A 57,671-nucleotide genomic window follows, 5' to 3' on the forward strand; every position below is an offset into this window, starting at 1 on the left:
GGTGACAACAGAGAACCGTAGGGTCAGCGCGCATACTGAAAGAACAACGTCTCGTGGCGCAAGCTCGCGCTCGGCGAATTACGTGCCGCTCACTTTCGTCGACGACGTCAGACGTTCCGTTCAGAATTCAGGTGCGACTGGTGTCTCACCTGTTACGTTTCAAAATTGAACCGGGGAATCCACCGTGGAACGCGCTCTCGATACTGTTCGTAGACGTCCCCGTGTTTCTCGAGGAGATGGGGCTCCTCGAATCCGATGATGCGATTGTGAAATCCAATCCACACACCGACACCCCACCAGAGAATCGACGTCGACCGTTGTCGGAGTGCCTGTCCGAGGACGATCAGTAGGACGCCAATGTACATTGGATTTCGCGAATACGAGTAGAGCCCTCCGGTAACGAGTTCGTCGGGTTCGTCGGCTGGTGAGGGTGTTCCGCCGCCTTCCGATCCGAATTGGAACGCCGTCTGAACGTACAGAAGGAAACCGAATACGAGCGAAAGCGTTCCAGCAATGCGGCCGGTTCTCGGGTTGATCGGAAGCCGTGGGTGGGGTCGCCATCTTGCCAGGAGTTGTGGAATCCCAACAGCCACTGTTCCCGGAATAGTGAGCGTGAAGAGGAGCGTTTTCAGGTAGACGCTGGACTGACCCATACCCGAATCGTCTACACTGGCCGACATAAATGTGCTACTCGAGCACCGTGAGAGCGTTCGTAATGAGGTGGCAGTGGTCGACGCAACCGATCTCCACACAGTATAACGCGAGAGAGTGAACCGAGGCTCGCCTACTTCTGCCTCGTAACCGTTATCGCGCAGCGACGCTCACCGAGTATGACAACCAAACTATACTAAGGAACATGACCAGACCTCCAGCGACAGCCAGTGTCGTCAATTCGCCCTGAAATATCCCAGAGATAAAGATGATCATGCCGATAACCATCCCGACCAGTGGGGCACCGAACACGATCGAATCCGCTTCCATATCCGCTTGTACTCCAGGGAGAACGATAACTTCACCACCTACATGGGGCCGTCGTTGATTACGAGAACGACACGGTTTCACCGTTCCAGGGTTCGCTCGATCACCACGAATAGTGACGCTCGTTGCAGCGACAACTGGTGGACATGCTCGTCCTCTCTGAAGACGTGTGAAGATACCCGGTTTGTAGGAGCAGAGGTGAACGTAGGCCTGCTTCAATTTTCGGACAGGACTGTCACAGTAGAGACAGCTCTATCCGCTCCACCAGTGGAATAGGCACCTGTTGCTAGATAGCTACCTATTGTCAAACGTCTACTCTATTCGTGCAGAATGTTTCATTCACCATGGATCCGGTAGTGAGGACTGCTCGCTGCTCGAGCACAGTTGTCGGTCTCCCTACACTCCTAACACGTGGTGCAAACTCACTTCCGAGCCACGGTGACTGTCGATCAATGCTGACTGTCACCCAACAGTACACTTTTAGGAACGACACGAGTTCCATAGGCTATGTCGATCTCTCGAGCCAAATCACTCGAGTCTCTCTACGAGGAATGCAAACCGTTCGACCTCGTTCTCGTTCCTGATGCCCCGCTGGCCAGCGCGTTGAATCGTCGACTCGATCGCCCACATTTTGGCCCGTTTGCGATCACGCCGCGTCGACTCGCTGCACGCCGTCGAGAGCAGGCAGAAGATCGCCTCGCGTTCCTGGCGGTCATCGAGCAAACGGAACTCGATTGGAAGGAAGCCTCCTACGTGGTAGGGAACATCCTGCAGTGCTGGGAGTATCAGGGAACGGTGGACGCCATCCTCGAGTACGAGGCGTTCAGAACGGACGCGACCCGAACAGCCGTCGACTGCATTTCGAAGCTGGATACGACGTCTCGACGGCTCACTGCGTACACCATCGAGGACGAGAAGGCGGTTGCAGTCGTCGGCATCGACCAGCTCACCGAACTCGAGCAGTCGATTCTTCCGGCAGAATACGATACCATCGACCCCTTTACTGACGAGTCGTTCGACCATCCACCGTTTCGAGTTCTCGATTCGCCAGCAGCAATCGTCGAGACAGTGGTGGACACCGCGACGCCGGCAAACGCCGACAAAATCGGCGTCGTCCTCGACGCCTCGAGCGAGTATTCCTCACTGGTCGAATCCGCCCTCGAGGCCGCCGAGATTCCGTACTATGGTGGGCCCGGCTTCACCGATGACCCACAGCATCGAGCTTTCGTTCAGCTTCTCAGATGTGGGCATGCCGGTCGTGACACGCGCGTTGGCGACGTCAACGACCTGTTCACACGACTCGGAATGCCCGTCGCAATCGAACACGCCGAAAAGTGCGTCACCGACGTCGATACGGAAGCGACGAACTGGTTACTCGAATTCAGTCACTCACTCGAGTCACAGACGTTCGAGACCGCCATCGACGCCTTCGAGCGAGTCACGGGCACACACCTCGAGGCCTTTCGTAACGAATTGGTGACGCTTGGGATCGCGGACGATCCCGTTACCGAATCGGCTGTCGACCGTCTCGAATTCTACCTGCAGACGTACGAAGTGCCGATGGATCGCGAAAACGAGGGCGTGTTGCTCGCGGACGCCCAATCTGCTGGCCACGTCGATCGCCCGGTCGTCTTCTATCTCGGCCTGGACGAGGGCTGGACGCACTCGTCGCCGTCCCGCCCGTGGGTCGACAGCGATCAGGCGTTCGAACGCAACATCAGGGGGTTCCAGCGGTTACTCCAGAACGGTGTCGACCAGTACTACCTCGTTCAGGACACGGCTGGGGGCTCGCCCGTGACGCCGTGTTTGTACTTCGAGGAACTGTTCGACACTGACTTCGAGCGGTTCAGCGACCTCGACGCCGTTCACTATGGGCGAAGTGATCGCTCGATGCAAGAGGGATTCGAGAAAGAACCGATACACGCCGACACTCGAACGGTCGACGCGATCAGCCAGTCCAGTTTGAGTACCTACGTCAACTGCCCGCGTGAGTACTTCTACAGCCGCCTGCTCGATAATCCGAACAAGGACTATTTCGTCGAGGGCAATCTGTTTCACGACTTCGCGGAGTACTACGTCGCCCACCCAGAGCACATCGATTCGGCTGATCTGGGCGAAGTCGCGTCGGTGATACTCGAGGAAGTCGATCCGTTCCTCAGAGGCGTCGAGCGAGACATTCGTCGAACGAAATATCGAATCGGGCTCGAGACCATCGTCGAATTTCTGGAAGAACACCCGCCACAGGGTGAAGCGTTCGTCACCGCAGACGGTGGGTGGGGTCGAAATTTCTTTGCCGAGTACTACGATCGACCCGCAGAGACACCACACACCGAACTGTGGTTCGAGAATAGCGAGCTCAGAATAAAAGGCAAGATCGATCTCGTGTTCGACCGTACACGCCTCCTCGATTACAAGAGTGGCTCGAAAAAGTCAGCACACTCGGTCGTCAAACACTCTGCTATCGACCCGCCGAGCGACACGCCGAATTTCCAGGCGCTGTTGTACCTCGCACATCAGCGATCCACACAGCCGGGGGAGACGCTGCAGTTTACGTTTTTTCACTTCCTCGAAACGCTCGATGAAGCCGTTACTGGCGATTCGAACCTCGATCAGTGCCTGACGACGATCACGTATCACCCCGTTCCCTACGAGAAGCACATCTCGAGCCAGGAGGTCTTCGAGGAACTGCAGGACGAAGCCGCCAAAAAGTGCCAGAAGACGTTCTCACAGGTGTCTTACGATGCGTATCACCGTGTGTTCGAGGCGAACGAGTTCCCAGCGACGCGTGACAGTGGCGTACTGATAGATTCGGCGTTCGCCGAGTCGGTAACCGATCGGATGAAAGACGAGGTTGGGGATTACAAGTACGTCGAACAGGGGTGCAAGCAAGCGCTTCGATACCTCCTCCGAATTCGAACACAGAACTACTTCAGCGACGATCTGGACGCGTTCGAGGAGTTCGTAGCGGATCGACTCGAGGAACTGAACCACTGCCGAAGCGGAGGCGAGCGATTCCCGGTCGCTGGGCTCGCTGGGGAACCGAACTATCGCTACGTTGACCATCGCGACTGCATTCTCGAGGGTGAGACGCGATGACGACGCCGAACGCGCACCAACAGAAACTCATCGAGAGCACCGACGGCATCTACGTCGTCGACGCCGGTGCCGGAACCGGGAAGACGTTCACCGTGACGCGACGATACGCGGCGATCATCGATCAGGACGAGATCGACCCGGATGACGTGTTGCTCGTTACATTCACCAACAACGCGGCCACCGAGATGAAAGACCGGATCGTTTCTCAGAGCGGGTATGGAACGCGGGAACTCGCTGACGCACCAATTCAGACGTTCCACAGCCTCTGTAACGAGATCCTCGTGGAACACGGGTTCGAGGCACCCACTCACCTCGGTATCGACGACCGAATCACGGATTCGACACGACTTCTCGAGGACGGTAACGTCGAGAAATCGCTGTTCCGGGAATTCATTCGTCAATTCTCGGATGACCATCCCGAGTACGACGATTTCTTCCGAGCCATCACCGAACCCGTCCAACTCCTGAGGCTGATCACCCAGCTCGCGTCGAAAGGTGTTTTCCCGACGGCTGAGGGGTGGTATCGAAACGGCGAACGGTATCTGGACGGTGACTTCGATTCGTTTCGGACACGCTTTGAGACGCTGAACGAGCCACGAAACGGTGGCCGAAAGCAGTCGCGCTTGCGTTCGAAGCTTGGACGCTATGGAAAAGACACGTGCTACCGTTCGGATGCACCCGAGCGAAGAGAGATACGCGGTCAGGGAACGAAGCAGGTTCCCGCAGACGTCGCCAGTCGCGTGTTCGAGGCCGATCGGACACAGCTCAAGGCGTTCGTCCACGACGTCTACCACGAGTACCTCTCGTTCGCCCTCCGTCGGAACTACCTGAACTTCGGGTTCCTGCAGCTCTTCGCGTTCGTCTTGCTCTGTGAGGATCACCGGGTTCGTGAGGACGTCGCCTTCGAGTACGTAATGGTCGATGAGTTCCAGGACTCGAGTGAGATCCAGTTCAAGCTCGCCTTGCTGCTCGCCGGGACGGACAACGTCTGTGTGGTTGGCGACTGGAAACAGAGCATCTACTCGTTCCAGTATGCCGCCGTCGAGAACATTACCGAGTTCGAGACGCGGCTGCATCGGTTTGTCGAGGAACTGAACGCCGACACGGCGCGCATACCGTGGATACTGGAGACGATCACCAAACTCGAACTGGTCGAAAACTACCGCTCGACACAGGCGATTCTCGAGTTCTCCGAACACAGCCTCGTCACGCCGGCGGCCAGCACTGACGATATCGACGTCGAGGCCGTGCAGGATCGAATCGTGTCGCTGTCCTCGAACGCGACCTACGAACACTCCCGTATCGAGGCGATCCAACACGAGGACGAACACGAGGCAATTCTCACGAAGATCCAGGAGATCGTCGGCAACGAGGCGTATCAGGTCGAAGACGGCGGGGAGCTCCGTCGACCAGAATATGCCGATATCGCGGTCTTGACGCGTACTCGAGATTTCGGCCGGGGACTCCTCGCTGTCGCTGAACCGAACGGGATACCGATGGCCTACGAGGGCGGGATCGAACTCTTCCGTTCCGATCCGGCGAAACTGTTGTTGGCGTGGCTCCGCATCCTCGAGTCTGACGCCGACCGTGGCTGGGCGGTCGTTCTCGAGGAGGCTGGCTATTCCCTCGATGAAATTAAAGCGATTCTGGATACTGACGCCTATCCTTCGACGATGGAAACGTTCAAAACCGAACTCGAGACCCTGGAAACGGTCGGTGGCGTCGCCCAGCGAGTCTTCGGTCGGTACGGATACGATGGCGCTACGACGGACGTGTTGCTGACGACGATCCAATCGGTTCACAACACCACGTCGATGACCCGCGGTGGCCTCATCGATTTCATCGAACACGGCATCGAGACCGGGAGCACACACGACGTCCACGACAGTGCTGGTGTGAACTCGGTCACGGTTCAGACGATCCACGCCGCAAAGGGTCTCGAACACCCGATCGTGATTCTCGCGAATATGAACCGCTACCGATTCCCTCCCAGCAGTGGGGGCGGGTGCACCGTTTCGTTCGACGATCCGATCGGGATTCGACAACGGAAAGTGTATGCGACCGATCACGGCCACCCTCACGTCTACGACAACTGGCGCTCCGATGTCCTTCGGAAATGTCTGCCTCGAGGGTACGACGAGGAACGACGGTTGCTCTACGTTGCGATGACTCGCGCTGAAAGCCACCTCGTTTTTACAGCGGGCGAGGAGCCGAACACGTTTCTGGAAGCACTCCCGCTCGAGGTGGAAGTGTACCCGCCGGATGTCCGTGACGCCGAATCCGATGAGACGACACAGTCCACGCTCCAGATTTCCGTCCCGGCCCCAGACGGCCCAATCGGGCACACGCCCCACACGCTAATGGAAGATGCGATGTTCGAAGGTGTCGACGAGGGGCGTGGCGTTGCGTTTGGGACCCGAACACACGAGTTCGCCGAACGGTATGCACTTGGTGAGGACGTGGCACCAACAAATGACGACGAACGCAACGTCAAAGCTGTTATTGACTCACTCGAAGGAGCGTGCCGACTCGAGGAAGAGGCGTACCTCCCGCTGTCCGTCGACGGCGAGCAGGTGATGATCTCCGGAATCGTCGATCTCGTCCACATCCAACCAGCGTCTGTCGAGATCATCGACTTCAAGACCGACCTCAGTCGCCATGCCGAAGCCGAATATCGAAAGCAACTCAGCGTCTACTACCACGTGTTGAGCGAGTATTTCCCCGATCGGGAGGTACGTGCAGTGATCTTCTACACAGCAGATGGAGACTACGTCGAGGTTGATCCGCTTTCGAAGGATGCGGTGGCTGCCCTCGTACGGGATGTGATGAGAGAGGTGGGGAATCGTGGACGGGCGATACCACTTTCTCCTCTGACTAAACGGATCTAGCCATCTTCGAGACCAGTGGACACACAACACGTTGGTGACGCCAGAAATCTGTTCACGGGCCTTTCACCGCTTGTCGCTGGTCAAACGTGAAAGACCGTCACTCGTCCAGTGTTTCACTTTCAACGCTTTTGAGACTCGAGGTGCTGGTGCTCGAGTCCGAGTATCCAGGATAGTGACGTTCTCTGACCGGATCCGTTTGGTTTCGCTGCCGTTCGACTCCGATCACCCTTGGGTTGATCGCAACTATGCAATTGGTATCGCGATATATGATTTATCACTCAAGTGTTGGCCCCACGTGAGCCCCATTGTATAACGCAGGAAACGGTCCGTAACACTGTTTGGGGACGCTTTCTGAGAGAGTCTCGTCGAGATCTACCTGATAGGGACTGTTACTACCTGCTTTACCGATTTACTGCAGTATACTGTGGCGACCCACCACACAACAAGCATTCTACGAATAGCCATACCACAGGTGTAGTCCTGGATTAGTCGTCGCTCTAGGTCGATCACATCGAGCCGACTGGAAATGACGACCGTCATCCCGTGCGTTCGACGGTCGGACGGAGACGGTTCGATGTTTTCAACGAGGCAACCACTGACCAGTGTGTATCGTTCTGTTCCATTGACTCAGCAAAGGTTGGACACGATCAGAATTTGGTTTGCTCACCCACGGCCGAGTTGTTGGCGAAAACTGAGGGTGGTGACCGACGAATCGCACACGATCTTCCCCGCGACGATCGAGGAGGTATCGAATCTAAGAACTCCTACCATACCCTACCTGAACCACCTACCTCGGTTGAGTTACCTACTCTACCTACCTCGCCTATTGCACAAATTCCACTACCCCACAGCGACCACAGAGATGTGCAGTAGTTGCTATTCCAAAGACACTCAGCTCGGGAAACTGGGCTGTGGAATCTACATCACCTACACCACCACAACCACCCACCCCACGTAAGCCACCTATTGTAACTATTTCACCTACCGCACCCACCTTACCTAACGTACATGGCTCGCCTATTTCACCTGCTAAACGCCAGCAGCACTGATCACGACCAGCTACCGCCCACAATCGACACACAGGAGGTGGCTTCCACACACCACCTACGCCACCCAAACCACCCCAGTCACCTACCTTAGGTAAACCACCTAAGGCACCTATTTCACCTATTTCACCTTATTAACCTCCGAAAGGTGCCTACGGTAAACTTATACTTCGGACGTGAGATGGCCCACACAAGAGGATACATGGCCCTGATAGGTAAAATAGGCTCAATAGGTAGCTATCGGAACGAAACAAACACAGCCCAGAAACGAGACAATGAGTAACCAAACAGATCAGTCACGCGCAGTCAGCGTCGTTATCCTGAAAGGGGGTGTAGGGAAGTCGACGATATCGATGAACCTTGCGCGCCAGTTAACGAAACGAGGGCGCGTCTTATTCGCCGACCTCGATCCAAACGGCCACGCGACGAACGGGCTCGGGTATGAAAAGGCCTATCGAGGGGACACACACCTGGGGAACGTACTCCTCGATCAAGGTGACGCGACTGTCGGGGATATTATCCGTGAGACCCCCTTCGAGTTCGATCTACTCCCCTCCTCAAACGTTCTCGAGGACGTCGAAAAAGAGCTGGCTGGGGCACTTCAGGGATCAGCTCGCGTCAAGACGAAGATCGTCGACCCACTTCTCGGTGACCACTACGATTACATCGTCTTCGATTGTCCGGCCTATCCGGGAATGCTCAACAACAACGCCCTGGTCGCTACGGGGAACGTCATTATCCCGCTCGAGCCAGGCACGAGTTCGATAGGCGGCTATAAACGAACGATGGATCGATTGATCAAACCGGCCCTCGAGTACATCGACATCGAGGTGCTCGCCCTGGTGCCAAACAAACTCCGCGAACGAATCGACCACCGAACCGAAGATCGCGAACTGCTCGAGAATCTGAACACGGCTGAGACGACACGAGAAAAGGTGCCGAATTTTGCCAGGATCACCGACGAAGAGTTCGAGGCGATCGATTGCGGAGAATTACGCCCGCCGAAACCGGGAATTCGTTACAGTGCAGCCCTGTCGAAGTCGCTCAAAGAACATCAACCATTGCTCGATTATGACCCGGAAAACACCCAGTTGGAGAACTTCGAAGAACTGGCCGCAATCGTCGAAAACGGTGGTGTCGACCGATGAGTGGTGAGAATCCGTTCGAAGATCTGGGTGCACTCGATGCCGACGATGGCGGTGAGGAGTCAACTCAAACGGAGACGACGGCCGCTACTGAACGAGTGACTCACTCACCGCAACAGGAAGCGTCAGAGGAATCGACGGTGGAACCCGATTTGTCGGGACCGGCCTTCGAATACGACGAGGTACAGCAACGCCCGCTATACGTTCGACGACGGACCTGGGACGAGTTCGAAGATTCCGTCGGCATCTCTGTCGTTCCGACCCTCCGAAAAGCAGGCGTTCGGGACGAAGAGAAACGGGAGATCCACGATGCCGTGATCTCGCTCGCTGTCGAAGAACCGGAACGACTCGTCGAAATCGTGCTCGAGCGACGCCAAAGCGATTAGACGCAGCGTTTGTCGAGAGTTGCTATTCTACAGATCAGGAGACAATTTGACCGAACAATAAACCATATGATGCAATACAAATATCACGAGGTGGCGAACTGGTTACTCTCCGTCATCAGTGTCTCAGTCCATGTGGCAACTCGAAGAACTGGAATCCACAGCACGGCTAGCTGATGGATTCTCTTCGGTGAAATCGAAGGACACGGGCGATTATGCCATTACTTCTCGGACAGTCGCTCTGACAACCGATCCAATTTCTCCCGGACTGATTCACCTCGTGATTGCGTCTCGGAGGCATCGTAGTCTATCGAGACCACCGTGGAATCCTCGAGTTCGATGGAGACGACACTCCCGTCCGATCGAGCGGAATCCGGCACCTGCTCGATGGGCAGGTCGAGTTGGTCGACGATCCCATCGTCGTCCTCGAGGAGGATGACGGCCGTCTCGCCGTCTTCGATGCGATCGACGACGCCTGAGTACGTTCCGTTCATCCCTCTCACCCAAATGCAGGAGTCGGTGAGGTATCAAACACAGGGGTCGGCGCGAGAGCACTTGTGGTATCGTCATCTTCAGGCGTTTCAGCGGCGATTGCTTCGGCGTCGGTAGTGAATGTCTTGGTCGTTTCTACGTCGATCACGGATCCATCCGTCGTCATCACGATGTCACCGTGGATCCCCGTCCAGTAGGTTTCGATGTCGGCGGCGGCGAAGCGCTCGAGTACCTCGTCGCTCGGATGGCCGTACTGTGACTCGTAGGCGCTCGAGATGACGACGATCTCCGGCTGCATAGTGTCCAGGAAGGGATCGGTCGACGAGGTCGACGATCCGTGGTGGCCAGCCTGGTAGACGTCGGCCTCGAGTTCGGTTCCCCACGCCTCAACCAGGCGGTGTTCGGCATTCGATTCGGCGTCACCGGTCGTCACGTAGCGGAATTCACCGAACTCGATCGACAGTACGACACTGTTGTAATGGAATATCGTCACGCGTTGCGTCCGCGGGCGGGTTCAACACCGTCGCAGTTAGGTCACCATCGAGTGGCAGCTCGTCCCCCTCCTCGACGAGCAGCAGTTCGACATCGTACGCTTCGATTGCATCGAGATAGTTCTCGTACGTGTTCGACGTGGTCGGGACACCCGAGTCGTAAGCGGTTCCAATCCCGTTCCGGTTCGTCTCGAAATGCTCGATGACGGCTGCGTGACCGCCAACGTGATCGGCGTGAGCGTGTGTCGCGACCAGGTGGTCGATACGATCTACGCCGAGTTCTTCGAGGTAGGCGATCACGTCCGAACCATCCTGTGGCCAGTCGCCGGTATCGATCAGGATCGTCTCACCTTCGGGCGTGATCACGAGCGTCGAGTCGGCTTGCCCGACGTCGATGTGGTGAATCTCGAGTTCACCGTCAACGTCGGTAGGCGCTGAATCGGTTTCGGTGTCATCGTCCTCCGTCTCATCGGATTCAGGGTCGTGGTCACCATCGTCATCAGTATCGTCGAGAACGACGTCGCCGTAGGCGTGTTCGAATACCACCGCCCCGTCGGGGGATACGAGCGTCACAATATCGCCGTCGGCAGACCAGATATTCACGCCGTACTCCCAGTACAGATCGCTGTTGGTTGCGTCTCCGTCCCCCGTCCACACCGTCACTGAACTACCCGGTTCCAGGACGAAGTTCGGTGGGAACACAAATGGTCTGAGGCCGCCATCGACCTGCCCGCCTTCGCGATCACGAAGTTTGAACCCCGAGAGTCGACCGCTGCTTCACCCGTGTTTGTAAGGGTAACGTACTCCGCATCGGGAGAAACGCGTTCGACCTGTCGGTCGGTCACCTCGATCGACTCTCCAATTGCGTCTGGATCGTCGACTGGGTCGGTCGACTCATCGTCACGATCAGCGTCAGTTCTGTCGCTAGTTAGCGTTTCTTCGCTGTCGGCGTCGTCAGATCCAAGGGCGTCAGTAGTTCCACCCGCACAGCCCGCACAGACGACCATGAGTGCCACGACGACCACGAGTAGCGCTCGCTTCATCTGTAACTCGTTCCGCCGAGGGAATTGTGTTTGCGTGTGTGTTAGGAGCGGGGTAACATCTCTCAGAACTGCTCCCGAACTTTGTCGATTTTACATTTGACACACAGGTCATCAGCGAAGCACGCGATATTGTCGTACGGACAGTCGTACTCTTCGACCGTAACCGAAAGGCTCCGTTTCGCGTGCTTCCACTCGACAGCCCAGTCTTCGATCCGCATATCGACGGAACTGAACACCACGTCGCCGTCTCGGTCGATGATTTTGGCTGCCGTGACGGTGTACTGGTGTTCTTTCACGATGTCGATTGCGTCGTGATACGACGAACACTGGAACTCCTCCGTCGCCGCACTATCGTCTAGCAGCCGGACTCTGATGGATCCATCGTACTCCTCAGTCGGTTCCAATCCACCACTCATACTGTCGTTGTCGGTTCGGTGTGGTAAAAGCCTACACCCCATCCGTTTGTTTTCCGGAAAGTATCGATTCGGGAAACGACATACAACTACGCTACCTTGGCCGGTGTTTACGCGTACTGTCCTTCGTCAATCGAGGCACTACAACCCGTCGTAGGGCCCCTCTTTTGCAGTCGTCAACCGTTCGACTTGCGCCGTTGAGAGGTCGATGGCAGCCGCGGCGAGGTTCTCTTCTAATTGCTCGACCGTTCTCGCTCCAACGATCGGTGCGGTGACGCCGTCACGATGCATGAGCCACGCCAGGGCGACCTGTGCCGGCGAAGCGTCGACTTCCTCGGCAACCGCATCCAGTTCGTCGTGGAGATCGAAATTCGCCTCGGTGAGATACGACTCTCTGAACCGACTCGAGTCAGCGACTTTCGAATCGTCCGGAAGATCTGCATCACGCGAATACTTGCCAGTCAGGAACCCCTGTCCGAGCGGACTCCACGGACAGACTGCCAGTCCTCGTTGCCGAGCGAACTCGAGGTAATCGCCCTCGATTTCACGATCGACGAGATTATACCGTGGTTGCAGGACGGTAAACGGCTCCCAGCCGTGAGCGTCGGCGATCGCATTCGCACGGGCTACCTTCCACGCATTTGGTCGCATAGTCGAGGCACCGAGATAGTGCACTTTGCCAGATTCGACGAGTGCGTTCAGCGTTTTCATCAATTCGCGTGTCGGCGTCGCATCGTCCCACCGGTGAATGTACAGAACGTCGAGGTAGTCGGTGTCGAGTCGCTCGAGAATTGCGTCGATGCGATGGCGAACGTTCTTTCGGTTCGTTCCCTTGCTATTTGGGTCGCCATCCCGAATCTGCCAGTACAGTTTGGAAGCGATTGTGTACCGTTCTCGATCACGGTCGGCAAGCCAGTCACCGATCCAGCGCTCGCTATCCCCGCCACCGTAGACGTCTGCAGTGTCTATGTAGCGACCGCCAGCGTCGGCGTAACCGTCGAGCAGTTCGTGAGCACAATCCTCTGCAATCTCGAGATCGCCGTTCTCGGTGGTTCGGCCGAACCGCCACGTCCCAAACTGCAGTTCGCTCGTGTAAATACCGGTACGGCCAAGTTGGACGAATTCGAGATCGACCTGGGTTTGATCGGTCATCAGACGGTACTACACGTGAACGGGTCAAAAAGGGTGCAGGAAGCGGCGAATCGCTCGCGTGATAGTTGGTGTTCCAGTCCGACCAATCCCGCAGCCCACGAGATGAACCGAGAAAGACGTCAACATCGGTACTGATGGTGTTTAATTTGCTCTCCGTCGAGTATCATCATGGTTAAATTAACGATGGCCGTTCACACGGGGCGAATGACGGTCGGTACCAAAGGCAAAATTTATACAACTCGAGAGTTTTTTACCAGTTGAGATGCCAGACAACTCAGGTGTATCCCGACGATCATTCCTCAAAGCAACCAGCGCCGGTGCAGCCACGGCAGCAGTGGCAGGGTGCTTCGGTGGCGATGGGGACGACGATGGAAACGGTAACGGCAACGGTAACGGTAACGGCAATGGTAATGGCGACGATGAGATCTCGAACGTCCAAAAAGCCCAGGATGCCTGGGATCGGATCGTAGATAACCCCGGACCGGAAGACGAAGATCTGCGTAACGAGGCCTACGTCGAGATGGAAGAGGCCGTACGCGACGACATGATCCTCATGCCGTTGTACCACAACCTCAACGAGCGGTTCTGGTACGACCACGTGGACGTCGAACCAACCGGTGCTCTCGGTGGCCACCGCCAGCAACACAACCACACCTCGCTCGATGACGGTTCCACTGAGCTGAATCTCATCAACTCGACGGTGTCATCGCTGGACCCCATTCAGTCGACGGACACAGCGTCTGCCGTCATCATCAACCAGGTGTACGAGAACTTGGTCGACTACCCCGACGGGATTGCCGAACTCGAGAACCAGCTGGTCGAAGAGGTCGATATCTCCGACGACCTCCTGACGTACACGTTCACTATCAAAGAGGCCACCTATCACGGTGGCGAAGAGCTGACCGCTGACGACTTCAAATACGCCTGGCGGCGCCTTGCAGAGTCGCCGAACAGCCAGCGTGCTAACTTCATCCTTGGCTCCGGCTTCCTCGGTATCGACCACGAGACCGACGAGGATGGCGCAGTCGTCCCAGACTCCATCGGTGTGGAGGTCATCGACGACCGCACGTTCGAGATGACGCTCGCAGAAGTCGAAGCTGCGGCTCTCGACATCCTCACGTACGACTCCTTCGGTCCAGTTCCTGAAGGCTTCGTAGACGACATCGAGGGCTACGATGGCGAAGTCACCCAGGAAGAGTTCGCTACCGAAGTGATGAACGGAACCGGTCCGTTCGAGTTCGACGTCTGGGATCCAGGGACGGAAGCCCGTGTTACCCGCTTCGAGGACTACCACGAGGAACCAGCGAACCTCGAGTCCATCCACTGGCAGATCATCGAAGACGACGAGCCAATCTGGACGTACATCAACGAGCGAAACGCCGACATCTTCGGCATTCCGACCTCGTACTACGAACAGGATAACATCGACGCCGACGAGGACGATCTCAACCGTGACGTTGGGACGTACGGACCGCTCGAGAACGGTGACACGGTCAACTACCTCGGTGTCGCCGAACTCAGTACGTTCTACGTTGCGTTCAACGCAAGCAATGCACCACGGGCTGTGCGGCAGGCAGTCGCTTACGTGACCGACCACGAAGAACTCATTAACCTCGTCTTCCAGGGCCGCGGTGAAGAGGCGTGGAGTTTCACCCCGCCCGGAATCTGGCCCACGGGTGCCGATGCGTATCAGGAGTTTGCAGAATCGTGGCCGTACTCGCCAAACCAGACCGACACGGGTGCAGCACAAGAAGTGCTCGCTGAAGCCGGCTACACCGAGGACGATCCGTTCGAAATCACGCTGACCACGTATGCGGACGACACCTTCCAGGAGTTCGCTCGCCTTACGCGTGACAAGCTCGACGGCACTGGCATCGATCTATCGATCGACGAAGCGGAGTTCAGCACGCTGATCAGCCGTGGCGAAGACGGTGACCTTGCCATGTACACGTTGGGCTGGATCTGGAGCTGGGCCGACCCCGCATACGGACTGTTCGGCTTCGAACCCGCGAACACCAACACGGATCTGATTCCCGAAGAGGCAGACGGGTACTACCTCGACTGGGAAGCTGAAGACGAATAACACCGGACTCACGGCCGCGTGACGGGTCGGCTTTTCCGTCAGTATTTTTAACGGTACCCAATATCGCCGGATCCGGAAATCATGACACCTATTACCCTCGAATGCATACCGAGAATTTAGTAATACACATGTTTACCGCGTGGGGCACACGTGATGCGTTATGAGCCGCTGGCGATACTTCTTCCAGCGAGTGCTGCTATCGATTCCGATTCTGTTCTTGGTGATGACGCTCATCTTCGTCATCCTCAGAATGGGACCGCTCGATCCGGTTGCAGCGATGCTTGGACCTGAAGCCAGTGGTGTACAGGCAGAACAAATACGAGAGAATCTCGGATTAAACGAACCGCTGTGGCGTCAGTATATCAACTACATGGTTGATCTGATTACGTTCAACTTTGGCCAATCGTACGTCATCCAGTCAGGCAGAAGTGTGAACGCGCTCATCGCCATTTTCGCGCCACGAACGATCTGGCTGGGATTCTGGGCAGTGTTGCTGCCGCTGTTTATCGGAATCCCACTTGGATTTTATGCCGGACTCAACCCGAATAGCTGGGGGGACTACGTTGCATCGTTTTCCGGCATCGTCTGGCTTGCCATGCCAAACTTCTGGCTGGCGATTATGATGCTCGCCGTCTTGCGACGAACGCAGGGTGGGGGCTTCCTCGGCTTCGATTGGTACACGATCGGACCAGAGGTAAGGAGCCTCATTGGCACGCCACCACTGGATTTCATTGGGTTCGAAGAGTGGCAATCGCTCGGGATGATCCCGATGCCGAGTGGATTCTATTTCGACGGCGGGACGCTTGCCGTCGCAATTAAAATGATCCTGCCGGCAGCAATCGTTCTGGGATCAGCGTCGATGGCGACCGAACTACGTATTGGGCGCACCGCAATCCTTGAGACGATCAACTCGAATTACGTCGAGACGGCTAGAGCAAAGGGGCTCCCCGGACGGGTGATTCTCTGGAAGCACGTCTTCCGAAACGCCTTGATCCCACTGGTTCCAATTATCACGAACGAGGCGTTGTTGTTGCTCGGTGGATCAGTCATTGTCGAGGTCATTTTCGGTATTAATGGCCTTGGTCGGCTGTTCTTCCTCTCAGCAACGCAGGGCGACCTGCCACTGGCAGGGGCACTCATCTTTATCTTCACACTGATAACGATCTCGTTGAACATTCTACAGGACTTCCTGTATACGGTACTCGATCCACGTGTGGGGTATGAACAATGAGCATGTCATCTGATGAGACAGACACTGTCTTAACGCTTCGAGAGCGGATTGCAGCAAATCCACGACCCGCACTCATCTGGGTGGCTGGACTCGCGCTGCTAATCCTCCTCGAGCTTGGTCGAATCGTCGGCTGGATAATTGCCGCTGGCGGGGCCATTCGAATGGTTCTCGGGTTCGTTCCATCAGTTCCGTGGTGGGTTGGGAACAACGTCGCCGACGGATTAGGTGACGTTGTCGGCGGTCTGAGCCAGGTCGGTGCAGCCATCGGTTTTGCCGTGACGGCGACACTGCTGTTGCTCGTCGCCGCCTTCTTCATCAAACCGCTGTTCGTTCCGTTTTCGGTCTCGAAGAAAATCGGGATCGATGCCGAACAGACCGGCCCGGATGCGCTCAGCGAAACCCTGCTCGAGCATATCGTCATCGCTGCCGGAATCGGTGTTGGCGCTGCCCTGATACTGCTCACGCCACTTAGTGGCGTGCTCGACGTCATTATTGCCAGCGTGACGAACGGACTTGAGTGGATTGCAAACGGTTGGACGCTCACTGATCGTGAACTGATCTCGAACGAAGGCCATCGGACACCTGACGGCGGATGGGAAGGTACGTTCCTCGGCCTCTCGCCAGCGATTGCCTGGGCTATTCGTGTGTTCGTCGTGTACACGTACGCGTTCGCTGCCCTGGTCTGGGTATGGAAGGGGTATACAACCTACCGAAATCACTACCGCGAAGCTGACTGGACACCTCGTGACGACTGGGTCAACCGGTTCCGATCCCACTACTGGGGGATTTTCGGACTGATCGTCGTCTTTGGATTCGTCGTACTCGCGCTGTGGGCGCCCGCACTCGGTGCGGCAAGCGCGGAGGCAAACCTCTACAGTCCATATCAACACGAATTCGAGTACCTGACTGACGATGGTGACGTAGAAACCGTTACCCACGGGACGGCGAACATCCAGAGTCGATCCCAGGGTGGTGACAGCACCGTCGGACTCATGAGCTACGACGATTACGATCGATGGGCACCGTTAGGGACGAATCCGGATGGAAAGGATCTGTTTACGTTCCTCGCATATGGCGCACAAACCTCGCTCGTGATCGGACTAGTCGGCATCGGCATTGCGACTTCGATTGCACTGGCGATGTCGCTGATCACCGCGTACTACAAAGGAGCCATCGATATCGTCACGATTGTCGTGAGTGATACGTTGATCTCGGTTCCAGTGTTCCTGATGGTGTTGCTCTTATCAGTAGTCTTCCAGCAGGGCAATCACCCACTGGCCGATATTTATAGCGGGGGATTACTTCTCGCGTTAATTTTCGGAGCCCTCTACTGGCCGGGGCTCTGGCGATCGATACGTGGGCCCTCGCTGCAGGTTGCCGAACAGGAATGGGTCGATGCAGCCAAAAGCTACGGCCAGACGCCGATGATGACGATGCGGAAACACATGGCTCCGTACATCCTCAGCTACATCATGATCTACGCATCACTGTTGCTCGGTGGTGTGATTATCGTGACTGCTGCCCTGTCGTTCCTCGGTCTGGGGATCAACCCACCGACACCTGAATGGGGACGGATGGTGAGCGACGGACGGGCGTACGTTTCGACGACCTCGTGGCACATCGCGACGGTTCCAGGTCTCATGATCGTTCTCGTCGTCACTGGATTCAACGCGCTCGGTGACGGCATCCGCGACGCGATGGATCCGGAAAGCGAAAGCAGCGATGCCGGAGCAACGGCTGCGGCTACAGGAGGTGGTGGGTGATGTCGATGGAATCAACACCACAGGCGGCTCACGCCGACACCGACCCGATCGTCGAGGTTCGGAACCTCCAGACGGCGTTCTACACCGACAAGGAGGTCATTCGCGCCGTCGATGGCGTCTCGTTCGACCTGACGCCCGGTGAAACCGTTGGTATCGTTGGTGAGAGTGGATCTGGGAAAAGCGTGACCGCTCGCTCGATCATGGGGCTGATCGACAACCCAGGTCGCGTCTTGCCTGGCAGCAGTATTCGCTTTACCCACCTCGAGACGGTGCGAGAATTCGCGAAGAAGTTCTCGAAGCGGACGGTCGACGTGAGCCAACTCGAGGCGGAATACGACGTCCGCTCGTTGCTCGATCGACCAAATATCGACGTCAGCCCAGCCCAGATGGGCTATGAGTCAGTCGACTCGATAACCGTTGCCGACCTGCTTGCCGCGGGGTACGGTGACCAGCTTGGATTGACGGATACCGACGACTGTGTGTTTATCACCGAGCAATCGGGCGGCGATATCGTCGACGGGTTCATCGAAATCACTCGACTCGAGGGAGAACCCCAGCGAGCCATGCGCGGTAGTAAAATCGCGATGGTGTTCCAGGATCCGTTGACGAGCCTCAACCCGGTCTATACGGTTGGCAATCAGATCAAAGAGGCACTTCGACTCCACCAGGGACTCCGTGGACAGGCCGCCACGAAGGAAGCGGTCTCACTGCTGGAGGCCGTTGGCATACCAGACTCGCGACGACGAGTCGCTGAGTATCCTCACCAGTTCTCCGGGGGGATGCGCCAGCGTGCGGTCATCGCGATGGCACTAGCTTGTGATCCGGAAGTGTTGATCTGTGACGAGCCAACGACGGCACTCGACGTCACGATTCAAGCACAGATCCTCGAGTTACTCGATGAGCTGCAGGAAGAACGTGATCTGGCGATCATGTTCATCACCCACGATATGGGCGTTATCGCCGAAGTTGCAGACCGAGTGAACGTGATGTACGCCGGCGAGACGGTCGAAACGGCTGACGTGCACACACTGTTTGCAAATCCGAAGCACCCCTACACCGAGGGACTGTTACAGTCGATTCCTGGCCGACAGGAAGGTGAGCGACTGCAAACTATCGAAGGCAACGTGCCGACGCCGAACGAACCAGCGACGTTCTGTCGGTTTGCACCACGATGTCCGAAGGCCTTCGAATCGTGTGAGTCCGTTCACCCGGTGTCGGTTCCCGTCGAACTGGGTGCGGACGATCATACGGCAGCGTGTCTATTATATCCTGAAGAGCTGTCAGAAGTTGACCGAATCGAACGCCATTCCGAAACGAATGAGCAATCGACGGAGGGTGAGCACTGATGAGCCAACGAACGTTACAGTACGAAAATGAGACGATGGACGAACGAGACGACGTGATGGTCGAAGTGTCTGAACTCCGAACCTACTACGACGAAGGAAAACTATTCGGTGGAAACCCGGTTAAAGCAGTCGACGGCGTGTCATTCGAAATTAAACGCGGTGAGACGCTCGGCCTGGTCGGTGAATCCGGCTGTGGGAAGACGACGCTCGGCCGAACGCTCGTCCAACTCGAGGAGGCGACTTCCGGGAAAATTCACTTCGACGGAACCGACGTGACGACACTGAGTGGCACAGAACTCAAAGCCTGGCGGCGCGATGCACAAATCGTCTTTCAGGATCCCGATTCGAGTCTCAACGATCGAATGACAGTCGGTGAGATTGTTCGCGAGCCCCTCGATGTCCACGACTGGAAGACGCCCAGAGAGCGCCAACAGCGAGTGCGTGAACTACTCGAGAAAGTCGGACTCCAGCGTGAACACTACTACCGATATCCACACCAGTTCTCCGGTGGGCAACGCCAACGAATCGGCATCGCTCGGACACTGACGCTCGAACCGGAATTTATCGTCCTCGACGAACCGGTGAGCGCACTGGACGTGTCGGTGCAAGCAGAAGTTATCAACTTGCTCGAAGATCTACAAGACGAGTTCGGCCTGACGTACCTGTTCATTGCGCACGACCTTTCGGTGGTGCGTCATATCTGTGATCGCGTCGCCGTGATGTATCTCGGTAACATCATGGAGATTGGGCCGACTGAAGAGCTGTTCACGAACCCGGCAAACCCGTACACACACGCATTGTTGTCGGCGATCCCTGAACCGGATCCAACGGCGTACAAGGATCGGATCACGCTCCAGGGAACGCCACCGAACCCACGGGATCCACCGAGTGGCTGTCCGTTCAGTACACGGTGTCCGGCCCGGATCCGCCCGGAGGAGTACGAAACCCTCGACAATGCCCTCTGGACGCAACTCGACCTCCTTCGAGAGATCATCCGAGAGCGTAAGCGGGCTGAACGAGGCATTAGCGATCGCCTCAAGTCACTTCTCGGTCGCGAGAGTCGCTTCGGTACGATCGAAGAGATTTACGACGAACTGTTCGATGCGGTCGACGTACCGGAATCGATCCAACCGGTGCTCGATCAGGTTGCTGAGGACGTTCAAGCCAATGACGAGAGAAGTGCACTCGAGTTACTCAACGAGGAGTTCGGGAGCAGTTGTGACGCGGATATTCCGGACTACCATCCCGTGGGTGATGAGGGTCGGGTCAGCCTCTGCCACCGCCACGAGTCAGGATACGAAACGCCCGGCACCGTCATCGATCGGCGTCATCGATAACGTTCCGTCCGAACCGGCATGACATCATATTCTTCGCCGCGACTCGCCCGAATCCGTGTCGCAGTACTCGTCTGTGCGGATACGCTCGCGTACATCACTGGTGTCGTGTTAATTTCGACGATTATCGCTACCGCAGTGAGCTTAGCTGTCGGGGGCGGTTTCGAAGGAGCGAAAGTCGGTCTATTCCTGCTTGGGTTCGCGTTGATGGCGTTTGCGACAATTCGTCTCTGGCCGTCCTCTCCGGAGGAACTCGAGCGGACACAATCGGGGACGGTCGGCACCGAAGCGGGTCGTGCGATCGGGGCCAAACCAGATCAAACGACATTCCAGCGCTTCGTTCGGGCGCTTCCGCCGTTTCGGTGGGTGACACCACCTCCCCCGAGGTACGCTATCTCACCACCGGGGAAGCTCTTCTGGAGCAGTCTCGGCGTGCTTCTGGTCTCGTTCGTACTCGAAGCCGTGTTCGGGGTCGGGGTTTGATAGTCGCTGGCAACGACGTTTTCCGATGATTGCAATCAGATCACAATCACCGTCCTGCGTTGGGTGGGGGAGACTCTCAATTGGATCCGCGTGTTCCCCGGACGCGAGAGACTCGTAAGTTATTTGGACAGTGCTTCATCCTGAGCACGGTATTCCAAAAATATGGCGTGACAAGTGATGCACTCGAAACCATTATCCGAGTCCCTGCGTGACTATGGTATATGTCCAAACGCGATGACGATTCCGTCGGGCTTCGTGCCCGAACACCGGCAGTGAAAGAGGCCTGGAAGCGGACGAATCAGGATATGGAGGCCATTGCCGACGAGCGTCGCGAAGACGGCTGGGAAGTCATCACGATGCCAGCGGTGCACACGTCTGCGGTCGGTCGAGACGACAACGAGGATTATTACGGACTCGTCCACATCATTCCCGACAACCACGCCGACGCGTTTAGCGACACGTTCGAGTCGGGATCGTTCCCTCGATGGGAGGCCTACCGCAACGACGTCGACGGCTTCGTCTTTCTGGTCACGGAGTTGATGGATCCCGAGACGAAAACTGCGATTCTCGTTGCCGGTCAGTACAACATGCAACTCGCCAAAGGAATGGTAACGACGGCCATCAGAACGGGTGCCCTCTACAGCCACTTCAAGACGATCAACGGCACCGAACTGGGGTCAGTACGATACGAAGAAATCGACCCGTTCATACCAAACGTCGAGGGTTTCATCGACCGCTTCGATATTGACCCAAACGCGTAATCCGCAGACGATATTCGTCGAACAGTTACTCGAGAACCACCAGCGTATCGCCCATGTCGACGCTTTGGCCTTCCTCGACGGCGACCTGAGCGACCGTTCCGCCCGTGGAGGCGACGATGTCGTTTTCCATCTTCATGGCCTCGAGGACGACGACGACGTCACCGGCGGCGACCTCGTCCCCCTCACCGACGTCGACGGAGAGGATCGTTCCCTGCATTTCGGCATCGACCACTTCGCCGTCACCCTGAATATCGACGTCTTCCGAGGAGCTGCCGCCAGCGGGTTCGGGCGCACTCGCGGCCGGTTTGTTCCCACCGGATCCGCTGGCTGGGAAGGCGCCACCGCGATCCTCGAGGTTGACGTCGAACCGTTTACCGTTGACCTCGACGGTGAACTCGCGTTCGACGACCTCGGCGTCGTCACCAGCGCCAGAATCGGACGACCCCCACTGTTCCTGGGCCTGTTCGAACCGACTGCGGTCGATCTCTTCGTCCAGATACTTCGTGGTGTGCGTACCCGCGACGAAGCGCTCGTCGGTCAACATGAGGCGGTGGAACGGGACGATGGTCGTGATCCCCTCGATTTCGTACTCCTTGAGCGCGCGCAACGACCGCTCGATACACTCCTCGCGATCTTCGCCCCAGACGATGAGTTTCGCGATCATCGAATCGTAGTCGGTGACGAGTTCGTCTCCCTGTGAGAGTGCGTCGTCCAGGCGGACGCCGACGCCGCCCGGCGGGTTGTACGTGGTGAGCGTGCCGCCGGTTGCCGGCTGGAAGTCCTTCGCCGCGTTCTCGGCGTTGATCCTGAACTCGATCGCGTGGCCGTCGATGTCGACGTCGTCCTGTGCGAAGTCGAGTTCTTCACCCGCGGCGACCCGGATCTGGCGTTTGACGATGTCGATGCCAGTGATCTCTTCGGTCACGCAGTGTTCGACCTGGATACGGGTGTTGACCTCGAGGAAGTAGAAGTTCGCATCCGGGCCGAGAACGCCGTCGCGTCCGGGCTCTTCCTCGACGAGGAACTCGACGGTGCCGGCGTTCACGTAATCGGCAGCGGCCACCCCGCGTCGGGCAGCGTCGCCGATCCGTTCCCGGAGTTCGTCGGACAGTGCTGGCGACGGTCCTTCCTCGATCACTTTCTGATGGCGCCGCTGGAGCGAGCAGTCGCGCTCACCGAGGTGACGGACGTTGCCGTGTTCGTCGGCGATGATCTGCACTTCGATGTGGCGGGGCTTCTCGAGGTAGCGCTCGAGGTACACCGAGTCGTTGCCGAAGTAGGCTTCGCCCTCGCGTTGGGCACTCTCTAGTTTGTCCTCGACCTCGCTCTCGGCTTCGACGACTTTCATCCCTCGACCACCGCCGCCACCTTCGGCTTTGATCGCGATGGGGTAGCCGTGCTCTTCGCCGAACACGCGTACCTCGTCAGGATCGGTGACGGGATCAGTCGTCCCGGGAACGATGGGCACCTCGGCGTCGCTCATTATTTTTCGAGCTTTCGTCTTCTCACCGAGAGACTCCATGGCGTCGCTCGAGGAACCAATCCAGGTGATACCCTCTGCTTCCTCGACTTTCCCGGCGAACTCGGCGTTCTCCGCGAGGAAACCGTAACCGGGGTGGATCGCGTCGGCGTCGGCCTTGCGAGCCGCCTCGAGGACGGCCTCGTGATCGAGGTACGAGTCGGCGGCCCGTGCCGGCCCGACGTTGTAGGCTTCGTCTGCGTACCGGACGTGGCCACCGCGTTTGTCCGCATCGGAGTAGACGGCGACCGTGCTCACGTTCAATTCCTCGCACGCTCGCATCACTCTGACGGCGATTTCGCCTCGGTTGGCCACCAGAACCTTCCTGAACATTCGTGTATGGACAGTCGAAAAGGGAGTACCTTACTTTTTCGCAACTGTTTCGGTTGCTCGGTTGTCAGGTGAATGCTGTCAGAACCGTGTCGTCGGGTGGGTACACAGGTTCGATCGACAGCGTCTCAACGAGCAAGTGCTGGACTGCAGTCGATACACCAACCCGTTCGGTGATACCGGAAAGCCATTAAACCGGATTGGACACACCGGTAACGAGACGGCGGTTAGCACACTCCACTACCACCTATGCTTTTCTCGTTTCGCTCGAGTGTCGACGCATGGAACGTGTCGACCCGCGTGATCGATTCCCGGATCTCATCGAAACACGGGAGGAAGGATCCGTCGACCCGGAGACGTTCGATTCGCTGGGGGACGTCGAACCGTTCTCCACCGGGTGGGCTGTGGCGGCCGTCATCCTCGACTCGGTCGAGCGCGTTCTCCTCGCGTACCATCGAGGCGACGAGTCCTGGCTGCTTCCCGGTGGCAGCGTCCAGCCCGACGAATCGCTGCGCGAGGCCGTCGTCAGGGAGGTTTCGGAAGAAACCGGCGTACACGTCGAACCAATGCGTCCACACGCAATCGTTGAGAACGTCGTCGAAAACGACGGCCGAACGCATTCGTTTGCCGTCGTCTTCTTCTCAGCAGACCCAACATCCACGGCGATTGGAACCGATCTGGGAGCGCCTGGCGAACCAATCGAGCGAGCGGACTGGTTCGACGAGCTTCCCGAGGACGTGTACGATCGAGCGCTCACGAAACGAGTGCTCGAGCGCGTTCGATCGTAACGGAAATCGGTCGCCAGCCGGGTTCGGCGAGACTCGGGGGAGAGCAGCTCAGAACCGATCGGCTCGACTCGCCGCCGCCCACGGGTTCGTCGGCGCTCGAGTCGGTACGCGTACCGTTCGTCCCTGGTGGGCGTCGAGACGTCCGGCAAACGACCAGCGCTTGCCCTCCCACGTGTCTGCCCCGTCGCCCTGGGCGGCCGCCCGCTCGAGATCCTGGAGGTGCGCGCCGATGGCGGCGACGATGGCCGCTGCTTCTTCGGTCGTCGCGTCGTCCGGGAGCGTGACGGAGACGTCTTCGACGAGGACGAAAGTGTCCGTTGGTACGTCGCCGACAGTATCAGGCTCCTCGAGCGAGTTGGTCTGAGCACTGTCGGCAGCGTCGAAGTCGGGATCGGTGTCGTGCGCTTCGGAATCGTTCGTCGTCATAACGGCGTCATTAGAGGGGGATGTTTCCGTGTTTCTTCGACGGCGTGTCCTCGCGTTTGGTCTCGAGCATCTCGAGGTCGTTGATGAGCCGCGGCCGGGTCTCTGTCGGGCGGATCACGTCGTCGAGGAAGCCCTTATCAGTCGCCGTGTAGGGATTGGCGAACTCCTCGCGGTACTCCTCGATCAGTTCCTCTCGGAGCGCGTCGGGGTCGTCGGCCTCCTCGAGTTCGTTCCGGTAGAGGATGTTCACGGCACCTTTCGGCCCCATGACGGCGATTTCTGCCGTCGGCCAGGCGTAGTTGACGTCGGCACCGAGGTTCTTCGAGGCCATCACGCAGTACGCACCGCCGTAGGCTTTTCGCGTGATGACGGTCAGCAGCGGCACCGAGGCTTCGGAGTAGGCGTACAGGAGTTTGGCACCGTGACGGATGATGCCCCGATGTTCCTGGTCGGTTCCGGGCATGTAGCCGGGGACGTCGACGAACGTGACGATTGGAATGTTGAACGAGTCACAGAAACGGACGAAGCGCGATCCCTTCATCGACGCGTCGACGGTGAGCGTCCCGGCGTTGACCCGCGGCTGGTTGGCAACGACGCCGACCGACCGGCCGTCGAGGCGGGAGAAGCCGACGACGATGTTCTTCGCGTAGTTTTCGGCCACCTCGAAGAACGAACCCTCGTCCATCACCGACTCGATGACATCTGTCATGTCGTACGGTTTCTGTGGATTGTCGGGGACGATGGACTCGAGCGCGTCGTCACGCCGGTCGGGGTCGTCCCACGGCTCGACACGCGGGGGATCCTCGACGTTGTTCTGTGGAAGATACGAGAGGAGGCGACGAACGTCGTCGAGAGCCTGTTCTTCCGAGTCACAGGCGAACTGGGCTACCCCGGTGTTGTTCGCGTGCGTGAGCGCCCCGCCGAGTTCCTCGTGGGTGACGTCTTCACCCGTTACCGTCTTCGTAACACCTGGACCGGTGATGTACATGTGGCTCGTGTCCTTCACCATAAAAATGAAATCCGTGATCGACGGCGAGTAGACTGCCCCGCCGGCACAGGGCCCCATGATCGCCGAGATCTGGGGGACGACGCCGCTCGCTTCCTGGTTTCGTCGGAAGATTTCGGTGAACCCGGCCAGGCTCTTGACCCCTTCCTGGATGCGAGCTCCCGCCGAATCGTTGAGGCCAACGATGGGAGCTCCGACTTCCGTCGCCATGTCCATCACCTTGGTTATCTTCTCCGCGAATACCTCACCGAGCGAGCCACCGAAAACGGTAAAATCGTGTGCGAAGACGAATACTTTCCGCCCGTTCACGTCGCCGTAGCCAGTCACGACACCGTCGCCCAGAATCTTGCGTTCTTCCATCCCGAAATTCTGCTCCTGGTGGGTACGAAGCTGATCGAACTCGGTGAACGTATCGTCGTCGAGGAAGTACTCGACGCGCTCTCTGGCGGTCATCTTGCCCTTCTCGTGTTGACGTTCGATACGGGCCTCCCCGCCGCCCAGTAGCGCTTCGTTACGGAGTTCCTTGAGTTCCTCGATGCGGTCTTCCATCGTCATAGCACGTTCCTCCCGGTTCGGCTCATTGCCGGAGGGAACGGCCAGGGGCACAAAAAGCGTTCTGGGATGGCGTGTTCGCTCCCAGTATCGCTCACTGCTATGGAATTCGACGACGTAAATGTTTGGTACTGATCAAATACACGCATAAAGTCTTTGTATACCCCGGGTTATCTCTACACATGGTACGGAAGTTACCACGACGCAAGGTGCTCGCAGGAATCGGTGCAACCGGTGTACTCGGAGTCGCAGGGTGTCTCGACGGGGACACTGACGACGACGATGGCAACGGTGATGGAACGGACAACGGTAATGGAAACGGCAATGGCAATGGAAACGGCAACGGCAATGGTGACGCCGACGTCGATATCGATTACGGAGGAACGGTTCGATATGGGGTGTTGATGCCAGAAACTGGGGATCTCGGGAGCCTCGGACCAGCAATTCGAGACGGTGCCCTTCTCGTCGAACGGCAGTTGGGCGACGCGCTCGAGTTCGAGGTTCAGACGGGTGACACGGAGACCGAACCCTCCGCAGGGAACTCCTCCGCACAGAACCTCGTCGACGCCGGTATGCCTGCTGTCGTCGGGGCAGCCGCTTCGAACGTCACCCTGCAGGTAACCAGGCAGGTGTTCATCCCAAACCAGGTCGTCGGCATGTCCCCCGCTTCGACGTCCCCGGCTGTGACGGATCTCGACGACGACGGCTACATATTCCGAACGGCGCCCAGTGACGCGTTGCAAGGGCCAGTCATGGCCGAAGTCGTCATGGACGAAATCGGTGGAAGTTCGACCGGGACGCTGTACCTCAACGACGACTACGGACAGGCACTCGAGGAATCCTACGTGAACGCGTTCGAGGACGCCGGTGGTGAAGTGCAAAACCGCGTCTCCTTCGAGCCCGAACAGGCGTCCTACACCTCCCAGATCGGTGACGCACTCGCTGACGACCCCGACATTCTGATGGTCGTCGGTTTCCCGCAGTCGGGGATCACCCTCTTCCGGGACTACTACGGCAACTACGCCGACGACTGGGATGGAGAAGTCATCGTCCCGGACGGTCTCATCGACGGTGACCTCCCCGGTGAGGTCGGTAACGACATGAACGACGTCTGGGGAACCGCGCCGAGTGCGGCCGGTCCAGGTGCTGACTTCTTCGCCGAACTATACGAAGATGAGTACGGAACCGCCCCCGCCGTCTTCAACAGTCACGCGTACGACGCCGCTGCCGTCATCACTCTCGCGACGATCGCCGCCGGCGGCGACGAAGCCGACGGGACGGCGATTCGGGACAACATCCCCGAGGTCGCCAATCCAAACGGAACCGAGTACGATCCGAGCGAACTCGCGGAAGCCGCCGCCGCCGTCGCCGATGGCGAAGATGTGAACTACCAGGGTGCCTCCTCGGCCGTTGACTTCGACGAGAACGGCGACATGCAGGCCGTCGCCTACGACATCATGCGGTACCAGGACGGCTCGATCGAGACCCAGGACACCATCGAGTTCGAAAACTGATCGAACGACGCTCGAGACCCGAATATTTCGAGGTGGCACGTCGAACGGCTCGATACGACTCGAGTCCTCTTTTGTGATCGTATGATGCCTCGAGGACGCTCATTTTTGATCGAGTGATCTCCCGAGATAACGCAACTGCTGGTAACGACTGTCACGAACTGATCGTCAGGTGATACCACCGACACGAAAACTGAGTATTTAGAACTGTCGCTGCCAGATAACGCGTCGTTCAAAAACCGTATATCGTCGAACCCGGGGCACTGGATTATCCGCCGAGGAACTGCCGGCGAACTTCCTCGTCGGCCAGCAACCGGTCGCCGGTGTCGGTGTAGCTGTTTTCACCCTGGGCCAGCACGTAGCCGCGGTCACACCGCCTGAGGGCCGTTTTGGCGTTTTGTTCGACCATCAAGATTGCCGTGCCGTCGTCGTTGATGTCGTCTATCCGGTTGAACATGTCTTGCACCAGATCCGGGGCGAGCCCGGCCGAGGGTTCGTCGAGCAACAACAGATCCGGATCGAGCATCAGTGCCCTCCCCATTGCCACCATCTGTCGCTGCCCGCCGGACATCGTCCCGGCTTTTTGCTTTCGCCGTTCGCGAAGCACCGGGAACCGGTCGTAAACGGCCTCGAGGCGATCCTCCGGAACATCGTCGAGGATGTACGCGCCCATCTCGAGGTTCTCCTCGACCGAGAGGGAGCCGAAGATGTTCTCGTTCTGTGGGACGTAACTAATCCCCTCGTGGATGATCTCCTCGGGCGCGAGCGGATGGATTTCCTCGCCCTGGAAGGTTATTGTGCCACCCATGTGTGCCGTCAGCCCGAACACGGACTTCATCAGGGTGGACTTGCCGGCGCCGTTCGGTCCAACGATGGTGACGTACTCGCCCTCGCCTACGTCGAGGTCGACGTCTGTGAGTATCTGTAAGTCGCCGTACCCTGCATCGAGCCCACGGACGGTGAGTATCGTCTCCTCGGGGACGATCGCCCGCGGATCACGTCGAGCGGTGACTACTTCCTCGTCGGTCGTCGCGTCTCCCTTCCCCGGTTCGGACACCGACTCGCTCATACGTCGATCTCCCCCAGGTAGGCCTCGATAACGCGTTCGTTACGCTGTACCATCTCGGGTTCGCCTTCAGCGAGCACTGCACCCTGGTGCATGACGATCACGTGTTCACAGTTTTCCATAATAACGTCCATATCGTGTTCGACGAGCAGGAACGTGTACCCCTGCTCACGCAGTTCGTGGATTCGCTCGAGCAACTTCTCTTCGAGCGTCGGGTTGACGCCCGCAAGCGGTTCGTCAAGCAACAGCATCTCCGGGTCGGTCATCATCGCTCGCGCCATCTCGAGTAGCTTTCGCTGGCCGCCAGAGAGGGTTCCAGCCTGGGTGTGGGCGATGTGATCGATCTCGAAGAAGTCGACGACTTCCCAGACGCGGTCGCGAATATCCATCTCCTGATCGATGACATCGTTTCGAACGATCGGCGTCACCGACCGCCACAACGATTCACCGAGTTGATTTTGTGGGGCGAGCATCAGGTTTTCGAGGACGGTCATCTCCTCGAGTTCGCGTGCAATCTGGAACGTTCGTACCAGCCCCTTGTTGGCGACCTGATCCGGGCGGAGGCCGGTGATGTCCTCGCCCTGGAAGGTAACGCTCCCCGAATCTGGCGTGTGTGCACCGGTGATGCAGTTGAACGTCGTCGATTTGCCGGCACCGTTCGGGCCGATGAGGCCGGTCAAGGATCCGGCTTCGACGTCGAACGACGCCTCGTCGACGGCGACGATCCCACCGAAGGTTTTGCGCAGATTGTCGACGCGGAGCGGCGGCGTATCCTGCGTCCGCGTCCGTTTTTCCGTCTCGGCATCGGTTTGCGTATTCGGATTCGCAACGTCACTCATTTGTGTTCACCTCCAGTGTCGCTGTGCTGTGGTCGATCGAGCGGAACAGCCGCCGCTGACTCGGTTCTGTGGCCGAGAACGCCCTGTGGTCGCCGTTGCATGAGGACGATCAGGACGATACCCAGCAGGATGAACCGGAACGAGGATATGTTGTCGAAGAGGTACGCGAGCAACGGTGCGAAGTTGAACACCAGCAGTGGTTCAACCGCGCCCGCAAACGTCGCGGGGGCGCTCCCGAGATCAGCCACGTTGGAAACGATGTTCCCGAACGTCCGGGGACCTTCGAACAGCAGTCCGACGAAGAGAATCGATCCCACGATACTCCCCGTATTCGACCCCGAACCGCCGATGATGAGGGCGATGAACACGTAAAACGTGATGATCGGTCTGAACGAATCGGGGCTGACGTAGCCCTGTGAACCCTGCCAGAGGATTCCACCGAGCCCCATCAACGCACACCCGAGCATGAAGACCTTGATTTTGAACCATCGGGTATCCTTCCCAAGTGACTGGGCGACGAGTTCGTCTTCACGAATAGCCTTCAACACGCGGCCGAACGGCGAGTTCCCGACCCGAGTGACCAGCCAGTAGACGGCGATAAGGAAGCCGACCATGACGAGTACCCAGGCCAAGCGCCTGATATGGATGAGTGGAATTATTGGCTCTAACACGTTGACGAGCACCTGATCCTGGTGAAAAAGGGCGTTGGTCGGTCTCGTTGGGAGGTCGATACCACTGCCACCGCCGGTACCGAATCCAAACACCGACATCGTCCAGTTCGAGAGCCCGTTAGCGTTGGCAGTGAGTCGGATAATCTCCGAAAGACCGAGCGTGACGATAGCGAGATAGTCCGCCCGAAGCTTGAGTGCGGGTACGGCCGCGATCAAGCCAACCAGGGAAGCAGCGATCATCCCGCCAACGACGCCGACGATCAACGGCAGACCCAGCCCCATTCCCGAGATGGCATCAGTGGGCGTCGAAAGCAGTGCCATCGTGTAGACACCGACGGCCATGAACCCCGCGACACCGATGTTGAACAGTCCCGTGTAGCCCCAGTGGAGGTTCAACCCCAACGTCAACACGGCGTACGCCGCAAAGAGAAACGTGAGGCTTATCCAGGTAGATCTGAGTGCGCCAAAACCACCACCCCCCGCGAACGTGAACACGGCGAAGAGGGCGTACATTGCCAGGAGCGTGGCCATGACGATTCGGAAGTCGGTAGCCGCGATTCCATCGAGCAGGTAGGCCTTGAGGTCTGCAGGGCCATCAGCACCCGACCCTGATTCGGGAGGGGCTTCGGTTTCGGTGCTCATGCGGTTTCCACCCCGCTGAAGATACCCTGGGGACGGTACAGCAAGACGAGGATCATGATGACGAACGCCGCCGCGGCGTTGAAGTCAGACGAGATCCAGATCAACGACACCTCGTGGACGAGTCCGATGACGAATCCACCGGCAATCGCGCCGTAAATCGAACCGATGCCGCCGAGGATTACGGCCGCGAAGATGAAAAGCAACAGGAACCAGCCCAGGTTGAACTCGATCGTGCCCCGCTCGAGGACGTAGAGGTAGCCGGCGATTCCAGCGAGTGCACCGCCGATGACCCAGGTGGCTGTGACGACTCGTTCGGTCGGAATCCCCGTTACGAGCGCGAGATCCTTGTTGTCTGCCATCGCCCGCATTGCCTTCCCGAGTTTTGTTCGCTGGAGCATGAAGTGCATCCCGAGCATTAGTCCAACGGCGATGACAACCAGTGAAAGTTCGTGAAGATCGACCGACATTCCGAGAATATTCGTGCTGGTACCCTCTGTTGCCGTCACGCCACGGGTTGGGCTCCCGTACACGAGCTGGATCACGTATCGGAGCGCAAGTGCTGCACCGATACTGGCGATCAATAGTGGAATACCTCCGCGACCCCGCATCGGCTTGTAGACGAGCCGATCGATGGCGACGGTCACGAGGATCGTCGCGATTGCAGCGACGATCACCCCGAGCAGGATTCCGACCGGTGCGTGCATGATCGAGGCGCCAATTTCGTTGGTGCTGGCACCACTAACGGGGCGAACGAGCAGGAGGTACCCCGTGTCAGCAACACCCCAGCCAGCGATCAATAGTGTCACACCCCAGCCGGTGAACGCGCCTGTCGTCACCAGATCGCCGTGTGAAAAGTTTGCGAAGTTCAAAATGCTGTATGTCATCGAGAGGCCGATTCCGGCGAGGCCGAAAATGAGGCCGACGACGATACCGTTCCAGACGAGCCCCCCGAAGCGCCCCACAGAGAGCGATCCGCCGAACGACTGGCCACCGGCCAGCGCAATTTCGACCCCTGCTAACCGCGCGATCAGATCGAGCACCAGTGCCACGGCCACAACCACCGCCACGAACAAGAACGGTTGCTCGCGTATGCGGGTTCCCCATGCGATTGCGTCTGATTGTCCCATGTGTGAAGCTATCACGTAACCAAGCGCGTGCTGGTATAAATAACTCTTCGGTCTCAGACGGATGAACAAACCCGGAACCACCAGATGTCGGTCGGTTTGCTATCAATTCAGTAAGAGAATTAAGCCAAGTGATCTCGCTGTGTCGGTGCAATCGACGACGGATCTGGCACCGATAGGCGATAGGTGCGTAGAGTGACAGATCGTGTCTCCCTCGAGTGCATTCGTTCGATTGCGTAGCACGAGTCCTCACGGGCCGGGCCATTCGATGAATGCAATTTCAAGGGGATGAAGATTCTCGCCGCTGACGGCTCGAACGTGCCGAATTAGGCTTCCCCGTACGTAGCCTATGCCTCACCGTACACCGGGACGGCTGCACCGCTCGTCACGCTTGCACCGCCACTACACAGGAAAGCCATTACGTCCGCGATGTCGGCCGGATCGACCCACGAGTCTTGGTCGGCGTCGGGCATCATCTCCCGGTTCATCGGCGTGTCGATCACGCTCGGCATCACACAGTTGGCTCGAACAGTCCCCAGATTTTCCTCGGCCAACGTCTCCGTTAGGATTCGGATTCCGGCTTTCGTGATCCGGTACGGGCCGTCGCCGGTACCTCCTTCGAGCCCAGAACGAGCGCTGACGCTCACGATTGCGCCCTCGGTCTCCTGGAGGTGCGGAATAACGTGTTTCGACGTCAGAAATGCCGTCTTGAGGTTGACGTCGAGTAGAAAATCGAACTCCTCGAGGTCGGTGTCCTCGACGTGACTGCCGCCGCGCCACGTGCCGGCGATGTTCAGCAGGTGGTCGATGCGACCGTGATCGTCGACGATGGACTCGACGAGGTCCTCGACGGCGGACTCTTCGGTCAGATCGGCCTGGTAGAAGTGGGAAGGTGGTTCGGACTCGAGTTGGGTCTCGTCCTCCTCGGGGGTGCGAACGTCGACGGCGCAGACGGTTGCACCAGTCTCGTGAAAGCGGTCGACGGCGGCAGCACCCAGCGCGCCGCTCGCACCGGTTACGACGGCGACGGTTCCCTCGAAATCGATCGTTGGGGCGGACATGGGTGGATACTCATCGTCCAGGGGAATCAAATTGCGGGTCTCTGGTCGGCTGGTCTCGTCGTTTCGACGTTGCGTGAGGAGTGACGTAACCCACTCGAGCGACGGGAACCGTCGGTGTCGCCGTAATAAGTCATCCGATTCGAACGGAAAGGCGGCACTACTACGGCGCGCTCCCCGTCGCCAGGTTCTCGAAACCGGGCGATCGGACAAGCTTTCAAGCCACCTCGCGGTGTACCCCCGACGAATGCGACTGATCGCCCACCGCGGATTCGCCGCCACGGCTCCCGAAAACACGATCGGTGCTCTCAAGGCGGCTGCCGAGTACGCCGACGCTGTCGAGTTCGACGTCCGTCGCTGTGGCTCCGGCGAACTGGTCGTCTTCCACGACGAAACACTCGAGCGAGTCACCGATGGGACTGGTGCCATCGCCGACACGCCGCTCGAGGAACTCCAGCAACTGACAGTCCTCGACTCAGGAGAGCCGATTCCGACGCTGGAGGCCGTCCTCGAGGCGCTCCCGCTGTCGGTCGAGGTAAACCTCGAGATGAAAGCCCTCGGTATTGCCGAGGACGTTCTCGAGGCGCTCGAAGCGACTGGGATCGAAAACCGTGTGGTGACCACGTCGTTTCTGACGCCGGAACTCCGCCGTCTTCGTGAACTCGAACCGAGCCAGCCCACGGGACTGTTGGTCAGCCGGCGGCTCGTCCACCCGGTGACGACCGCGGTCGAACTCAACTGCGACGTGATCGGCGCGAACTACTGGCGGTGTCTGAGTACGACGCTGGTGGCACGAGCGAAAACCGTCGACCTCGAGGTACACGCGTGGTCGATCGAACGGCCGATCGTCGCACGCTTACTGGGCTATCGCGGCGTCGACTGTATCTCGGCGGATCGGCCGTTGTCAGTGTGAGGTCGATTCGGAAACGGCGTCAGTCGCCGGTCGCTGTTCCCCTTCTTCTCCAGTGTCGTCCGTGAGGGGCCACCGTTGCTCGGTCGTAGTCTCGATATCGGCCTCCTGCAGCGTCTCGAGGTGTTCAGCGACGACCCTGGGACGATGATCGGAGACCCGTTCCAGACACATCAGCAACGAGTCGGTCGTCTCCGTGGTGGATGTCGATTCGGTTGCCAGATACGAGACGATGGCCGGCACCGAGGGTGCAACGTCACCGGCCGATTCGGTGGCCAGTCGCTCGAGGCAGTAGGCGACGTCCGTTTGCACGTCTGTACTCGATGCGGGGTCCGTCAGAATTGCCCGTAACTTCGGCACCGTCGGGAGACACCGCTTGGGGTGTTCGTCGACCGTTTGTCGGATCGTCTCGACGGCCCCCGTCCGTGCCGCCTCATCCTCGCCGTTCAATCCGGCTAGCGCCCGACCGAGATCGAACGCTGGTGATTCATCTGTGCGTTCCCCGGTTGCGTGTCCTCCCTCCCCCTCCATACACGACTGTAGGTTCTAGAACGAGGGCATAAGCATTGTGGCCAGGCGCGGCTCTTATCATCCCGTTTGCTGGTTGTGGCCGCCAGCACCACACACAGGGAAAGCGCCGAAAATGAGTCACTCGAGGGGTGATCACACGGGTGGTGATCGTGATCGAGACTGAGTTGCAGCCGCAGTCACAGTTTCAGTCAGCGGCCGGACTGACACGTTCCACACTATCCGCCGGAATCGTGCCGTCGTCGTTCCAGCCACGGGCGTCGTAGTACTCCTGGACGGCCTGTTCGAGATCCGGCAGTTCGTAGGGCGTCCAGTCGTCCTCGACGTCGAAGCCTCGCTCGTTGTTGAAGTGACGTTCGCGTTCGACGGTCGCCGCGCCGACCGCCAGCAAGTCGTCGAAGTCGGCATCGAAAAGTTCCTCGAGGCGCTCGTCAGTGACGTAGTCCCCGCCGAACGCACAGACCACACCGGAGTCTCGGAACCCGTTTCGGTTTTCCTGTTCGACGAGCGTCTCCGCTTTGCCGAGGGTACCCTCGGGGTCGAGTTCGCCGCTGTACTCGAGGCCGAGCATCCCGGCGTACATGTGATCGGCACCGCGGTTGGCGACTGCGTAGGACAGCCCCTGCCCGTGGAGCACCCGGCCGTCGTGGGCGGCGAACTCCATCCCCTTGACGGTGTAGTCCTCGACGCCGAGGGCGTCGTGACAGCGGTGAACCCCCTCGGCGAGCGTGTCACCGATGCCGTCGCGGTAGGCGATTTGCTCGGTTACCTCGTGGGCGAGATCAGCGTCACCGAACGCGTCCTCGCTCTTGAGGTAGGCCGCGACGGTGACGCCGCCCGAGATGGTGTCCATCCCCAGCGTGTCACACAGTTCATTGCTTTGCATCACGTCGACGATATTGCCAACGCCCTGCATGGAGCCACAGGCGTAAACGGTCTCGAATTCCGGCCCTTCAGTCTCGAGACCCGTCTCCTCGTCTCGAGTGGGGAGTTTGCACGCGTACGCGCAGGCCGAACAGGCTCCGCGTTTGTACTTCTTCTCCTCGACGGCGTTGCCCCCGATGTCGGCGGCGTGTTCGAACTCGTAGTCCTCGAAGTACCGCGTCGGCAGGGAGAAGTTGTCGTTGATGAACTCCGTGCCGCCGGTCGTCCCCTGGCGTTTCATCCGGTCGTCGGATTCGGCGGCCTCCTGGTGGACGTCCATCTGGACGGCCGGAAACTCCACAGTAGGTGCCGATTCGCCCTCGAACGTGACGCACTTGACGTTCTTCGAGCCGAGGACAGCACCTAACCCGCCACGGCCGAATGCCCGCGAGTCGAAGGTCATCACCGATGCAAAGCGTACGAGATTCTCGCCGGCCGGCCCGATCGCGATACAGTTCTCTGGGCCGAGATCACGCGTGCGCTCCATATAGTCGGACACCTCGGGAACGAGGGCGTTCTCGAGTTCCGGTACGGCTTCGAACTCGACGCCCGAATCGGTGACGTGGATGGCGAGCAACTCGTCGCTCTCGCCGACGACCTCGAGGACGCTAATCCCGGTTTCGGCAAAGTTTCGCGAGAGGTAGCCGCCGGCGTTGGTCGAAACCAGACCGTCGGTCAACGGCGAGAGTCCAGTCATGTTCATCCGTCCGGTGAATGACATCTGGCTCTGCTGGAGCGGTCCCGTCGAGAGGTACGCCCGGTTCTCCGGGCCAAAGGGGTCGGCGTCGAACGGAATTCGATCGTGGGCGAGGGCGGTGGCCGTTGCCCGCCCGCCGACGGTCGCCTCGAGAACGTCGTCGATGTCGATCCGGCTGGCGCTTCGGTCGCTCACGTCAACCGAAAGGAGTGGGCCCTGTGCGTGGCGCATATCTGTGGGGTCGGACTCGAGTCTTCTTACTCTATCGGTCACGGAAGTTGCGAACTCGAGTGAACTGTCGTCTCGGATCAGCGCGGATCGAAAATGAATTGTCGATCAGTTCGGTGCCAGACCCTCAGTACGGGATCAACACGAGAGCGAGCGCCAGGAACGGCGTGAGCAGGATCAACATCGCGATCGCGTACCCGAACATCTCACGCGCCTTGATTCCCGTTATGGCCAGCAATGGGAGCGCCCAGAACGGGTTGAGCAAGTTCGTGTGTGCGTCACCGACTGCGTAGGCGATGGTCGCCTGGCCGATTGGGACGCCGTGTCCATCGGCCGCTTCGATAACCGATGGGCCGAGGACGATCCACTCGCCACCACCGGAGGGAACGAACATGTTGACGATGCCGCCAGCCACCCACGCGATGATCGGGAACGTTTCAGGCGTCGAAATTGCGAACAGCCCCTCGGCAATTGTCGACGAGAGGCCCGACGCATTCATCATCCCTTGGATACCCGCGAAGAACGGGAACAGGAGGATGATGCCCGCGGCAGCTTTTGCGGCTTCGCCGAATTTCTCGCGATAGTAGGCTGGGCGCATGAACACCAACAGTCCGGCGAACAGGAACGCGAAGTTCACGAGGTTCAGATTCCACGCGTCGAGGCCGTCATTGACGAGCAAGTAGACGACCATAGCGACGCCCGTCAATGCGATGAGGCCGCCGAGTATGCGGCTGTTGTCGATTTTTTCGGCCGGCGTATCGAAGGTCTCAGACCCGCCGTCGGGAACAGCCTCGCTGCCAGATCCGTCCTCGAACAGGTTCTCCTCGTCGACGAACTCAGTAATCGGCCGCGTTCGGCCAGCCGTCGGTGCAAGCAGGTACAGGAAGATCGCCGCCACGACGATTGACGTGAGGGTCAACAGGATGGCGTAGCTACTGAAGATCGTCTCGCTAGCAGGGATAACCCCGTCGACGACGCCTGCCTCGATGAACTCGTTCCCGGGTGTGTTGAGCATCAGGGGTGCGGACGCCGACAGCCCCCAGTGCCAGGTCAGTCCCAGTCCCATGTAGCCCGCGACACACAACAGCGGGTAGTGCGCCGAAATACCGTTTCTATAGGCCGTCTTCCCCATCTCGCGGGCGAAGATCGCACCCAGGATTAGGCTGAATCCCCAGTGAATCCAGGCGACGGCCATCGAGAAGACGCCGACGAGGACGATCGCCTGCTTGCCGTCGTTCGGAAGCTCCGTCAATCGTTTGAGCAGGCCGTTTATTCGGGGATGGTACGCGAGGACGAACCCGGTCATCAGAATAAGCGTCATTTGCATTGCGAACGCCAGGAACAGCCAGAAGCCGTCGAACCAGTACGTGGTCATCTCGACCGGCCCAGACCCCTCGAAGACGATCCCCGCGACGAACACGATGTACGAGAGGATGATCGCGAACAGGAACGGACTCGGCATCCATCGTTCGACGACGTCGGCCAACCCCTTTCCGGCTCGTTCGAATATGCCCGGTGAGGGCACTTCGTTTCCTCCTCCACTGACGGCATTGTCTTGTGGTGCCATACCCCGTGGTATCGCCTAACTCTCTTAAATATTTATATGAGTTCGTGAACAATCCATTTTAGTGACAACGCAGCCAGTGGACGACGGCATCTATTACGGCTGGTTCGTGACAGCTGCCTGTTTCCTCGGTACGTTCGTCATCTTCGGTATCTCTTACTCATTTGGCGTGTTCTTCGAACCACTCGCCACCGATTTCGACCTCTCTCGAGGCGCGACGTCGCTCGTCTTCTCCGTTCAGACGCTCACCATCTACGTGGGCGCGGCACTCTTCGGCGGCCTCGCGGATCGCTACGGCGTCACGCGACTCATGGCCGTCGGCGTATTTTTGCTGGCTGGCGGCTTGCTGTGGACGAGCGTAGCCAATTCGGTGACCGCACTCGGGATAGCGTACGGCGTCGTCACGGCACTGGGCATGGGTCTGATCTACGTCGTCTCGTATGCGACCGTCCCTCGCTGGTTCGAGCGTCGGCGTGGTTTCGCAAGCGGCGTGGCATCCGCCGGGCTGGGCGTCGGCATGGTCGCCGTCGCTCCCGTTGCAGCGGTTCTGATCGCCAGATATGGCTGGCGGGAGGCCTATCTCGTGCTCGTGGCCGGACTGATTGCTTTGCTCGTCGTCGCCACCGTGATGATCGAGGACGACCCCCGGAACCGTGACGTCGTTTCTGCGCGCGAGTTTCCCGACGGCTATCCGGCGACCCGAAACCAGCGCAGAAGCTGGCTCGAGCAAGCTCGAGACGTCGTCGGCGTCGCGACGTCTCGTCGATTCACGCTGGTCTTTCTCGGCTGGGTACTGATCTATGGGTCGCTGTACGTGACGCTCGTTCACCTCGTCGCCCACGTGACCGACCTCGGGATGGACGCCCGTATCGGCGCACTCGCACTGTCGGTTATCGGGGCGACGACCGCCACAGCACGCTTTGGAATTGGGTTCGCATCGGATCACCTCGGACGAAGCCGGACGTTCGTCGGCTGTTCGATCGTGATGGCCGGTTCGATGCTCGCGTTGCCCGTGCTCACCTCTCCAGCCGGTATCCTCTCGTTCGCCATCGTGTTTGGCACCGCCTACGGCGGAAACGGCGCGTTGCTGTCGCCGCTCACGGTCGACCTGTTCGGCCCTGACGACGCCAACGCGCTGTTCGGTGTCATCTCGCTCTCGTTCGCGGTTTCCGGACTGCTCGCACCTCCACTCGCCGGACTAAGCTACGATCTGCTCGGGAGCTACACGCCCGCGTTCGTGATAGCTGGGGTCACCGGTCTGGCAGGTGCTGCGCTGACAGCGCTGGCAACACGAGAATAACGTGAGAAACCGCTCGGCCGATATCTCGATTAGGTGGCTCCTCGAGTCGATATCTCGATCAGCGGGCGTCCTCGAGTTCCTCGAGAGCTCCTGGATTCTCGAGACTCGAGAGGTCGCCCAGATCTTCGCCGGTGTAAGCCGCCTGGACGGCTCGCCGAATAATTTTCCCCGACTGGGTCTTGGGGAAGGCGTCGACGAAGAGGATCTCCCGGGGACGGAACGGCTTCCCGAGTTCCTCACCGACCTGTTCACGCAGTTCAGCACGGAGCTCGTCGCCCTCGTCGACGCCCTGCTCGAGGATGACGTAGGCGACGACGGCGGTACCGGTGGTGTCGTCGGGGGCCCCGACGGCGGCCGCCTGGTTGACGGCGTCGTGATCGATCAGCGCACCTTCGACTTCTGCGGGGCCGACTTTCCGACCGGCCACGTTTAGCGCGTCGTCCGCCCGTCCGTGGAGGAACCAGAAGCCATCCTCGTCCTGCTGGGCCCAGTCGCCGTGATCCCACAGGTCCTCGAACGTCGACCAGTACTCCTCGAGGTAGCGCTCGTCGCCGCTCCAGAGCGATTTCGTCATCGATGGGCAGGAGTCCCGGGCGACGAGGTACCCGCGCTCGTGATCGTCTTTGACCGACTCGCCGGTGGCGTCGACGATGTCGATGTCCATGCCGAGGCCCGGTCCGCCGAGGGTACAGGGTTTGAGCGACTGGATCGGCATCGGCATCAGGAAACAGCCACAGATCTCGGTGCCCCCGGAGATGTTGATGATGGGGGCCTCGCCGCCACCGACGTGCTCGTAGAACCAGCGCCAGGACTCCGGATCCCAGGGCTCCCCCGTCGATCCCAGGAGGCGAAGCGACGAGAGATCGTGGCCCCCGAGCCACTCGTCTTCTCCGGCTTCACTGGATCCGGATGGCTCGTCAGACGTAGTCTGACGCCCGCCGTGTTTGCGGAGTGCGCGAATGGCCGTCGGTGAGATACCGAACTGCGTCAGTCGATGGCGGTCGATCATCTCCCAGAACCGGTCGGGGTTCGGGTGGTCTGGCGCGCCCTCGTACATGAAGACGGTGCCGCCGAACGTGTGGACGCCGATGAGCGTCCAGGGCCCCATCATCCAGCCGATGTCGCTCACCCAGAAGAAGCGGTCGGCGGGTTTGAGGTCGAAGCCGAAGTACAGTTCTTTCGCACACTGGGTTTGCACACCCGCGTGCGTGTGAACGATCCCCTTTGGTTTTCCCGTGGTGCCAGAGGAGTAGAGGAGCATCGACTCCTGGCTCGAGGGCAGGGACTTGCTCTCGTACGCGTCGTCCTGGGACTCCACGGCGTCGGCCCACCACTCGTCACGGTCGTCATCCCAGGGGATCTCGTGAGGGGTGTCTGGATCGCTCGAACCTAACCGGTCGAAGACGATCGTGTGTTCGACGTGACCGGCTTCCTCGATGGCTTCATCCCCCGACTCCTTGAGGAAGATAGGGCTGCCGCGGCGGTAAAATCCGTCTCCGGTGAACAGCACTGAACAGTCGGCGTCCTCGAGGCGAGTGGCGACGGCGTCGACGCCGAAGCCGGAGAAGATGGGTACCGCGATGGCACCGACCTTGAAACAGCCGTACAGAATCGAGACGACCTCGGGTACCATCGGCATGTACAGCCCGACCGTATCGCCCGTCTCGACGCCCCGGTCCTCGAGCGCGTTCGCCACTTTGTTCGCCTGGCGGTGGAGTTCGTGGTAGGTGATCTCGCGAACCTCGCCGTCTTCGCCCTCCCAGATCGTCGCTACCTTGTTTCGGGTTTCTGCCTCGAGAGCGGCGTGCCGGTCGAGCGTGTTGTGCGCGATGTTGAGTTCGCCGCCGGGGTACCAGTCGGTGAACTGCGGCGCATCGGTATCGTCTCGAACCCGATCGTACGGTTCGTAAAAGTCCAGTTCGAGGTAGTCGACAAGTTCGTCCCAGAACCACTCGACGCCGCTTTCACCGTCACCTCGATCGGTCGTCGTTCGGTCGATGAGGTCTTCGTAGTCTTCGATGCCGTGCTCCTGCATGAACGCCCAGACGTTCGTGGATTCGACGAATTCCCGCGACGGTTCGTGAACCACCTCGTCAATTAGCTCCCCGTCCATCTCACTGCCACGGTTTGCTTCCCCGTGCAATGAACGTTACCGTTGCCTGTTTTTGTCCGGCGTTCAAACCCACTTTCTGACGATTTGTAATCTCGTGGAAACACTACGTTCAAGGTACACCTGTTGGTACTAGGGGTTATGTCAGATACATCACGGAGCCAGATGGATACAGGGGAACTCGAGCTCGAGGAAACCATTGAACAACTCGTCACCGAGAATCTGGATGAAGTAGACTACAAGATCTATCGCATTCTCAATGAGAACGGACGAATATCGGACACCGATCTTGGGGATCGTGTTGGCCTCTCGAGAACAGCCGTCCGACGCCGGCGGAAGAACCTTCAAGACAACAACATCATCAAGATCATCGGCGTCCTGGTTCTGCAGGAGGTGGATCTCGAGTACGCCGACGTGCAGGTTTCCATCCAGCCGGACGCGACGAACGAGGAACTGCACGAGTTTATCGAGTACCTGGTCGATCAGGAACTGGTCTACGAAGTCGACGAATATCTCGGCCAATCTGATCTGTTGATCCGAGTCTGGCACGCATCGCTCCGTGACGTCAAAGAGTACGTCAACGAGTTGATCCAGCACGTAGACATCGTCGAGGACTACGAGGTCGTTCCAGTCATCAGAACCCACAAAGCCTGGCACAGCAAAATCGAGAACGCCTGACAGAATCCCGTTACCGCTTTGCATTAGTCGTTGTGCAGAGACCTCACGTGATAGTCGTGCAACCCTCGTTCACGTGCCACTCGAGTTCCCATCGTCTTCGGTGTGTAACAAACACCGGCTGTCGTGATCGGTGCCAACGTCGACGAGCGACGGCTCCTCGCTCGAGCAGGCGTCTATCGCACGATGACAGCGCGGATGGAACGAACAGCCCGATGGCGGATCTGATGGATCGGGAGTCTCTCCACGAATTTGTATCTTCTCGGGTTTGAGTTCGGCCTCGGACTGTTCGACGATCGGAATTGCCGAAAGTAGCTGCTCCGTGTATGGATTCTGTGGTGACCGAAAGAGGTTCTCTGCACTGGCTCGTTCCATGAACTTCCCGAGGTACATCACGCCGATACGGTCTGCGATGTTCTTCGTCAGGCTCAGGTCGTGGGTAATCAGCAGATACGAGAGGTTCAGATCCCGTTGCAGTTCCTCGAGTAAGGCGATGACCTTCGCCTGGACACTCACGTCGAGCGCGCTCGTCGGCTCGTCGAGCACGAGCAACGTCGGGTTCAGTGTGAGCGCTCGAGCGATAGCGACCCGCTGTTTTTGCCCTCCGGATAGCTCGTTGGGGTACCGATAGAGGAAGTCCTCGGGGAGGTCAACTCGTTTGAGCAGCGATTTGACGCGCTCGCGGCGCTCGGCTTTCGAGCCGATGTCGTGGACGATCAGCGGTTCGGCGACGATGTCTTTGATCCGTTTTCGCGGGTTCAACGACGACGTCGGATCCTGGTAGACGACCTGTATCTCGCGTCTAATCGGCTTCAATTCGCGTTCGCCGAGACTCGAGATGTCGGTTCCGTTGAACTCGATGGTGCCGGACGTGGGCGCGTGCAATCGAGCAACCGTTTTTCCGAGCGTCGTTTTCCCACAGCCGGATTCCCCGACGATTGCATACGTTTCCCCGCGGCGAACGTCGAACGAGACGCCGTCGACGGCTTTCACCTCCCCGACTTTCGTTTTCAGGAGGCCACCGGTGATGGGATAGTATTTTTTGAGGGCTCGAACTTTGAGCACTGGTTCATCCTCGAGGGGAGAATTCACTGCCTGCTCGGCGGTTTTCGTCTCACCCGACGAGGGTGCTGGGCTGGAACTCGTGGTGTCCGTATTCGGTGTACTCATTGGCTACCACCGTCCGTCCGTTTGGATGGTGGCTCAGTCATCTGGTTTCGCTCCGATAGTTCGGCTGTCGTTTCGCTCTCGAGTGACGACGACACCTCGGGACGATCCCGAGTACCACCTTCGAAGTCGATTTCGGTCTGTGCGATCTCGAGTGCCTCTTCCGCGGTCGTATCGTCGTCGTACAGATAACAGGCGACCTCGTGCCCGTCGGCCGGTTCGTACAGCGGCGGTTTTTCGCCGTCACAAACGCCATCCATGGCGGCCGGACAGCGGGGATGGAAACGACAGCCCTGTGGTGGATCGGTATAATCGGGGAGCAATCCGTCGATGCCTTCACGCTGGAACGCGGTCAGTTTGGGGACGCTGTCGATCAGTCCACGACTGTACGGATGCAGTGGCTCGTCGAGAATCTCGTCTCGGGTGCCGACTTCCGCAATTTCGCCTGCGTACATGACGTAGATACGGTCTGCGATCCGGCGAGCAACCCCGAGATTGTGCGTAATATAGAGCATCGAGAGCCCCTCGCGATCGATCTGTTCACGCAATAACTCGATTAACTGATCCTGAACGGTAACGTCGAGGGCAGTCGTGGGCTCGTCTGCGATGAGAAACTCCGGTTCGCTCAGCAGAGCCATCGCGATGAGAACCCGCTGGCGCATTCCGCCGGAGAGTTCGATCGGATACCGGTCGAGGACGCCTTCGGGATCGGGAATCTGTAATCTGTCGAGGAGTTCGATGCTTCGTTCACGCATCGCTTCCTCGTCCCCACCGCGACGGCCCAGGATACTCTTGCCTAACTCGAGCCAGCCGACCTCCGTCTTGCCGGTGTACGTCAACACGTCGCGCATCATCTCACCAACGGTGAAGACGGGCGAGAGGCTGGTCATGGGATCCTGAAATATCATCCCCATACACTCGGCTTTGACACGTTTGTGGGCTGCCGGATCGTTCAGGAGTTCTTCGCCCCGATAGCGGAGTGTTCCGCCGGTAACCTCTCCCGGTGGCTGGGGCAACATGCTCATAATCGTCTCGGCCGTGACGCTTTTCCCACAGCCGGATTCACCGACGATAGCGACCGTTTCGCCTTCGTCGACGTACAGGTCGACGCCGTTGATCACTTTCGACCGACCGTCGTAGGTGTTGAAATCGACGTGTAGATCCGAAACCTCGAGGAGGGGGTCGCTCATCTCGAGTCACCTCCTGTGATCGCTCGTGGTTCGTCACGTTCGAACGTGGTAACCGTGCCAATAGCGAGCGGCAGAATCGACCCCCACGTCGACACATGAGGAAGTACTCGCCCCATCTACTTCACCTCCACGTCGAAGACGTCCCGGAGGCCATCTCCGAGTAAGTTGAATCCGAGAACGGCAATGAAAATCGCCAGGCCGGGGAACGTCGAGTACCACCACTGGGCGGGGAGGTAGACTCGCCCTTCACTGATCATAGTTCCCCACTCGGGCGTCGGGGGCTGGGCTCCCAGGCCGAGGAAGCCGAGTCCGGCGCCGATCAAGATGGCGTACCCCATGTCGAGGCTGAATTTGACAGTAATTGGTGCTAGGATATTCGGCAGGATTTCGCGGAACATAATTCGGATTCGGTTCGCTCCGATACCGCGGCTGGCTTCGACGAACTGTTCTTCCCGAACGGAAACTACCTCGCCATAGACCAGCCTGGCGTACCAGGGCCACCAGACGATGGCGATGGCAATCATCGCGTTTCGTAAACTCGGCTGTAGCGGGACGGCCACGGCAAGCGCGAGGACGAGCGGTGGAACTGAGAGGAAGACGTCCGTAATGCGCATCAGAACGGTTCCGAGCGCACCACCGATGTATCCGGCCACGAGGCCGACAGGGACGCCGATACCGATGGCGAACGTGAGGACGAAGATGCCGAGAACCAGTGAGTAACGGGTTCCGAATATGACCCTCGAGAGGATGTCACGGCCAGCCTGATCCGTCCCGAACGGGTGTTCCCAACTCGGTTCGGCAAACCGGTTCGCGAAGTCGACTGCGGGTTCGCCCATGTAGCCGGCATCCTGTGGATGGCGGGCGATGTACGGTGCGAAGATAGCGATGAATACCAGCCCCAGGATGATGCCGAGCCCAACCAGCGAAAGCGGATTCTGTCGGAAGCGATACGCGATTCGCTTCGCGCTTTCGATCCGGTTTTCCATCGCTTCGGAGTCCGCTGAGAGCGTACTCATTCCTCATCACCCCCGTAGCGAACGCGTGGGTCGAAGTAGCCGTACATGATGTCGACAACCATATTCGCGATGATGTAGACCAGGCCAACGACCAGAGTCACACCGACGATAGCGTTGATGTCGTTCTCGAGAATCGCAGTGACACCGTAGCGGGCCATGCCCGGCCAGGCAAAGACGATCTCGATGAGAAACGCCGACCCGATCAGGAAGCCATAGTCCAGGGCGATAATCGTCAGCGTCGCCGCGAACGAGGACTTCAGGACGTACTTGTAGGCGATGAGTTTTGCCGGGATCCCCGACGTTTCGAGGGCGTGGACGTAGTCTTTGTTGAACTCTTCGATGAAACTCGATCGGGTCATGCGTGCGATGTCGGCCATAGGTGCAAGTGCGAGGGTGAATGCGGGGAGTGCAAGGTGAGCGAGGGCGCTACGAAACGCAGCGAAGTCGGTGGCGATGAGGCTATCGACGAGCATGAGTCCGGTGATGCGGGGTGGTGCCGATGCTATGCGGCCCGTTGCCGGCAGCCAACCCATGTAGAACGCGAACACGAGTTGGAGCAAGATAGCGACCCAGAACGCAGGCATCGAAACGCCAAAGAAGGCGAACAGTCGGCCAACGTTGTCCTCGAACCGGTCTTTGTTTTGTCCAGCAATAATCCCGAGCGGGACGCCAAAGAGGACGGCGATAGCCATTCCAACGGTAATCAGTTCGAACGTCGCCGGGAAGAAATAGACCAGATCCGCCGCAACGTTCCGATTCGTCGTCAGCGAGATGCCCATATCTCCCTGAAAGAGACCGGCCATGTAATTGAGGTACTGCACGACAACCGGATCGTTCAATCCCATCTGATCCCGAAGCGATTGAACCGCTTCGTCCGAAGCACGCGGCCCGAGTGCCAGCCGAGCGGGATCACCTGGCAGGACTCGCGCAAGGAAAAATATCAGCATCGAGAGGCCGATGAAGACCGGCACTCCCGAGAGGATTCGCCTGAGTACGTAGCTTTGAAAACCCATTTATCAGTATAGTGGTCGGTAAATCGACTCGTTACCCCTGGTTGTACAGCCGCCAGAACGCTTTCGCGTATCCAACGAGACCGTTATCGACGTAGCCGCCGACCCGGTTATTGATGCCGTACAGTTCGGCTTCGTTGACGACGAACAGTGCTGGTACATCCTCGGACATCAGCTCTTGTACTTCTTCGTACATCCCGATCCGGGCGTCCTGATCGATTTCCGTCCGGGCGTCATCGAGGAGTTGGTCGACTTGCTCGTTGTGATACCACGAGGCGCTTTCCCAGCTGCCGTGAGAATCGGAGTGCCAGGCAGGATAGAGGAACGTGTCCGGGTCGACGTACGAGAACGACAGGTAAATTGCGTGCATGTCGGACGTCGATTCCGGATCGGTGACCATATCCGTAATACGGGTCCACGGGGCACCCTCGAGTTCGAGGGTGATCCCCAGTTCTGCCAGGTTCGTCTGCATCAGAAGGCCGATGTTTTCGGTCACCGTGAGTCCGCTGACGTACGTGTAAGTCAGTTCGATGTCCTCGCCATCGTAGGGGGATTCATCGAGATATGCCTGGGCCTGCTCGAGATCCCGCTCGTAGAGTGTCACGTCGCTGTTGTGTCCCCACATCGCGTCCGGGAGTGGCCCCTGCAGCCGTTCGGCGTTGCCCTCGAGGATATCGTCGACGATGGTGTCGTAGTCGACAGCGTAGGAAATCGCTTTTCGGACGTTCACGTCGTCGAGTGGTTCCCGCTGATTGTGCATGAATACGTACAGCGGGGAGAAGGTGACTTCGTCGCTGACCCACGCGTGATCCATCGAATCGATTTCTTGGTAGGTCTGCAGAGAGAGCCACTCGTCGGTGACATCGGCTTCCTCACTTCCCATCATTCCGTTAATCGTCCCCTCCTCGGGAACGATTTCCATGACGACTTCGTCAAACGGCTCGCCACCGTCGGGCCACTCTCCCCACCAGTCCTCGTTTCGCTCGAGCACGACCCGTTCGTTCCGGTCGTGCTCGACGAGTTGATAGGGGCCGCTCCCGGCATCGTTGTCCTGAAGCCACTCTTCGTCGTTGGCTTCGACTTCTGCCTCGTTGACGATCGGGAGGTACGGCAAGGTGAAAACGAACGGAGCGAACGTACGGTCGGTTTCGATCTCCACCGTCGTATCGTCGACCGCACTGACACCCTCGGGTGACAGCGTACCAGCCCACATCCAGGACATCCCCATTTGCATTTCCATCATGCGAGTGATGGAGTAGACCACGTCGTCGGCGGTCACCGGATCGCCGTTGTGGAACGTGGCATCGTCACGTAACGTGAACTCGTAGGTCTGGTCGTCGTCGGCGACCTCCCAGTCGGTGGCGAGCCCATCGACAAGTTCTGGAGACTCGTCATCGGAGTACATCATGAGCGAGTCGTACACGTTGACCGCGTAGATATTCTCGAAGTTGTCGGACACCTGCATCGGGTCGATGGTGCTCGGTGCAATCGTCGTCGCGTACACGAGTGACGAGTCGGCTTCGGTTTCGTCACCGTTCCCGTTCCCGTTTCCGGTACCGTCAGTGTCGTCGTCATCCAGCCCCTCCTCCGGTTCCTCGCCTGCACACCCGGAAAGCGTGACGGCGAGTCCGGTCGCACCCGCGTATGTGAGCATCTTCCGTCTGGTGACTCCGTCCTCCACCCCTGGAGATTCGTTAGTACGCCTCATGTTATTCTATACCGCACACAAAACGTTTATAGCTTACGGCGATTCGTTCACGCTAAAGCCAACTGATAGATATTCTGTTGGACATGGATTACGATATGGGCCATTTGATCGCAATTCATCGAATGATGCGGGCGCCGGTAGTGACGAATCGTTCGGCCACCTCCCTGCACAGAGACGGGATGAGTAACACGGGCTGCACCAAACCCGGTTCAGTTACGATCAGTGGTTCGTCGAACCCGAATGTCGTACCCGTGCCGATGACCGTCGTCCGCTCGGCTTCCACGACGAGGATTGACGGCCCAGTCGGTCATTCTTTCCAGACGTTTCGAGTCTGGTAGTCGTCGCCAATTCCCCACGCCTCGATTTCTTCGAGCCGTGGTGATTCGTAGCCGCCGACCTTACTGTGTGACCAGCCCAGATCAACGAGGTCAGCCTGTAGTTCGGCGAATTTGAACGGTGCGGTGACGGCATCAAGGACGGGGACACCGAGTTCCGCCTGAAGCGTTTCGTGGAAGCCGTACTCGGCAGTACACCCGAGGATGACGACTTCGGCGTGGTCTTCTTCGATAGCCGCTCGAGCGGCCTCGGTGAGTCGGTCTCTGGTACACTCGGGGTCGGCCTGGAAATCCAGTACGCCGAGGTCAACGGGTCGAAACGATGCGAGGCGGTCGCCGAGCCCATAGCGTTCGATGGTGGTTCGCATCTGTGGAATCCACTTGCGACGGCCGACGATGACGGAGAACGTATCGCCCATCGTCGATGCCAGATGGGTCGTCGCCTGTGCAGGCCCCATCACGGGCATCGAATCGGACACTTCGCGCGCTTCCTCGAGTCCGAGGTCGTAGAAACAGCCGATTACGGTGGCATCGACGCCGTCGTTTTCGGCCTGTTTGACCAGATGCAACACGTCCGTCAGGACGAGCGACTCGTAGTAGTGGTACTCGACGTGGTGCGGGCCTCGATCGAGGCTCACGGTTTCGACGGTCGTGGAGTCGCGTTTCACGTCGTTCAACAGGGCCTCGATGTCACCGCTAAAGTCATCGTGTCCGACGGGATCTATCCATCTAATTCTGGTTTCGTTTGTACTCATGGTTTCTCACGCACCAGTCTCGGTTCTTTTTTCCGCTCGCAAGCGTTCGGTTGCCACTTCGTCTAGTTCCCCTGATTCGGTCACGACGACACCGTAGACGTCTCGAGCGATATCGAGGGTGATGTACTCGTCACGACAGTCCTCGAGAACGCGTTCGGGATCACGCTCCAGCGGTTCGCCCCAGCCACCGCCCGAACTGGTCACCAGTCTGGCGGTTTCGCCGTCCGCGAGGGGCTCGTTGGTCAGCTTCGACGTCCGTTCGACGGAGCCGTCGTTTCGCAACAGTTCGATGTAGTTTCCGTCCCCCTCGTGTCCGCCTTCGACACCCCACGGTGGATACTCTGATCGGCCGAACGACGCGGTGATGAAGCCGCCGCTTTCGTTGTACATCGTGTAGTCTTGCACCAGTCCAGTTCCCGCTCTGAAGCAGCCGTGTCCAGCCTCCTGTGGGGTATCGAGTGCAAACTGGCCGAATAACAGCGGGAACCGCGTCTCCATAATTTCGACGGGCATCTCGAGCGTGTCGCCGTCGCCGGCACAGACGAGGACGTCGGCCCCGTCACGGTCGGCACAGGCACCCCAGCCACCGGGCTGAGGCTCGATGACGAGGAAATCGTCGCCCGTGCGCTCGTCCGTGCCACCGACGATAGTCGCACAGACGCTCGTGAAGTGCCCTGCCGAGAGTTTGTCCGGCAGAGATGGGGCGAGCGCTTTCCAGGGTAGTTCGGCGGCCATCGCTGAAGACTCCCAGTCGGTTCCGATAGGAGCAGGTTTGGTCGCGTTGAGCACGGTTCCCTCGGGGATGATCACCTCGAGCGGCTCGAAAAAGCCCTCGTTGGTCGGCGCACTCGGCAGCGTAATAGCCTGGAAGAACGACCTGACGTCGCTGATGCTCGCTGCGTACGGTGAGTTGATCGGCCCCTCAGTTTCCGGGTCGGTGCCGGTGTAATCGAGGGTGACCGTCTCGTCGGTGATCGTCACTTCACACTCGACGTGGATTGGTTCGTCGGTAATGCCATCGTCGTCGAGATAATCCTGGGCGTGATAGGTGCCATTTGGGAGTTCCTCGACGGCGTCCCGAACAAGGTCGTGTCCGTACTCGAGCCAGGCGTCGACGGCCGCCTCGAGGGTGTCCCACCCGTACTCACGGGCGATCTCCTGGACGCGCTCGACACCGACGTCGAGTGAGGCCTTCTGGGCTTGCATGTCGCCGAGGGTCATCTCGGGCATGCGGGTGTTCGCCGCGACGATGTCGGCGACGGCTTCGTTTTCGACGCCTGCCTCGTAGAGTTTGACCATCGGATACTGGATCCCTTCCTGAAAGATGCTGGTCGCGTCGGTCGTCCACGAACCGGGATCTTTGCCACCGATATCAGTCCAGTGTGCCTTCGACGCGAGGAACATGACCGGTTCGTCACGCCCGTCATCCTCGAGGAAGACCGGGGCGACCATCGCGACGTCGTTCAGGTGGGTCCCGCCGTGGTAATCGTTGAGCATGACGACGTCGCCGGGATCGAACCCATCGCGGCCGAACTTCTCGACGGTGTCCGAGACGCAGAACTTCAACGTACCGAGAAACCCCGGGACGCCGTTGGCCTGTGCGACGACGTTCCCGTCGATATCGACGATTCCCGTGGCGTAGTCGAGCGTCTCGTAGATGACGCTCGATTTGGCGGTACGGCCGAGGTTGATAAACGACTCCTCGGCGGCGCTCTGTAACGCGTTCGTGATGACCTCTCGAGTGAACGGGTCGAGGTCCGCTGTCGGTTTGTTTGTCTGGTGGTTCATCGAGTCTCCTCCGTGATGCGGACGTTCGCGTACTCGTCGAGGCGGAACTCCTGTTCGGGATGGACGAGCGTGGTACACGCCGGTTCTTCGATAATGGCTGGACCAGCGACCACCTCGTCGATCGGAATCGAGTCGCGTTCGTACACTGGGGTCTCGTGCGTTCCCTCGCGGTCGAAATCGACCGCACGACTGCCTTTGGTCGCGTCTTCGATTGTCCCGTTTCGCGATACCGGTTCGATCGTTGGCTTGGCCGCTTCGGCCGTCGCCGTCAGGCGGACGTTGACCAGTTCGACCGAATCCTCGAGCGAGAAGGTGTACGCTTGTTCGTGGCGGTCGTGGAATCGTGCTATTGTGGTTGCAATTGCATCTGGGGTGACGAGCGTTTCGCTCGAGGCAGCCGTAATCGTGCTACCGGTGTCTTCGTCACCAACGGGAATCGGCGTCTGAACGGTGTGTTCCTGCCCCGTGTATCGCAGGTCGACGCTCAATTCGAGGGAGATGTCCTCGGGAAGAATTCCTTCGTCACCAAATTCGGTAATAGCACGGTCGGCCAGTTCGGCGAATCGCTCGTTCACCGCGGAGGCCCCGTCCCGGTCGAACGGCCGAACCCAGGTTCGCACGTAATCTCGGCGAAGATCAGTCAACAACATCCCCCAGGCAGAGAACTGGCCGGGTGCTCGCGGGATAATGACTTCTTTGACCCCGAGGTCACGCCCCAGTGCGGCGGCGTGGAGCCCACCAGCCCCGCCGCTGGCGACCATCGCGAACCGACGCGGGTCGTAGCCACGCTGGAGGCTGACTTGCTTCAACGCATTTGCCATGTTCGAGTTGACGACCCGAAGGACGCCGTGGGCCGTCTCCCGAACCGAGGTGCCAAATTCGTCGGCTACGGGCTCGAGTGCTGCTTCAGCCTGTTCGACGTCGAGATCCATTTCGCCGCCGAGGAAGTACGCCGGGTTCAGTCGGCCAGTCAGCAGGTTGACATCGGTGACCGTCGGTTTCGTTCCGCCGTGGCCGTAGCAGGCCGGCCCCGGATCGGCACCCGCACTTTCCGGGCCGACGTTGATCGAGCCTCCCTGGTCGATCCAGGCGATGGAGCCACCGCCAGCACCGATTTCGACGATGTCGACGACTGGAATCTGGAGCGGGTAGCCTTCGTGGTGGCGCGAGCTCTCGAGCCAGTACTCGGTACCGATGTCGACGTCGCCGTCTTCGATGAGCGAGGTTTTCGCCGTCGTCCCGCCCATATCGAAACTGATGATGTTGGGTTCGTCGATATTGGTTCCCACGCGAGCAGCACCGAAGACACCGCCGACGGGGCCGCTTTCGACCATTTCGATGGGGCTTTGCCGGGCCTGTTCGAAGCTACTCGTCCCCGCGTTCGATTTCATCACGTAGCGGTTCCCCTCGACGCCGTTCGCATCGAGGTGTGACTCGAGCGTGGTCAGATACTCGTCGGCGATGGGTCGAACGTAGGAGTTGAGCACGGCCGTGTTCGTCCGTTCGTACTCGCGATACTCACCCGTGAGTTCGTGTGAAAGCGTGACGTACGCTTCCGGGAACTCCTCGGCAATGATTTCTCGTGTCCGTCGTTCGTGATCTGGGTTTGCGTATGCGTGCAGATATGCGACGGCAACGGTGTCGATTCCGCGATCACGAATCTCCTCGACAGCCGCCCTGACGTCCGATTCTGACAGCGGCGTCAGTACGGTTCCGGCCTGGTCAACGCGTTCGGCGACCTCGAATCGGTCACGTCGGGGGACGAACGGTTCTGGCTTCTCATACCGGAAGTTGAACATATCGGGCCGATTTGCTCGCGTAATGTCGAGGACATCTCGGAACCCGTCGGTGGTAATGAGCGCACAGCGTTCGCCGTTGCGCTCAGTCACGGCATTGATCACGACCGTCGTCCCGTGCACGAACTGATCGATAGCAGACTGTGGCAACGAACTCTTCTCGAGGGTCGCAATGACACCGTTCGCGAAGTTGTCCGGTGTCGTGGAGGCCTTCTCGAGGGACAGAGATCCGTCAGAAACGGCGACGAAGTCGGTGAATGTTCCGCCGATGTCGACCGCGACACGGGTGTTGTTCTCTCTCACACCAGGTACACAATACGGCACCTCTATTTAACTTTTTGTTCACAATACACCCAGTTTCACTTTATACTACCACATGAGATTGTGCAATTATGCAAAATTGGCAGGGGGAGGATACATCAACGAACCTGTGAGTCAGCTTATTTAGCTGTAGGAACGCCCCGACCTCCGCCACAGAGAAACACTGACACGACTGACTACGGTGTAATGCACCCGTGCAACGACTCGATCCAGCAACGAGTTGATCACACCCGATGTGTATCTCCGGTAACGAATTAATCACACCCGATATGCATCGCCTCGAGTGGCGGCCAACCCCGCTCAGAGATCACCAAGAACAGTGTAGACGAGCCGACACGGTTCGTCACCCGCATTGACGCTGTAGTGAGGAGTGCCAGCGTGGATAACCGAGAGGGTGCCGGGCCCGGCGGTATACTTTTCTCCGTCTGCGACGAGTTCGACTTCACCCTCGAGGATTACCGAAATCTCGTCGCCCTCGTGACTGGTCGTTCCGGTTTCGGGAACACGCTCACCGGGCTCGATGACGTAACTACCAGTCTGGACGCTCGGTTCCGACGATTCGTACAGCGCCAGCGGTTCGTCGACACTGTCTCCCCACACCGAGTCGAGTTGATGCACGGTAACTTGATCCATACCCACCATACGGACGAGAGTCGAGTAAACTCTTCGGGTATTCTCTCGAACTATCAGAATACGATATCGGCTTATGACGAACACATCGTATGTGGTTGGTGTCGTTATGTGGTCAAAACCCCCTATTTGTGCATAAATTATATATCCCGCCTCGTCCAGAGCTAAGGTATTGGGAGGAGATAACACGTGACAGAACGACTTGCAGTAGACATTGGCGGGACATTCGTCGATGCAATCAGTTTCGATCGAAACGATCGAGACATCAGCGTAGAAAAAGCATCGACGACGCCGGAGGAACCGGAATCGGGGGTGCTGGCATCGATCGACAAAGTCGGCGTCGACCTGGAGTCGACAGAAGCGTTCGTCCACGGGACGACACTCGGGTTGAACGCCGTCCTCGAACGCGAAGGAGCGACTACCGGCATCATCACGAACGAGGGGTTTCGCGACGTGTACGAAATCGGACGAACGAACGTCGAGCGGCATGCGATGTACGACATTCGCTACGAGAAGCCCGAATCACTCGTTCCACGGCGTCGACGGGTGGGCGTCCCCGGACGCCTCGATGCAAACGGCGAGGAAGTCGAACCGCTCGAGGCCGATGCGGTTCGCGACGCGGCCGAACGCTTGATCGACGACCAGGGTGTCGATACCATCGCCATCTGCTTCTTGCACTCGTATCGAAACCCGATCCACGAACGTCAGGCCGCAAACATCGTTCACGAAGCCTACCCGGGGACGAGCGTTTCGATCTCGAGTGACATCACGCGCGAATACCGCGAGTACGAGCGCACGAGTACGGCTGTGATGGATGCCTATATCAAACCCATTTTCGGCAGCTACGTCGATGACCTGGAGGGTGAACTCACCGAACATGGCTTCGACAGTCCGTTTTTCATCACGCGCTCGGGCGGCGGGACGCTGACTGCCGAGAGCGCTACGGAAGCGCCGGTACACACGATTCTCTCGGGACCGGCAGGGGGTCTCATCGGCGCGGCTCACGTCGGCCGGGAAACCAACAGGGAGGATCTCATCACCGTTGACATGGGTGGAACGAGCCTCGACGCCTGTGTGATCGAAGACGGAACACCCGCCGTCAAGTACGACTCCCGGCTCGAGCATCAGCCGCTGATGATCCCGGTGTACGACATTCGAACCATCGGGGCTGGCGGCGGGTCGATCGCCTGGCTCGATGGCGAACTTCTGAAAGTCGGCCCCGAGAGTGCAGGTGCGGAACCAGGCCCTGTCTGTTACGGCCAGGGCGGTACCGAACCGACGGTCACCGACGCTGCCGTGGCGCTCGGCTACATCGACCCCGAGGACTTCCTCGGCGGCGAGATGGAACTCGACGCGGCCGGCGCACGTGAGGCGATCCAAACCGTACTCGCCGACCCACTCGACGCCACCGTTACGGACGTCTCCCGTGGCGTTTTCGACGTCACGCTCGCGAATACCGTCGGCGCAATCCGGGAGATCACGATCGAAAAGGGGCTGGATCCGCGGGAATTCTCGATGATGGGGTTCGGCGGGGCTGGCGGCATGTTCGTTCCGCTGCTCGGCCGCGAAATGAACGTCGGGGAAATCGTCATCCCGAACGCACCGTCGGTGTTTTCGGCCTGGGGCATGCTGATGGCCGACGTCGTCTACGACTTCGCCCGAACAAATATCGAGGCGCTTGCGGACCTCGAACTCGAGAACATCGAAACGGTGTTCGACGAACTCGACGAGCAAGCAGTCGAAACTCTCGAGAGCGAAGGCTTCACCGGCGAGGAGATCACGCTCAATCACACCCTCGAGATGCGCTACCTCGGCCAGGAACACACCGTCGAAGTGGATGCAAACGGTATCGAGTCGACCGACGAAATCAAAGACCGATTCGAACGCAAACACGCCGACCGCTACGGCCACGAGATGGCTGATCCGGCCGAAGTCGTTCACCAGCGGGTTCGTGCGGCCGGCCACAACGACAAGCCGCCACTCGAGACGAACGAAATGAACGCGGATGCGTCGCCCGAACCAGTCGGGACGCGCGAGGCGTTCTGTTTCGCCGATCTCGAGGTCGTCGACTTCGCGGTGTACGATCGGGGCGACCTGGTTTCGGGAACCGAAATTGCGGGCCCAGCCATCGTGCGCGAACCGACGACGACTATCGTCTTCCACTCGGATCAGACGGCGAGCGTCGACGAATATGGCCAGTTGCTGATCACCGGAGGTGAGAAACGATGAGTACTACTCCACCGAACGAACCGGACGCTGCGACCGTCGAGGTCGTCAGGAACTACCTCACCTCTGCGGCGACGGAGATGCAACGCACCCTGATCAGAACCGCCTACAATACGATCATCTACGAGATTCTCGACTTCGGCATCTCGCTGTACGACCGGGATCGAAACCTGATCGCGGACTCACCCGGACTCGCCCTGTTCCTCGGTGCGAACGACTTCGCCCTCGAGAAACTGATCGAGCACGTCGGCGAAGAGAACATGGAACCCGGCGACGTGTTCATCATGAACTACCCCTACTGGAGTTCGACCCACACGCTCGACGTCGGGGTGTTCGCTCCCATCTTCCGGGAGGGAGCTGACGCTGACGCCGACGACAACGAACTGATCGGCTACGCAGCCACGCGAGCCCACTGGCTCGACCTCGGTGCCAAAGACGCGGGGTACGTACTCGACTCGACGGACGTCCATCAGGAAGGGGTCATCTTCCCCGGCACGAAGGTGTACAAAGCCGGCGAACCCGACGAGGAAGTGCTCGACCTCATCAGATTCAACTCTCGTATCCCGGACAAGGTCATCGGCGACCTCAACGCCCAGATTGCAGCGATTCGAACGGGTAAACGCCGCCTTCGGGAGCTTTACGACAAATACGGCTCCAGCACTGTCGACGAGTGTATCGACCGTATCCACGACCACGGCGAGCGGACGGCACGAGATGCCGTTCGCGATCTCCCTGACGGAACGTGGTCGGCGGTCGACTACGCCGACGGGTCGACTGGTGAGCTGATTCGAATCGAGGTTGAGGTGACCATCGATGGCGAGGAGTTCAGCGTCGACTTCAGCGGCTCGTCCGACCAGGTCGAGGGGCCGCTCAACATCCCGCTGGGAATGACCGAGACAGTCTGTAAACTCTGTTTCAAGTCGATTACCACCCCGACGGAGGTGTCTAATGCAGGCCAGTACGCACCGCTGTCGGTGCATGCCCCCGAGGGTAATCTGTTCAACGCGAGCTATCCAGCACCCACGTTTACCATCTGGACCGGCATCGTCAGCATCGACGTGGTCTACAAGGCGCTCGCGAAGGCGCTTCCCGAGACGATTCCGGCGAGTTCGGGTGGAGACCTCAACGACATT

At 58.9% G+C, this 57,671-nt stretch carries 44 protein-coding genes and 1 pseudogene (1 of these 45 cut by a window edge); 18 read left to right on the plus strand and 27 right to left on the minus strand.

The genetic code is table 11. From position 1 onward, the window contains the following. Positions 1–152: 152 nt before the first annotated feature. Positions 153–653, minus strand: coding sequence for a methyltransferase family protein (locus tag NGM68_RS16975; RefSeq protein ID WP_252699405.1), 501 nt, complete (start codon positions 651–653; stop codon positions 153–155). An 832-nt stretch (positions 654–1,485) separates the two neighbouring features. On the opposite strand from NGM68_RS16975, the gene NGM68_RS16980 reads away from it, so the two are divergent. The 4 genes from NGM68_RS16980 (at position 1,486) to NGM68_RS16995 (ending at position 9,539) form a co-directional block, all read left to right on the plus strand. After that, positions 1,486–4,074, plus strand: a complete 2,589-nt coding sequence (locus NGM68_RS16980) for a PD-(D/E)XK nuclease family protein (RefSeq protein WP_252699406.1) — start codon at positions 1,486–1,488, stop codon at positions 4,072–4,074. Continuing rightward, positions 4,071–6,962 (plus strand): UvrD-helicase domain-containing protein, encoded by a 2,892-nt coding sequence (locus NGM68_RS16985; protein ID WP_252699407.1) that lies wholly within the window; start codon positions 4,071–4,073, stop codon positions 6,960–6,962. Before NGM68_RS16980 ends, NGM68_RS16985 begins: the two co-directional genes overlap by 4 nt. A gap of 1,321 nt (positions 6,963–8,283) precedes the next feature. Beyond that, a complete protein-coding gene (locus tag NGM68_RS16990; protein WP_252699408.1) occupies positions 8,284–9,156 on the plus strand; it encodes a ParA family protein in 873 nt (290 codons plus the stop codon). Continuing rightward, on the plus strand, positions 9,153–9,539 hold the full coding sequence (locus NGM68_RS16995) for a DUF7970 domain-containing protein (protein ID WP_252699409.1): 387 nt from the start codon (positions 9,153–9,155) through the stop codon (positions 9,537–9,539). The genes NGM68_RS16990 and NGM68_RS16995 overlap by 4 nt, the downstream gene beginning before the upstream one ends. A gap of 218 nt (positions 9,540–9,757) precedes the next feature. Here NGM68_RS16995 and NGM68_RS17000 read toward each other — a convergent pair whose 3' ends face one another. The 5 genes and pseudogenes from NGM68_RS17000 to NGM68_RS17020 all read right to left on the minus strand — a co-directional run bounded on the left by NGM68_RS17000 (position 9,758) and on the right by NGM68_RS17020 (position 13,127). Continuing rightward, positions 9,758–10,030: a DUF3006 domain-containing protein gene (locus NGM68_RS17000; protein ID WP_252699410.1), complete on the minus strand. Its 273-nt coding sequence runs from the start codon at positions 10,028–10,030 to the stop codon at positions 9,758–9,760. Between the two features lie 5 nt (positions 10,031–10,035). After that, positions 10,036–11,227 (minus strand): annotated as a pseudogene (locus NGM68_RS17005) (MBL fold metallo-hydrolase); the annotation flags it as partial. Beyond that, a complete protein-coding gene (locus NGM68_RS17010; RefSeq protein ID WP_252699411.1) occupies positions 11,179–11,562 on the minus strand; it encodes a hypothetical protein in 384 nt (127 codons plus the stop codon). The pseudogene NGM68_RS17005 and the gene NGM68_RS17010, both read right to left, overlap by 49 nt. Before the next feature lie 62 nt (positions 11,563–11,624). After that, positions 11,625–11,978: a DUF3274 domain-containing protein gene (locus tag NGM68_RS17015; protein ID WP_252699412.1), complete on the minus strand. Its 354-nt coding sequence runs from the start codon at positions 11,976–11,978 to the stop codon at positions 11,625–11,627. Positions 11,979–12,116: 138 nt separating this feature from the next. After that, a complete protein-coding gene (locus tag NGM68_RS17020) occupies positions 12,117–13,127 on the minus strand; it encodes an aldo/keto reductase (RefSeq protein WP_252699413.1) in 1,011 nt (336 codons plus the stop codon). A gap of 262 nt (positions 13,128–13,389) precedes the next feature. On the opposite strand from NGM68_RS17020, the gene NGM68_RS17025 reads away from it, so the two are divergent. The 7 genes from NGM68_RS17025 (at position 13,390) to NGM68_RS17055 (ending at position 22,128) form a co-directional block, all read left to right on the plus strand. After that, positions 13,390–15,210, plus strand: a complete 1,821-nt coding sequence (locus NGM68_RS17025; protein ID WP_252699414.1) for an ABC transporter substrate-binding protein — start codon at positions 13,390–13,392, stop codon at positions 15,208–15,210. Positions 15,211–15,370: 160 nt separating this feature from the next. Further along, positions 15,371–16,441 carry an ABC transporter permease gene (locus NGM68_RS17030; RefSeq protein ID WP_252699415.1) on the plus strand — a complete coding sequence of 357 codons (1,071 nt, stop codon included), beginning with the start codon at positions 15,371–15,373 and terminating at the stop codon, positions 16,439–16,441. A gap of 2 nt (positions 16,442–16,443) precedes the next feature. Beyond that, positions 16,444–18,204 carry an ABC transporter permease gene (locus tag NGM68_RS17035; protein ID WP_252701449.1) on the plus strand — a complete coding sequence of 587 codons (1,761 nt, stop codon included), beginning with the start codon at positions 16,444–16,446 and terminating at the stop codon, positions 18,202–18,204. After that, positions 18,204–19,550: an ABC transporter ATP-binding protein gene (locus tag NGM68_RS17040; protein WP_252699416.1), complete on the plus strand. Its 1,347-nt coding sequence runs from the start codon at positions 18,204–18,206 to the stop codon at positions 19,548–19,550. The genes NGM68_RS17035 and NGM68_RS17040 overlap by 1 nt, the downstream gene beginning before the upstream one ends. Continuing rightward, positions 19,550–20,887 carry an ABC transporter ATP-binding protein gene (locus NGM68_RS17045; protein ID WP_252699417.1) on the plus strand — a complete coding sequence of 446 codons (1,338 nt, stop codon included), beginning with the start codon at positions 19,550–19,552 and terminating at the stop codon, positions 20,885–20,887. Before NGM68_RS17040 ends, NGM68_RS17045 begins: the two co-directional genes overlap by 1 nt. 18 nt (positions 20,888–20,905) lie before the next feature. Then, positions 20,906–21,367 carry a DUF7555 family protein gene (locus NGM68_RS17050; RefSeq protein ID WP_252699418.1) on the plus strand — a complete coding sequence of 154 codons (462 nt, stop codon included), beginning with the start codon at positions 20,906–20,908 and terminating at the stop codon, positions 21,365–21,367. A gap of 221 nt (positions 21,368–21,588) precedes the next feature. Then, on the plus strand, positions 21,589–22,128 hold the full coding sequence (locus tag NGM68_RS17055) for a DUF7529 family protein (protein ID WP_252699419.1): 540 nt from the start codon (positions 21,589–21,591) through the stop codon (positions 22,126–22,128). A gap of 25 nt (positions 22,129–22,153) precedes the next feature. Here NGM68_RS17055 and NGM68_RS17060 read toward each other — a convergent pair whose 3' ends face one another. Continuing rightward, positions 22,154–23,980 carry an acetyl-CoA carboxylase biotin carboxylase subunit gene (locus NGM68_RS17060; protein WP_252699420.1) on the minus strand — a complete coding sequence of 609 codons (1,827 nt, stop codon included), beginning with the start codon at positions 23,978–23,980 and terminating at the stop codon, positions 22,154–22,156. Positions 23,981–24,258: 278 nt separating this feature from the next. On the opposite strand from NGM68_RS17060, the gene NGM68_RS17065 reads away from it, so the two are divergent. Further along, a complete protein-coding gene (locus tag NGM68_RS17065) occupies positions 24,259–24,765 on the plus strand; it encodes an NUDIX hydrolase (protein ID WP_252699421.1) in 507 nt (168 codons plus the stop codon). Positions 24,766–24,813: 48 nt separating this feature from the next. On the opposite strand, the gene NGM68_RS17070 is transcribed toward NGM68_RS17065, so the two are convergent. After that, the gene (locus tag NGM68_RS17070; protein WP_252699422.1) at positions 24,814–25,191 is read right to left on the minus strand and encodes a DUF8022 family protein; all 378 of its coding nucleotides are present in this window, start codon (positions 25,189–25,191) and stop codon (positions 24,814–24,816) included. A 10-nt stretch (positions 25,192–25,201) separates the two neighbouring features. Continuing rightward, positions 25,202–26,746 (minus strand): acyl-CoA carboxylase subunit beta, encoded by a 1,545-nt coding sequence (locus NGM68_RS17075; RefSeq protein ID WP_252701450.1) that lies wholly within the window; start codon positions 26,744–26,746, stop codon positions 25,202–25,204. Positions 26,747–26,931: 185 nt separating this feature from the next. Here NGM68_RS17075 and NGM68_RS17080 point away from each other — a divergent pair, with 185 nt between their 5' ends. Continuing rightward, positions 26,932–28,263 (plus strand): ABC transporter substrate-binding protein, encoded by a 1,332-nt coding sequence (locus NGM68_RS17080; RefSeq protein ID WP_252699423.1) that lies wholly within the window; start codon positions 26,932–26,934, stop codon positions 28,261–28,263. A 265-nt stretch (positions 28,264–28,528) separates the two neighbouring features. Here NGM68_RS17080 and NGM68_RS17085 read toward each other — a convergent pair whose 3' ends face one another. The 5 genes from NGM68_RS17085 to NGM68_RS17105 all read right to left on the minus strand — a co-directional run bounded on the left by NGM68_RS17085 (position 28,529) and on the right by NGM68_RS17105 (position 33,663). Beyond that, the gene (locus tag NGM68_RS17085; RefSeq protein ID WP_425493584.1) at positions 28,529–29,329 is read right to left on the minus strand and encodes an ABC transporter ATP-binding protein; all 801 of its coding nucleotides are present in this window, start codon (positions 29,327–29,329) and stop codon (positions 28,529–28,531) included. Beyond that, positions 29,326–30,165: an ABC transporter ATP-binding protein gene (locus NGM68_RS17090; protein ID WP_252699424.1), complete on the minus strand. Its 840-nt coding sequence runs from the start codon at positions 30,163–30,165 to the stop codon at positions 29,326–29,328. The genes NGM68_RS17085 and NGM68_RS17090 overlap by 4 nt, the downstream gene beginning before the upstream one ends. After that, positions 30,162–31,478, minus strand: a complete 1,317-nt coding sequence (locus tag NGM68_RS17095) for a branched-chain amino acid ABC transporter permease (RefSeq protein ID WP_252699425.1) — start codon at positions 31,476–31,478, stop codon at positions 30,162–30,164. Before NGM68_RS17095 ends, NGM68_RS17090 begins: the two co-directional genes overlap by 4 nt. After that, on the minus strand, positions 31,475–32,605 hold the full coding sequence (locus NGM68_RS17100) for a branched-chain amino acid ABC transporter permease (protein ID WP_252699426.1): 1,131 nt from the start codon (positions 32,603–32,605) through the stop codon (positions 31,475–31,477). Before NGM68_RS17100 ends, NGM68_RS17095 begins: the two co-directional genes overlap by 4 nt. Before the next feature lie 344 nt (positions 32,606–32,949). Next, entirely contained in the window at positions 32,950–33,663 is a 714-nt protein-coding gene (locus NGM68_RS17105; RefSeq protein WP_252699427.1) for an SDR family oxidoreductase, read from the minus strand. A 244-nt stretch (positions 33,664–33,907) separates the two neighbouring features. On the opposite strand from NGM68_RS17105, the gene NGM68_RS17110 reads away from it, so the two are divergent. Continuing rightward, positions 33,908–34,573, plus strand: coding sequence for a glycerophosphodiester phosphodiesterase (locus NGM68_RS17110; protein WP_252699428.1), 666 nt, complete (start codon positions 33,908–33,910; stop codon positions 34,571–34,573). Here the strand turns inward: NGM68_RS17110 and NGM68_RS17115 are convergent. The 3 genes from NGM68_RS17115 to NGM68_RS17125 all read right to left on the minus strand — a co-directional run bounded on the left by NGM68_RS17115 (position 34,565) and on the right by NGM68_RS17125 (position 38,514). Further along, positions 34,565–35,101: a hypothetical protein gene (locus NGM68_RS17115; protein WP_252699429.1), complete on the minus strand. Its 537-nt coding sequence runs from the start codon at positions 35,099–35,101 to the stop codon at positions 34,565–34,567. The two genes, NGM68_RS17110 and NGM68_RS17115, sit on opposite strands and share 9 nt — an antisense overlap. Before the next feature lie 184 nt (positions 35,102–35,285). After that, positions 35,286–36,950 carry an aldehyde ferredoxin oxidoreductase C-terminal domain-containing protein gene (locus NGM68_RS17120; protein ID WP_252699430.1) on the minus strand — a complete coding sequence of 555 codons (1,665 nt, stop codon included), beginning with the start codon at positions 36,948–36,950 and terminating at the stop codon, positions 35,286–35,288. Between the two features lie 124 nt (positions 36,951–37,074). After that, positions 37,075–38,514, minus strand: a complete 1,440-nt coding sequence (locus NGM68_RS17125) for a short-chain fatty acid transporter (RefSeq protein ID WP_256469900.1) — start codon at positions 38,512–38,514, stop codon at positions 37,075–37,077. 61 nt (positions 38,515–38,575) lie between these two features. On the opposite strand from NGM68_RS17125, the gene NGM68_RS17130 reads away from it, so the two are divergent. After that, positions 38,576–39,811: an MFS transporter gene (locus NGM68_RS17130; RefSeq protein ID WP_252699431.1), complete on the plus strand. Its 1,236-nt coding sequence runs from the start codon at positions 38,576–38,578 to the stop codon at positions 39,809–39,811. Between the two features lie 58 nt (positions 39,812–39,869). Here the strand turns inward: NGM68_RS17130 and NGM68_RS17135 are convergent, their stop codons facing one another. Next, positions 39,870–41,924: an AMP-binding protein gene (locus tag NGM68_RS17135; RefSeq protein WP_252699432.1), complete on the minus strand. Its 2,055-nt coding sequence runs from the start codon at positions 41,922–41,924 to the stop codon at positions 39,870–39,872. 138 nt (positions 41,925–42,062) lie between these two features. Between NGM68_RS17135 and NGM68_RS17140 the strand changes: the two genes are divergently transcribed. Next, the gene (locus tag NGM68_RS17140; RefSeq protein ID WP_252699433.1) at positions 42,063–42,599 is read left to right on the plus strand and encodes an Lrp/AsnC family transcriptional regulator; all 537 of its coding nucleotides are present in this window, start codon (positions 42,063–42,065) and stop codon (positions 42,597–42,599) included. Positions 42,600–42,668: 69 nt separating this feature from the next. Here NGM68_RS17140 and NGM68_RS17145 read toward each other — a convergent pair whose 3' ends face one another. The 9 genes from NGM68_RS17145 to NGM68_RS17185 all read right to left on the minus strand — a co-directional run bounded on the left by NGM68_RS17145 (position 42,669) and on the right by NGM68_RS17185 (position 54,315). Further along, positions 42,669–43,766 carry an ABC transporter ATP-binding protein gene (locus NGM68_RS17145; RefSeq protein ID WP_252699434.1) on the minus strand — a complete coding sequence of 366 codons (1,098 nt, stop codon included), beginning with the start codon at positions 43,764–43,766 and terminating at the stop codon, positions 42,669–42,671. After that, positions 43,763–44,953 carry an ABC transporter ATP-binding protein gene (locus tag NGM68_RS17150; protein ID WP_252699435.1) on the minus strand — a complete coding sequence of 397 codons (1,191 nt, stop codon included), beginning with the start codon at positions 44,951–44,953 and terminating at the stop codon, positions 43,763–43,765. The genes NGM68_RS17145 and NGM68_RS17150 overlap by 4 nt, the downstream gene beginning before the upstream one ends. A 116-nt stretch (positions 44,954–45,069) precedes the next feature. Beyond that, entirely contained in the window at positions 45,070–45,969 is a 900-nt protein-coding gene (locus NGM68_RS17155; protein WP_252699436.1) for an ABC transporter permease, read from the minus strand. Further along, positions 45,966–46,982 (minus strand): ABC transporter permease, encoded by a 1,017-nt coding sequence (locus tag NGM68_RS17160; protein WP_252699437.1) that lies wholly within the window; start codon positions 46,980–46,982, stop codon positions 45,966–45,968. The genes NGM68_RS17155 and NGM68_RS17160 overlap by 4 nt, the downstream gene beginning before the upstream one ends. Positions 46,983–47,013: 31 nt before the next feature. Further along, on the minus strand, positions 47,014–48,687 hold the full coding sequence (locus tag NGM68_RS17165; RefSeq protein ID WP_252699438.1) for an ABC transporter substrate-binding protein: 1,674 nt from the start codon (positions 48,685–48,687) through the stop codon (positions 47,014–47,016). Positions 48,688–48,994: 307 nt separating this feature from the next. Further along, complete coding sequence (locus tag NGM68_RS17170; protein ID WP_252699439.1) at positions 48,995–49,777, minus strand: aspartate/glutamate racemase family protein; 783 nt, start codon at positions 49,775–49,777, stop codon at positions 48,995–48,997. 6 nt (positions 49,778–49,783) lie between these two features. Beyond that, on the minus strand, positions 49,784–51,565 hold the full coding sequence (locus NGM68_RS17175) for a hydantoinase B/oxoprolinase family protein (protein ID WP_252699440.1): 1,782 nt from the start codon (positions 51,563–51,565) through the stop codon (positions 49,784–49,786). Continuing rightward, a complete protein-coding gene (locus NGM68_RS17180) occupies positions 51,562–53,664 on the minus strand; it encodes a hydantoinase/oxoprolinase family protein (RefSeq protein WP_252699441.1) in 2,103 nt (700 codons plus the stop codon). Before NGM68_RS17180 ends, NGM68_RS17175 begins: the two co-directional genes overlap by 4 nt. A gap of 318 nt (positions 53,665–53,982) precedes the next feature. Next, positions 53,983–54,315, minus strand: coding sequence for a cupin domain-containing protein (locus NGM68_RS17185; RefSeq protein WP_252699442.1), 333 nt, complete (start codon positions 54,313–54,315; stop codon positions 53,983–53,985). 186 nt (positions 54,316–54,501) lie between these two features. Between NGM68_RS17185 and NGM68_RS17190 the strand changes: the two genes are divergently transcribed. Both NGM68_RS17190 and NGM68_RS17195 read left to right on the plus strand, forming a co-directional pair. Then, on the plus strand, positions 54,502–56,541 hold the full coding sequence (locus tag NGM68_RS17190; protein WP_252699443.1) for a hydantoinase/oxoprolinase family protein: 2,040 nt from the start codon (positions 54,502–54,504) through the stop codon (positions 56,539–56,541). Continuing rightward, positions 56,538–57,671 carry the 5' portion of a hydantoinase B/oxoprolinase family protein gene (locus NGM68_RS17195; RefSeq protein ID WP_252699444.1) on the plus strand. Its footprint extends 669 nt past the window's final position, so the window shows 1,134 of its 1,803 coding nt (coding positions 1–1,134); it begins with the start codon at positions 56,538–56,540; its stop codon lies beyond the right edge, outside the window. The genes NGM68_RS17190 and NGM68_RS17195 overlap by 4 nt, the downstream gene beginning before the upstream one ends.

Source organism: Natronosalvus vescus (assembly GCF_023973145.1).
Classification (GTDB): Archaea; Halobacteriota; Halobacteria; order Halobacteriales; family Natrialbaceae; genus Natronosalvus; species Natronosalvus vescus.

Excerpts from the sequence above, each read along its gene's own strand:
- NGM68_RS16975 (WP_252699405.1), bottom strand. The coding sequence starts at position 653 with ATGGGTCAGTCCAGCGTCTACCTGAAAACGCTCCTCTTCACGCTCACT.
- NGM68_RS16980 (WP_252699406.1), top strand. The coding sequence starts at position 1,486 with ATGTCGATCTCTCGAGCCAAATCACTCGAGTCTCTCTACGAGGAATGC.
- NGM68_RS16985 (WP_252699407.1), top strand. The coding sequence starts at position 4,071 with ATGACGACGCCGAACGCGCACCAACAGAAACTCATCGAGAGCACCGAC.
- NGM68_RS16990 (WP_252699408.1), top strand. The coding sequence starts at position 8,284 with ATGAGTAACCAAACAGATCAGTCACGCGCAGTCAGCGTCGTTATCCTG.
- NGM68_RS16995 (WP_252699409.1), top strand. The coding sequence starts at position 9,153 with ATGAGTGGTGAGAATCCGTTCGAAGATCTGGGTGCACTCGATGCCGAC.
- NGM68_RS17000 (WP_252699410.1), bottom strand. The coding sequence starts at position 10,030 with ATGAACGGAACGTACTCAGGCGTCGTCGATCGCATCGAAGACGGCGAG.
- NGM68_RS17010 (WP_252699411.1), bottom strand. The coding sequence starts at position 11,562 with ATGAAGCGAGCGCTACTCGTGGTCGTCGTGGCACTCATGGTCGTCTGT.
- NGM68_RS17015 (WP_252699412.1), bottom strand. The coding sequence starts at position 11,978 with ATGAGTGGTGGATTGGAACCGACTGAGGAGTACGATGGATCCATCAGA.
- NGM68_RS17020 (WP_252699413.1), bottom strand. The coding sequence starts at position 13,127 with ATGACCGATCAAACCCAGGTCGATCTCGAATTCGTCCAACTTGGCCGT.
- NGM68_RS17025 (WP_252699414.1), top strand. The coding sequence starts at position 13,390 with ATGCCAGACAACTCAGGTGTATCCCGACGATCATTCCTCAAAGCAACC.
- NGM68_RS17030 (WP_252699415.1), top strand. The coding sequence starts at position 15,371 with ATGAGCCGCTGGCGATACTTCTTCCAGCGAGTGCTGCTATCGATTCCG.
- NGM68_RS17035 (WP_252701449.1), top strand. The coding sequence starts at position 16,444 with ATGTCATCTGATGAGACAGACACTGTCTTAACGCTTCGAGAGCGGATT.
- NGM68_RS17040 (WP_252699416.1), top strand. The coding sequence starts at position 18,204 with ATGTCGATGGAATCAACACCACAGGCGGCTCACGCCGACACCGACCCG.
- NGM68_RS17045 (WP_252699417.1), top strand. The coding sequence starts at position 19,550 with ATGAGCCAACGAACGTTACAGTACGAAAATGAGACGATGGACGAACGA.
- NGM68_RS17050 (WP_252699418.1), top strand. The coding sequence starts at position 20,906 with ATGACATCATATTCTTCGCCGCGACTCGCCCGAATCCGTGTCGCAGTA.
- NGM68_RS17055 (WP_252699419.1), top strand. The coding sequence starts at position 21,589 with ATGTCCAAACGCGATGACGATTCCGTCGGGCTTCGTGCCCGAACACCG.
- NGM68_RS17060 (WP_252699420.1), bottom strand. The coding sequence starts at position 23,980 with ATGTTCAGGAAGGTTCTGGTGGCCAACCGAGGCGAAATCGCCGTCAGA.
- NGM68_RS17065 (WP_252699421.1), top strand. The coding sequence starts at position 24,259 with ATGGAACGTGTCGACCCGCGTGATCGATTCCCGGATCTCATCGAAACA.
- NGM68_RS17070 (WP_252699422.1), bottom strand. The coding sequence starts at position 25,191 with ATGACGACGAACGATTCCGAAGCGCACGACACCGATCCCGACTTCGAC.
- NGM68_RS17075 (WP_252701450.1), bottom strand. The coding sequence starts at position 26,746 with ATGGAAGACCGCATCGAGGAACTCAAGGAACTCCGTAACGAAGCGCTA.
- NGM68_RS17080 (WP_252699423.1), top strand. The coding sequence starts at position 26,932 with ATGGTACGGAAGTTACCACGACGCAAGGTGCTCGCAGGAATCGGTGCA.
- NGM68_RS17085 (WP_425493584.1), bottom strand. The coding sequence starts at position 29,329 with ATGAGCGAGTCGGTGTCCGAACCGGGGAAGGGAGACGCGACGACCGAC.
- NGM68_RS17090 (WP_252699424.1), bottom strand. The coding sequence starts at position 30,165 with ATGAGTGACGTTGCGAATCCGAATACGCAAACCGATGCCGAGACGGAA.
- NGM68_RS17095 (WP_252699425.1), bottom strand. The coding sequence starts at position 31,478 with ATGAGCACCGAAACCGAAGCCCCTCCCGAATCAGGGTCGGGTGCTGAT.
- NGM68_RS17100 (WP_252699426.1), bottom strand. The coding sequence starts at position 32,605 with ATGGGACAATCAGACGCAATCGCATGGGGAACCCGCATACGCGAGCAA.
- NGM68_RS17105 (WP_252699427.1), bottom strand. The coding sequence starts at position 33,663 with ATGTCCGCCCCAACGATCGATTTCGAGGGAACCGTCGCCGTCGTAACC.
- NGM68_RS17110 (WP_252699428.1), top strand. The coding sequence starts at position 33,908 with ATGCGACTGATCGCCCACCGCGGATTCGCCGCCACGGCTCCCGAAAAC.
- NGM68_RS17115 (WP_252699429.1), bottom strand. The coding sequence starts at position 35,101 with ATGGAGGGGGAGGGAGGACACGCAACCGGGGAACGCACAGATGAATCA.
- NGM68_RS17120 (WP_252699430.1), bottom strand. The coding sequence starts at position 36,950 with ATGCGCCACGCACAGGGCCCACTCCTTTCGGTTGACGTGAGCGACCGA.
- NGM68_RS17125 (WP_256469900.1), bottom strand. The coding sequence starts at position 38,514 with ATGGCACCACAAGACAATGCCGTCAGTGGAGGAGGAAACGAAGTGCCC.
- NGM68_RS17135 (WP_252699432.1), bottom strand. The coding sequence starts at position 41,924 with ATGGACGGGGAGCTAATTGACGAGGTGGTTCACGAACCGTCGCGGGAA.
- NGM68_RS17140 (WP_252699433.1), top strand. The coding sequence starts at position 42,063 with ATGTCAGATACATCACGGAGCCAGATGGATACAGGGGAACTCGAGCTC.
- NGM68_RS17145 (WP_252699434.1), bottom strand. The coding sequence starts at position 43,766 with ATGAGTACACCGAATACGGACACCACGAGTTCCAGCCCAGCACCCTCG.
- NGM68_RS17150 (WP_252699435.1), bottom strand. The coding sequence starts at position 44,953 with ATGAGCGACCCCCTCCTCGAGGTTTCGGATCTACACGTCGATTTCAAC.
- NGM68_RS17155 (WP_252699436.1), bottom strand. The coding sequence starts at position 45,969 with ATGAGTACGCTCTCAGCGGACTCCGAAGCGATGGAAAACCGGATCGAA.
- NGM68_RS17160 (WP_252699437.1), bottom strand. The coding sequence starts at position 46,982 with ATGGGTTTTCAAAGCTACGTACTCAGGCGAATCCTCTCGGGAGTGCCG.
- NGM68_RS17165 (WP_252699438.1), bottom strand. The coding sequence starts at position 48,687 with ATGAGGCGTACTAACGAATCTCCAGGGGTGGAGGACGGAGTCACCAGA.
- NGM68_RS17170 (WP_252699439.1), bottom strand. The coding sequence starts at position 49,777 with ATGAGTACAAACGAAACCAGAATTAGATGGATAGATCCCGTCGGACAC.
- NGM68_RS17175 (WP_252699440.1), bottom strand. The coding sequence starts at position 51,565 with ATGAACCACCAGACAAACAAACCGACAGCGGACCTCGACCCGTTCACT.
- NGM68_RS17185 (WP_252699442.1), bottom strand. The coding sequence starts at position 54,315 with ATGGATCAAGTTACCGTGCATCAACTCGACTCGGTGTGGGGAGACAGT.